Here is a 57,671-nt window from a genome sequence, read left to right as displayed (position 1 = left end):
CGGTTTGACCGTACAGTTTACGAATATCGATTACGTCAGGGCCAACCGTGCCTTTATAAATAGGCAAGTCAATGTCTGGTGTGCCGTCCGAAAACGATAATTTTGCCTTGATGTCCGATTCAATCATTTCTAATCCTTAGTCATTCAAATTGATGATTAATACACTATTTGATCCTGCATCCGCACTACCACTGCACCAAAATGCTGAATTACTTCTCTCTCAGCCTTTGTAAAACCGCTTTAAAGGAAGGCAATTCGCACTCCTTTTCCAATACCGCTACAGAATCCTTGCGACCGATTAATAAATCCATCAAGTCATTGTCTTCTAGAGCTAGCAACTGGGTTAATACTTTTCCATCTTCGGCATTCAGCTGGGCGCCATAGCGCTCAAAAAAACGCTGCAAAATTAAATCATTCTCAAGTAAACCCCTGCGGGCATCACTCTTTAAACGATATAACTCTGCGGTGCTGAGGGTCATACCGCTCTACGTACCATTAATTCCTTGATCTTTCCGATTGCTTTGGTTGGATTCAAATGCTTAGGACATACATCTACGCAATTCATGATGGTATGGCAGCGGAATAAACGATATGGGTCTTCCAAGTTATCCAAGCGCTGCGCAGTCTCTTCATCACGACTATCAGCAATAAAGCGATAAGCCTGGAGCAAACCTGCTGGACCAACGAACTTATCTGGATTCCACCAGAATGATGGGCATGAAGTAGAGCATGATGCGCACAAGATGCACTCATACAAACCGTTCAACTCTTCACGCTCTTCAGGGCTCTGGAGACGCTCTTTTTCAGGAGGTGGATTGTCGTTAACCAAGTAAGGCTTGATAGACAAATATTGCTTGAAGAACAAAGTCATATCCACAATCAAATCACGCACAACTGGCAAGCCAGGCAATGGGCGTAATGTGATTACCTTTGGCAGGGTCAACATATTGGTTAAGCAAGCTAGGCCATTCTTACCGTTAATGTTCATGGCATCAGAACCACAAACACCTTCGCGACATGAGCGGCGATAGGTAATAGTCTCGTCCTGTTTCTTCAAAGAAATCAAGGCGTCCAACAACATACGCTCACCAGTCAATTCAAGCTCATAACGCTCCATGCGTGGAGCAGCATCGACATCTGGATCGTAGCGGTAAATTTCAAATATACGAATATCACTCATCTTCTATCTCTCTTGCTTAGAAAGTACGTTCTTTTGGAGGAACTGAATCTACAGTCAATGGTTTGAGCTGAACCGGCTTGTAATCCAAGCGGTTACCTTCGCTATACCAAAGAGTGTGCTTCATCCAGTTGTCATCATCTCGATGTGGGTGATCATCGTGCGAATGCGCGCCACGACTTTCTTTACGAGCCGCTGCAGAAATCATGGTTGCATTAGCAGTCTCAACCAAGTTGGCAACTTCTAAAGCTTCAATACGTGCTGTATTGAAAATCTCAGACTTATCTTTAACCCATAAGTGTTTAGCACGCTCAGTCAACTTCGCCATTTGACGAACACCTTCGTCCATCAACTCTTGATTACGGAATACGCCAGCATACTTCTGCATGGTCTTGCGAATATCGTTTGCAACGTCTTGAGCATACTCACCAGAGCTAGAGTTATCGAGCGAAGCAATACGCGCCATCGTTTGTTCACCAGCATTCTCAGGCAACTTCTTGAACTCGCGGTTCTTAAGGTCCATCGCAACAATGTGATTACCAGCTGCACGACCAAATACCAACAAGTCGAGCAACGAGTTGGTACCCAAACGATTTGCACCGTGAACAGATACGCAAGAACACTCACCAATCGCATATAAACCATTAACGATGTCGTTCGGCTTACCGTTACCTGGCACAACTACTTGACCATTGATGTTGGTAGGAATACCGCCCATCTGATAGTGAATTGTTGGAACAACCGGAATTGGCTCTTTAGTAACGTCAACGTTAGCAAAGTTAATGCCGATTTCATATACAGAAGGCAAACGCTTCATGATGGTCTCGGCACCAATGTGGGTTAAATCAAGAACCACATAGTCACCATTAGGACCGCAACCGCGCCCTTCTTTAATCTCTTGGTCCATTGAACGTGAAACGAAGTCACGTGGAGCCAAGTCTTTCAATGTTGGCGCATAACGTTCCATGAAACGCTCGCCATCTTTGTTACGCAAGATACCGCCCTCACCGCGACAACCTTCTGTCAGCAATACACCCGCACCAGCTACGCCGGTTGGGTGGAATTGCCAGAACTCCATGTCTTCCAATGGAATGCCTGCGCGCGCTGCCAGACCCATACCGTCGCCAGTATTAATAAATGCGTTAGTAGATGCGTCCCAAATACGGCCCGCACCACCAGTTGCCATCAACACAACTTTGGCTTCGAGGATATATACCTGACCAGTCTCCATTTCGAGCGCAGTAACACCAACGACATCACCGGCGTCATCACGGATGAGGTCAAGCGCTAACCACTCAACAAAGAAATTGGTTTTTGCACGAACGTTACGCTGGTACAAAGTGTGCAACATTGCGTGACCAGTACGGTCAGCCGCAGCGCAAGCACGTTGAACAGGCTTCTCACCATAATTGGCTGTATGGCCACCAAATGGGCGCTGATAAATTGTGCCATCTGGGTTGCGGTCAAAAGGCATACCAAAGTGCTCGAGCTCGTAAACTGCTTTAGGCGCTTCACGGCACATAAACTCGATCACGTCTTGGTCACCCAACCAGTCGGAACCTTTAATGGTGTCGTAAAAATGATAGTGCCAGTTGTCTTCACTCATGTTTCCGAGTGAGGCACCGATACCACCTTGTGCAGCAACAGTATGTGAACGTGTTGGGAAAACCTTAGTTAATACCGCAACGTTCAGGCCAGCTTCTGCTAATTGCAAAGAAGCGCGCATACCTGAACCACCTGCACCAATAATTACCGCGTCGAAACGGCGGCGTGGCAATGCTTTTTTAATCGCGGTCATTGAATTACACTTTCCACAAAATTTGTACGGCATAGGCCGCACAGGCTACGAGATACAAAACAGTTAACACTTGCAGTGTTAAACGAATGCTGACAGGCTTGATGTAATCCATCCAGATATCACGGATACCAATCCATGCGTGATAGAACAAGCTAATGAAGAACAAGAGCGTTAAGAGCTTCATGAACTGATTGCTAAACAATGCAGCCCAACCCTCATAAGTCGCGCTACCAGTAATGCAATAGTCAAGCAATAAAACAATCGTGAACACCACCATCACGATGGCAGTAACACGCTGAATAATCCACTCTTTAAGGCCGTAATGAGCGCCAACAACTAAGCGCTTCGGTCCGATTTGATAAATAGGCATTAGATTTCCTTAATGAAGAAACGCTTAGTACAAGCCGAATAGTTTGAGACCGACCACCGCTGTCAAAGCGAGACCCAAGAAAAATACAAAGATCGCTGAGCGGTTTGCATCGACTTTTTCTACGCCAATCTCCAAATCCAACAAGAGATAACGAATACCGGCGCAAAAATGGTGCAAGAAGGACCAGATCAATCCCAGAAGAATAATTTTTACCAGCACATGACCAGTAATTGCCTGGAATTTTTGGTAACTCATCTCGGAAGCCAAGCTTTGATCCAAGAGATAAAGCAAGAATGGCAACATTAAAAACAGTGCTGCTCCGCTAATGCGGTGAAGAATCGATACTTTTCCAGCCCAAGGAAGGCGGTACTTGATCAATTGGGCAAGACCAATGTTTCGATAAACCGGTCTGTCTTTTTTTACGTTTTGCTGTGAATCAACCATGGGCAATCTCAATCTTTCGGTGGAGGTTCAGTGTGGCTTTGTTGTGTCGCAACATATTCTATTGGAAACCTTGCGGGTGGTGGGGACTTTTTAGTGTTTAAAGGGCTTAAATAGTGGTTTTTACTGATTTTTGAGTGTACTACCTAGTTCAATTTATTGTCATAGTGCTGATCAGAAGTGTCGTACCTTGCGCGTCGAATTTCTACTGGTTTATTCCCGTAGGTGAAAGCAACCCGCTCAACCGATAGCAAGGCTGTCCCAACCGGAATTTGCAGATACTGAGCAAGGTCCTGGTTTGCTAGTACAGCCTTAATCTTTTCTTCAGCTCGCACCATATGGGTAGCGTACTCACCCTCGTAAAAGGCGTACATTGGCCCTGACCAAGCGTTCAGAGCATCTAAAGTAAGCCCCTTAAAGCGCCCTTCTGGCAGCCAAATCTCCTCAAATACGATCGGTCGACCTGCAGAACTCTGAACACGATCAATGCGAATGATGGGGTCGCCTGCCTTTAATTTAAGCAATTGAGCAATATATGCATCAGATTTAATGTTTTCACAGGCTAAGAACTGGTTTTTGAGATGCAACTTATCGCCAGAGTCGGGCTCCAAACGTAAAAAACGGTATTGGAAGTCTTCTTCTTGGTGGGTGGCAACAAAAGTGCCCTTGCCTTGGCGTCGCACCAATAAATTTTGCGCAGCTAACTCATCAATAGCCTTGCGAACCGTGCCCTGACTGACGGCATAGCGTGCTGCGAGCTCCATTTCGCTTGGAATTGCATCCCCAGGCAACCATTCGGAAGCCTGCAAACTAGCCAAAATCATGGCTTTAATTTGCTCATAAAGCGGGCTAAATGAGGCAATTGGTTCGGATATCAGTGACAAATTAACTCCAGGACAGCTTCTATTGGATAAAATTCAGGCTTATCTCATATCTTATATAAGACATGATTGACAGTGTAAATGGAAAGTGCATACACTTGAATGGATAATAAGAAAGATTTCATTAATTAACCTCAACTGGAGTTATTAGTAATGGCAAAAGCCCCAATGCGTGTTGCAGTCACCGGTGCAGCCGGTCAAATCGGTTATTCCCTTCTTTTTCGCATCGCCAATGGCGATTTGCTGGGCAAAGATCAGCCAGTAATCCTCCAGTTACTTGAAATTCCAGACGAAAAAGCGCAAAAAGCGCTTGCTGGCGTGATGATGGAATTAGAAGATTGCGCATTCCCATTGCTAGCTGGCATGACAGCTCACTCTGACCCAATGACCGCATTTAAAGATATCGATGTTGCATTGTTGGTTGGCGCACGTCCACGTGGCCCAGGCATGGAGCGCAAAGATTTGCTCTCAGCAAACGCTCAAATTTTTACAGCACAAGGCAAAGCACTCAATGCTGTAGCTAAGAAGACTGTCAAAGTATTGGTTGTTGGTAACCCAGCAAATACCAATGCTTACATCGCCATGAAATCTGCTCCAGATATTCCTGCGAAAAACTTCACAGCAATGTTGCGCCTCGATCACAACCGCGCTCTCTCGCAATTAGCAAACAAGTTGAACAAACCAGTTGCTGATATTGAGAAATTGGTTGTTTGGGGTAACCATAGCCCAACGATGTACCCTGACTATCGCTTCGCAACTGTTGATGGTCAGTCTGTAAAAGACAGCATCAATGATGCAGCTTGGAACAAAGACACATTTATTCCTACAGTTGGCAAACGTGGTGCAGCCATTATCGAAGCGCGCGGTCTTTCTTCTGCAGCTTCAGCAGCCAATGCAGCGATTGATCACATTCGCGATTGGGTTCTGGGCACGAATGGCAAATGGGTCACTATGGGTATTCCATCTAAAGGTGAATATGGTATTCCAGCTGAAGTGATTTATGGCTACCCAGTAGTTTGCGAAAACGGTGAGTACAAGATGATTGAAGGCTTGGAAATCGATGAGTTCTCACGTGAGCGCATGAATCACACTTTGAATGAATTGCTTGAAGAGCAAGCTGGCGTTAAGCATCTCCTCTCATAAGGATTTATAAATATGAAGCAAACTCTTCTCATCGTCAGCATGGCTGTAGCCGGCCTATTAGGTTCGGCAGCAGCCATTGCTAACGAAGAAGTATCTACTTGGACTTGTAGCGAAAGTAAACAATTCAAAACCTCTGGAACAACAGAAACGGTTCGCCTCACTTGGGAATCTAAAACGTTCGACCTGAAGCGTGAGAATTCTTTACCAGGTAGCTTGCGTTACAAGAACACCAATACCGGTCACGATCTTGTGGTGTTAGGTAATAAGGCCATGCTTTTTAATATCAAGTCTGGAACGCGTCTTGCTGACTTCTGCCAAACAGCAGAAATGAAGACAGGCAAACTTCCCCATTTGTTTGCAGGTGCAGAACCTTTTACGCAAAACTAATATCAGCGTTACCGTTTTAGCTTCAAAATAAAAAGCCGAGAATTTCTCGGCTTTTTTCTTACTGAGCTCAGGACATTTGGGCTTGCTCTAATGAAATAAGGGCTGCTGTATTGGGGCATCATCTGGCAACTCAGCATGCACTGCATCACCAGATCGATCCGGAAACAAAGGTGCGCCACAATCATCACAAAGCTCTGGGTCAAAGAGCATTGCATGACGAAAGACATCGTCAACACCCGCATCACGTAGTGCATCCGCAATGCGCTTCATCGGACTTTCGTCATCCGATAAATCATTCAATGCATCATTGGCAACGCTCTCTCGGTCGTACAAAGGCCATATCACCCCATACACAACCTCAGGGGAGCCTTTTAAACTAAATGAGATTCGATATTCATCAGCCTGATCTTCACCAAATGCCCCCACCACGCAAGACAATCCAGCGGGCAAGACTCCAAGAGTACTTTCCAAAAAGTTTACGCCGGCTCTAATGCTTAATGGACGTACCTGTTTATCTGCCAAACGGCAGTTCGTAAAATATGCTTCTGGCAATAAGAGCTCAAACTCACAACCAGGTAAGAGTGAAGCAATCGGCTCCTGCATAGTGGTTTGCCAACCAATAAGGCTCATGCCCCGCTCTTGTCGCGTTGGTGCTTCTGCTTGCCAACGAAACAATGGTGTGCCGGCTGGAGCCGCAACGGCCGCAATAATAAAACGTGGATCAGCCAAGACTGCGATCGTCTCAGACATCTCACGCAACTCTATTTTGATTTCACTAGCAGTAATGGCTGCTGTTGCCAAAGCCTCTGTGAGCAATTGAGTTTGACAGTGCGAATGTGGCATTTGATCGATGCTGTAAAGCCAAGGAACAATTGCCAGGCGCGTATCCGTGGAGGCAATTGAGTCGTGTAGAGCGGCGGCGGTAGATTCAATAACGTGAACCGGTAGCGCGCCAGAAGGAATTTGATAGCGGGTATGCGCAATGATTGGCAAGGCCAATAACAAGACATCCCAGCTCTGCCCCTCATGCTCCATGACTAATGACTCAGCAAGCGTCTCAGCGCAATCGGCAAGGACTTCAAAGGCTACCGTATTAATTCTAAAAGTTTGATCCAGAGCAGCATCAATGACGTTTTGATTTTGAATCCTGAGCAGGCGCATTAAGCGCACATTTAAGCGCTCTTCCCAAAACTGATCTTCGATATGACTGCCTGAGGCTGCCAAGGAAATAGCATCCGCCACCAATCGCTCTACATCAGGCGATGAGCGTTGCGAGGACTTTGTACGATGAACGGCCATGAAATTTTCTTACTTTCTTTCGGGACGTTTAAATAGGGGTTTTTCTGGCTTCGATTCTGAGGCTACATATTTGTATCCATCTAAATCAAAGCCCTTCAAATCCTCGGGATCGGTGATGCGATTTTCAACTACGTAACGCGCCATTAACCCTCTGGCTCGCTTCGCATAAAAAGAAATGATTTTGTACTTACCGTCCTTGGCATCTTGAAATACTGGAGAGATCACTGGGCAATCTAAATTCTTAGATTGCAATACTTTGAAATACTCCTCCGATGCCAAATTGAGCAATACCGGCCTCTTTTGTTTTTCCAGCACCTTCTTGAGGGAGTCCGTGACCCGCTCACCCCAAAATGCGTATAAGTCTTTGCCTCGGGCATTCTTAAAAGAAGTACCCATCTCTAGGCGATAAGGCTGCATTAAATCAAGTGGTCTCAGGGCGCCGTATAAACCAGAAAGAATTCGAATATGGTCCTGCGCAAAATCGACCGCCTTGGTAGGCAGCGTTTTAACGTCAAAACCATCATAGACATCGCCGTCGAATGCATAAATGGCTGGCTTACTGTTTTCCTCGGTAAATTTCTTCGACCAATCGCGATAACGACCCACATTCAGTGCAGCCAGTTGATCAGATAGGCCCATCAAATGAGCGACATCTTGTGGTGAAAGTTTCTTTAGGTCGGCAATGAGCTTTGCCGATTCAGATGCAAACTCAGGCAAGGTGGGAGCCTTAACCTTAGCTGGTGTTTTGTAATCTAGGGATTTAGCAGGTGAAAGGACAATCAGCATGGCACAATTTGAATATGAATTTCTTCCATTCTAGCGACTACCCACCTTATTTGCCTTAAACCGCCCGTATGGACCAAAACCCCCTTCTGACCCCGGCATTTCCGAGTCGCCTACCTAAGGTAGGGACAACGGTATTTACCGTCATGTCAGCCCTGGCAGCAAAGCATCAAGCAATCAACTTGGGGCAAGGTTTCCCAGACTTTCCTTGCGATAGAGAGCTGATAGCCGATGTCAATGCAGCCATGCTAGCTGATCACAACCAGTATCCACCGATGGTGGGGATTCCAGAGATAAGGCATGGCATAGCGCAGAAAATTTCCGCCCTATATGGTCATGACTATGATCCAGATACAGAAATCACCATCACCGCAGGTGGCACTCAAGGAATCATGACTGCGATATTGTCATGCGTGAGCCCAGGAGATGAAGTTGTCATCATTGAGCCGGCCTACGATAGTTATCGCCCATCAATTGATTTGGCTGGCGGGAATACCAAAGCAGTATCTTTAATTGCAAATCGCGATGGTCAAGGTCTAGTTCATTCGTATGCAATCCCCTGGGACGATCTTGCCAAGGCAATCGGCCCAAAGACGAGACTCATCATTATTAACACGCCACACAATCCAACCGGGCTGGTATGGCAAAAATCTGATCTTGAGCGCTTGGTACATTTAGTCGAAAACACGAATGCGCTCATTTTGAGCGATGAAGTGTATGAGCATATGGTATATGACGGACACCAACATCAAAGCATCGCCAGTCATCCCGCCCTTGCTGCGAGAAGCTTTTTAATTTCTAGCTTTGGTAAGACGTATCACGTCACTGGCTGGAAAGTAGGCTACGTGGCAGCTCCTGCAGCGATGATGAGGGAGTTTCGTAAAGTGCATCAGTTCAATGTGTTTACGGTAAATACTCCGATGCAGCATGGACTAGCAAAATATTTACAACATGCGGATCATTATTTAAGCCTGCCCTTTTTTTACCAAGCTAAGCGGGATTACTTCATGCATGGTTTACAGGGCACCGGCTTCAAGCTGCTGCCAGCACCGGCAACCTATTTTCAGTGCGTTAACTACACTAATCTTCATATTCCTCAATCTAAGTTGAGCGAAGCTGATTTTTGTACCTGGCTGACTACTGAGATCGGCGTAGCAGCGATTCCTGTTTCTGCGTTTTATGAAAACCCTGTTGAGTCAGGCGTCATTCGTTTTTGTTTTGCCAAAAAAGAACAAACGCTGACTAATGCATTACAGCGCTTGCAATCTCTGCAATAAATAAAGGAACTGATAGTGGCGATAACTAAACCCAAAAAAGACATGATTGATGTTTATAGCTGGCCCACTCCTAATGGTCACAAGGTTCACATCATGCTCGAGGAATGTGGTTACAGGCTCGATAAGGATTGGATTGCACACCCTGTCGATATTAGTGCGGGTGATCAGTTCAAGCCAGACTTCCTAGTGATGAGCCCGAATAACAAGATTCCGGCGATATATGACCCACAAGGTCCGGACGGCAAACCTATTCACCTCTTTGAATCTGGCGCAATCTTGCTCTACCTCGCCGCCAAAACGGGGAAGTTTTTACCTAAATCTACCCGCGGCAAATATGAAGTACTGCAATGGCTGATGTTTCAGATGGGCGGTTTAGGCCCCCTTTTAGGGCAAAACCACCACTTTAGGATCTACGCACCAGAGAAAATTGATTACGCGATTACTCGCTACACTAATGAAGCTAAGCGCTTATATGGGGTGATCGATCATCAACTGAAAGATAATCCCTATATTGCTGGAAAAAGTTATTCAATCGCAGATATCGCCATTTTTCCATGGACACGCAATTGGAAGAACCAAGGAATCGATCTCAATGAGTATCCGAATTTTAAGCGCTGGTTTGAAATGATTGGCGAGCGCCCTGCTGTAAAGCGTGGCCTTGAGGTATTAACTGCATTTCGCAAACCTTTGCATGATGACAAGGCACGGGAACAATTATTTGGTTCATCACAGTATCAAAAAAGGAAATAGCATGAAGATTCAATCAGTCGGAGTAATTGGTGCAGGCACGATGGGCAATGGTATTGCGCAAGTATGCGCAGTTGCTGGTCTAGATGTGGTGATGGTTGATATTAATGATGCGGCCGTTGAGCGCGGCTTGAGTCAGATTAGTAAAAGTCTTGATCGCCTAGTTAAAAAAGAAACTTTAAGTGCCGAAGGCAAAGAGGCTACATTAAAACGCATCAAGGGCAGCACATCGTATGCTGACTTTAAGGGCCTGCAATTGGTGATTGAAGCTGCCACCGAAAATCAAGCGGTTAAAGAAAAGATTTTGCATCAAGTAGATGAGATCGTTGGCAAAGAAACCATCATCGCCACCAATACCTCCTCGCTATCGATTACAAAGCTTGCTGCTCTAGATTCCAATCCAAGCCGCTTTATTGGCATGCATTTCTTCAATCCGCCTCCAATGATGGCATTGGTCGAGGTGATTCGTGGATTACAAACTTCGGACGCAACTCACGCTGCCATTATTGAAATGGCTAAACGCATAGGCAAAGAGCCAATCACCGTGAAGAACTCTCCAGGCTTTGTTGTTAACCGCATTTTGTTGCCAATGATTAATGAAGCCTTCTTTGTTTTATATGAAGGTCTTGCTAGCCCCGAGGATATTGATGCTGGCATGAAGTTGGGTTGCAATCAACCAATTGGTCCACTTGCCCTGGCCGACTTAATTGGCCTTGATACCTGCCTAGCTGTTATGGAGGTCTATTTTGAGAACTTCAGCGATTCTAAGTATCGACCTTGCCCACTCTTGCGCGAAATGGTCGCTGCTGGCTATCTCGGACGCAAGACGGGGCGCGGCGTTTATACCTACGATCAGTAATTCAATTAACCATCACCAACCTTGATAAAGACGTTTTTGTGAATCCCTTGCCACCTCTCGTTCGTAAATTAGCCTATGCTGGCCTTATTCCCTTTGTAGGCTTAGCCTTGATGGTGCAACTGGCACCAACCCCGCTAAATTATTTAAGCGCAGAGTCGCTTGCAGGATATGGAGCAATCATCACTGCGTTCATGGGTGCCTTGCATTGGGGTGCCAATTTACATACGCTAGGTAAGGCACCTCAAAGTGATCGCTGGGAAGATCGTAATGCTTGGATCTGGGGCGTCATACCCGCTCTAGTTGCCTGGGTTGCGTTGCATATTTACATTCCAGTTGGCTTGGTCATCCTGGCGTCAGCATTAGTCATTCAGCGCAATATTGATAAAGAAACCTATCAATATTACTTTTCCAATGAAGAGGCTTGCAAAGCATTTATTACTTTGCGCAATCGGCTCACGATCGTTTCTGCTGGATGCTTGCTTTGGGCTGCCCTCGTGATCTTGTTTGTTCAGAACTAAATAAGCGCATATGGGCAATCTGTTCGATCAAGCGCCCCCACCACCCTTAGCGGAGGCCTTACGCCCTAAGACGATTGATGAGGTCATTGGCCAAACCCATCTACTAGCATCAGGCAAGCCCCTCAATCTGGCTTTTGCATCCGGCAAGCCCCACTCCATGATTTTGTGGGGACCTCCGGGGGTTGGTAAAACTACCTTAGCGCGACTCTCTGCTAAAGCGTTTGATCGTGAATTCATCGCCATATCTGCTGTCCTTGCAGGCGTTAAAGAAATTCGTGAGGCAATCGAACAAGCGCAACAAAGCATGTCTCAGTACGGGCGACAAACTATTTTGTTTGTTGACGAGATACATCGCTTCAATAAAAGTCAGCAAGATGCCTTATTACCCCATGTTGAATCTGGCCTATTTACTTTTATTGGCGCCACTACCGAGAACCCCTCGTTTGAAGTGAACTCGGCATTGCTCTCCCGCGCGCAGGTCTATGTACTGAAGTCGCTAAGCGCGATAGAACTCAAGCAACTGTTTGCTCGAGCGCACGAGTTTGCAATGCCCGATGTTGCGTTCGAATCTGCTGCAATTGACAACCTGATTTCTCATGCAGATGGCGACGCACGCCGACTACTCAATTTAGTAGAGCAAGTTCGCAATGCTGTCTCCACACCGAATTCCACTATTCAGACGGTTGATCAGCAGTTCATTGAAAATGCCTTAACCGTCCAAGCGCGGCGCTTTGATAAAGGTGGGGATCATTTTTACGATCAAATTTCTGCATTGCATAAATCTGTTCGCGGATCCAATCCAGACGCAGCCCTCTACTGGTTCTGCCGCATGCTAGATGGCGGAGCGGATCCCCGCTACCTAGCCAGAAGAATTATCCGCATGGCCTGGGAAGATATCGGCCTTGCCGATCCCCGCGCAATGCAATTAGCCAATGACGCCGCTCAGACTTTTGAGCGACTTGGCTCCCCTGAAGGCGAGCTAGCCTTAGGGCAAGCTGTGGTCTACCTAGCGATTGCCGCTAAAAGTAATGCAAGCTACAAGGCCTTTAACGCTGCGAGAGCCTATGTTGCCAATGATCAAAGCAAGCCGGTGCCCAATCACCTGCGCAATGCGCCAACCAAACTTATGAAAGAGTTGGGTCATGGCAAAGAATATCGCTATGCGCATGATGAGCCCCATGCCTATGCCGCCGGTGAAACCTATCTTCCAGAGGGAATGAATGAGCCCCATTGGTATGAACCAGTCGATCGCGGCCTAGAGACCCAGATTGCGGAGAAGATGGCCTTTTTAAGTAAGCTAGATGAGGATTCCAAGAAGAAATGAATCAAGATCGGATGAGCACAACACCAATCAAAGGTGTTTTGTATTACGACATCATTTCACCATTTTCGTATTTCTATATCCAGCAACGTCATCGCCTAGATAAGCGGGTTGATATTGAGCCTGTAGCTATATTGGTCGGCGGTCTTTTTCGTGCGACCGACAATCGCGGCCCTGGCGAGGTTGCCGCCAAGCGTCCACATACCTACCAATATTGTGTATGGCTGGCGGGGAAATTAGGTCTTCCTTTCCGCTTTCCAGAACACCACCCTTTTCTCACGGTTGCAGCACAGCGACTACTGGTTCAAAAAAACGCCCAGTGGGAGATGATTGAACGAGCATTTGAATATGTGTGGGTTGAGGGCAAGGATCCCAACTTATCTTGGCCCGAATTTTGCCAATACCTTGGGCTGGCAGCAGATACCCCAAAACCCGATGCACCAGAAGTCAAAGCACAGCTGCTAGCCAATACTGAACGCGCCAAAGCAGATGGCGCGTTTGGGGTGCCCACCTTAGTGCTCAATGGGCATGCTTTTTGGGGAGTCGACACGATTGACTGGGCGCTAGATTATTTAGACAGACCCAATATGTTTGAAGAAACAACTTATCGTTATGCAGGGCAAGTCCCCTCTGGACTTTGAGCAATACAATTAGATTTATCGACTATTTACTAGAACTCTAAGGATTATCAACATGCGCAAAATCATCGCCTCCCTATTTATTGTCACCAGCCTTCTTGCTAGCGCCCTCGCCTTTGCAGGCCCTAAAGTGGAATTCAAAACAACGATGGGCAATTTTGTGGTTGAGCTTGATTCCGTTAAAGCGCCAAAGACGACTGCCAACTTTTTAAGTTATGTGAATAGCAGTTTTTATAACGGCACGATTTTTCACCGCGTGATTGATGGCTTCATGATTCAAGGTGGGGGTTTCACTCCAGACTTATCGCAAAAACCTACCAATGCACCTGTAGTTTCTGAAGCGCAGAATGGTCTGAAGAATCAAACTTACACCATTGCAATGGCTCGTACTTCCGATCCTGACTCCGCAACAGCGCAGTTCTTTATTAATGTAAAAGACAATGAGGGGTTAAATTATCCTAACGCCATGGGTAATGGCTACACCGTATTCGGCAAAGTGATCTCTGGCACACAAACAATTGATGCCATTCGTAAAATCCCAACCATGATTGCAACAGCACCAAAGATGGGGCGCATGTCCGATGTTCCTAGCAAGACGGTGACCATTGAATCTGCGACTGTTCTAAAGTAATACCGGCAAATTTTAGAGTCCAGGCAGCCCACCCAATGATATTGCTGGATGACGCCCAAAGCACCGAGGCTAAACCCAGCAGTCGCCTCTATGACAAAGCAATTCGGCGTTGGTCGGTCTATGGTTCACCCAATGCATCAGAGACAATCAAGGCAGTAGATCAGTGTCTTCAGGAGATCAATGATGCCCTCGCCCAGGGTGAGTATGTTGTGGCTGCTTTTGCCTATGAATTAGGGCAGTACATTCATAAACTAGAGCAGCGCAAGCATCCAAGCGCAGCCCATCAACACCCACTTGTTCAAGCCTGGTCTTTCAAGTCTTATGAGAGCTTAAGCAAGAATGATGTGGATACTTTTATTAAGAATGGTCTTGCTGCACTAGAACCTGAAGCTCAAATAGCTGGGGTTGCCAATCTGGATTTCTCTATCAATGAAGAGCAATTCACCTCAGATATCAAAACCATACAAGAGTACATTCGCAATGGCGATACGTATCAAATCAATCACACCTTTCGTATCACGGGTGAGGTCTATGGGGAACCACTGGCTTTATATGCGCGCTTAAGAGATCGCCAACCAGGCAGATTTGGGGCATTTATTGCCGAGGGTTCCAACTGTATCCTTTCGCAATCCCCAGAACTATTCATACAGCGGCAAGGCAATTCTTTAAAAGCCATGCCTATGAAGGGCACTGCCAGTGCCTTGAGTGATTCAGCAGATCATTTATCGCATGACGCAAAAAATCAAGCTGAGAATGTCATGATCGTCGACCTGTTACGCAATGATCTCAGCCGCTTAGCGTTGCCAGGCACTGTAATAGTTCCTCAATTATTCGAAGTAGCACGGCACGGCGATGTCCTACAAATGACTTCAACCGTTCAGGCAGAAGCAAGGCCTGACATTCAATTAAAAGATGTTCTCAATGCAGTTTTTCCTTGTGGATCAGTCACCGGTGCTCCGAAAAAAAGAAGTATGGAGATCATCCAGGAGCTAGAGCCAGAAGATCGAGCCTACTACTGTGGCGCTCTAGGTTGGCTTGATCCTAGCGGTGATTTTGCATTTAGCGTTCCAATCCGTACGGTTGAAATTGATCGCGACCCGGATACACATGCCTCGCCCTTTACTTTGGGCATTGGCGCTGGCATCACGATTGATTCTGAAGCCAAACAAGAATGGGAAGAGTGCCGCATTAAGGCAGCCTTCTTAAATGAGTTACCTAGCGAAGTCGGTTTATTTGAAACCATCTTAGTTCGTCAAGGTGAAGCTCAAAACCTAGATCTGCACTTGGAGCGTTTAACGCATTCAGCGCAAGCGCTTGGAATCCCCTCTTCGCTAGCAGAGATCAAAAAAGTGTTTGGGATCGCTCTTGAGAATTGCGCCGTCGATACTCAATATCGATTGAGATTGGATTTAGATCCTGCCGGGCAAGCAAGTTATCAACTTACTCCCTTGATTCCACTGACAAATCCAGTCAAAATTTTTTGGGCTAGTGAAATTCTTCCCAATCCCAGCAACGCAATTCTTCACTCAGGCAATGTCTTGTTAAGACATAAAGTGAGCAGTCGAGGTAGCTATGATCAAGCCTGGAAAATTGCTGAAGGCCTTGGTGGATTTGACGCCATCTTTGTTAATGAGCAAGGCTTTGTTACTGAAGGTGGTAGGAGCAGTATTTTTATCAAGTCTGGCGATCGCTGGCTTACACCACCTGTTGCAGCCGGCCTTCTCCCGGGGGTAATGAGATCAATCATATTGAACGATCCAAAATGGAATGTCCATGAAGTAAACCTGACTATTGATGAGCTTCGCAATGCGAAAGAGATTATGCTTAGCAATGCATTACGCGGCCTCATCCCCGCCCATTTTTAGAAAGCCCGCATGAAGTTTTGCTCGCACTGCGCTGCGCCTATCACCATGAAGATCCCCGCGGATGATTCACGGGAGCGTCATGTTTGCGAGTCTTGTGGGGTAATTCATTATTTCAATCCACGTAATGTTGTTGGTAGCATTCCCGTGTTTGGTAATCGGATCCTATTATGTCGTCGTGCAATAGAGCCACGACATGGTTATTGGACTCTGCCCGCTGGGTTCATGGAGCTTGGTGAGAGCACTAGCGCAGGAGCGGCTCGAGAAACACAAGAAGAGGCTGGTGCGATTGTAGAGATTGGCCCCCTCTACTCACTACTAAATGTGCCGCATGCAGAACAAGTCCACCTTTTTTATTTAGCCACCATGACTTCTCCGGATTTTTATGCTGGCGAAGAAAGTCTAGAGGTTGCGCTATTTCATGAGCAAGACATTCCTTGGAATGACATTGCATTTCCTACTGTAAAGCAAACTCTGGAGTGGTTCTTTGCTGATCGCGCTGCAGGGCTTTTTGATCTGGATACTGAATTCAGTGTTCGCAGCAGAGACATTCTGCCATCAGAGAAGATTTAGGCATCGCGAACGCATGAGTAATATCAATTGGCTAGGAGCGCAGGATGCTTTTCCCAATCCCATTCACTCCCCCGATCCTGACCCTAGCGTTCCAGGCTTGATTGCAGTGAGTGAGCGTATTTATGCAGGGCAGCTAGCTCGTGCATACCAAATGGGGATATTCCCATGGTATTCAGATAACCAGCCCGTCTTATGGTGGTCACCTAACCCACGAATGGTATTAAAACCCGCTGACTTCAAATGCCATGATTCACTGAAGAAATCCATTCGGCATTTTTTACAAGATCCTCAAAAAGAAATCCTGGTAGATCATGATTTTGGCGCGGTCGTTCGCTCTTGCGCAACTACCAGAAGAAAAGATCAGGATGGGACATGGATCACCCATGAAATCATGGATGCCTATACCAATCTGCATGAGCAAGGCCACGCCCATAGCATTGCCGTCGTAGAAGATGGAGGCCTGATAGGTGGCCTTTATTGCGTGGCTTTTGGTGGCATGGTGTTTGGTGAGTCGATGTTTAGCCATCAAACGGATGCCTCCAAAATTGCATTAGCCACTCTTGCCGCTTGGTGCAATCAAAATCAAGTCGAAATGATCGATTGCCAGCAAGAGACGGCTCACCTCGATTCTTTGGGGGCTGCAGCCATTTCCCGCAATGAATTTTTAGCACATCTGCAAATTGCTCTAAAGCAAACTAATATAGAGATTCCCTGGAAATTTGATAAAGAAATCCTGCGTCACTGGCTATGACTCAACTAAAAGAACTCCCTCTAACAGCGCTTCAGTTTTATGCAACAGCACCCTATCCCTGTAGCTATCTTCCAGGTAAGACAGCTCGCTCACAAGTGGCAACACCCTCGCACTTAATTCATTCTGATTTATATGGCGAGTTAGTTAATGCTGGATTTCGTAGAAGTGGTTTATATACATATCGCCCCTATTGCGATGAATGCAATGCTTGCACTGCCACTCGCATTCCAGTCAAACACTTTGAGCCCAATCGTAGCCAACGACGCTCCTGGAAAAAACATATTGGATTAGATATTCGCGTCCTCAATCTTGGCTACCAAGAGGAGCACTATCAGCTCTATCAGCTCTACCAAAATGAACGTCATGCTAGCAGCGACATGGATCAAGATGATCAAGACCAGTACATGCAGTTTTTATTACAAAGCCGCGTTAACTCCAGAATTGTTGAGTTTCGAGATGGGGCCCACGATCCTCACCCAGGCCGCTTACGAATGGTCAGCATGATCGACATCTTGGACCAAGGCATCTCCTCGGTCTACACCTTCTTTGACACCAGTAATACCTCAACAAGCTATGGAAGTTTCAGTATTCTGTGGCAAATTCAGCAAGCCTTAGAGTTAGATCTGCCTTATCTCTATCTCGGCTACTACATCAAAGATAGTGAAAAAATGTCCTATAAAGCCAAATATCAGCCCATTGAAGGCTTGATTGATGATCGCTGGCAACCCATCATTGGGCCATAATATCTACCCATGATCGATAGCTATCCACTCCTTCGTCCTTGGCTTTTTTCTTTAGACCCAGAGCAAGCTCACAATGTCACGCTGAGCAATTTAGACCGTGCTGAGCGCTGGGGTCTATTACGCTGCTTGATTGAGCAGCCTGCTCCAGATCCACGTTCTATTTGCGGCATCACCTTTCCTAATCCAGTTGGCCTAGCTGCAGGATTAGACAAAGACGGTAAGCATATTGATGCGCTGGGTGCTTTAGGTTTTGGATTTTTAGAAATTGGTACCGTTACTCCGAAACCGCAACCCGGCAATCCAAAACCACGTATGTTTAGACTTCCCGCAGCGCAAGGGATCATTAATCGCATGGGCTTTAATAATGATGGTGTCGACGCCTGTGTAAAGCGTGTGCGCAATTCCGCTTACTGGCAAAACGGTGGCATCCTTGGTCTAAACATTGGCAAGAATGCAAGTACGCCTATTGAGAACGCTGCCAGTGATTACGTCACCGCAATGGAGGCTGTCTATGAGGTCGCCTCGTACATCACCGTCAATATCTCCTCCCCAAACACCCAAAATTTACGCGCTCTTCAAGGCGAAGAAATGCTCCGCTCCTTGCTTGGCTCGCTGCATTTAGCGCGTGAAGCCCTGAGTGATCAATATGGTGTTTGTAAACCCCTCTTTTTGAAAATAGCTCCAGACCTAGATCAAAATGACATCAAACTCATCGCCGACCTCTTGATGGAATTTGGCATTGATGCGATTATTGCTACCAACACCACAATTGCGCGTGATGCCGTCCAAGGCCTTGAGTTTGGCCAAGAAGCAGGTGGTCTCTCAGGTGCACCAGTACGTCTTGCTTCTACAGAAGTGGTCAAGTGCCTCAAAGCAAATTTGGGTGATGCCATTCCGATTATTGGCGTTGGCGGCATTCTGTCAGGTAAAGATGCGCAGGAGAAAATGGCAGCTGGTGCCAGCCTGGTTCAACTCTATAGCGGTTTAATTTATCGCGGTCCCAAGCTGATTGCTGAGTGCGCCGCCGCTTTATGCAACTAGTTAGCGCCGCAAATGCAGTAGCGCTGAAATTCAATTTCATATTGTGCAATTTCAGTAAAAATCGCTACAATTGAACGCATGACAACGAGCAAACCTGAAAAAGCGCAAAAAGTACCCGGTGAGGCTGGAAAAACAGCTATCCAGGTAGTCGAGCGCATGATGAACCTACTCGATGCCTTAGCCGTTCATGAAGAGTCTAGTAGCCTTAAAAACCTGGCAGAAGAAACAGATTTACACCCCTCTACAGCTCATCGCATTCTCAATGACCTCGTAGCATGCCGATTAGTAGAGCGTGGTGATGGCGGTACCTATCGGCTCGGTCTAAAGCTATTAGAGCTTGGAAACTTAGTCAAAGCGCGTCTGTCTGTACGTGAAGCTGCACAAGCACCAATGAGAGCCCTGCATAAACTCACCGGTGAAACTATCAACCTCTCAGTGCGGCAAGGCGATGAAATCGTTTATATCGACCGTGCATATAGCGAACGCTCCGGCATGCAGGTTGTCCGCGCCATTGGCGGTCGTGCCCCACTCCACTTGACTTCTGTTGGTAAGCTTTTTTTAGCCAGCGATGATCCCGGCCAGGTTCGTGCCTACGTTACTCGCACTGGGCTAGCAGGTCACACTAGAAACAGCATCACAGAATTAGGAAAATTGGACTCTGAACTCAACCAAGTACGCCAGTTAGGTCACGCACGTGACAACGAGGAATTAGAGCTGGGCGTGAGTTGTGTAGCGGCTGAGATTTATGATGACAGCGGAAAATTAGTAGCTGGACTCTCATTAAGTTCCCCTACAGATCGCATTCAGGCAGGCTGGCTCAAACTGTTGCAAGAAACAGCGCTACAGATTTCTAAAGGGATGGGCTACAAACCCAAGGCTAGCGATTTAAGCAGCTAATGCCTACATCAAGCGGCGTATAGCAGTAGGCTCACCTGAGGGCATGCGCTCATACCAATCGCGCACTCTCACTGCATCTGCAAAACGCGATTGAGTGCCAACAGAATCCAAGAAAACCAACAGTAATGGTGTGTTATTGACTCTAGCTTGCATCACCAAGCACTTACCTGCAGCATTAATAAATCCAGTTTTTTGTAAACCGATATTCATATCACCAGCTCGAACTAAACGGTTAGTATTTAAGAATTTCTGTGGACGCTTTCCAATCACCATCGTCAGATCTGGCCAAGTAGAAAACTCTCGAATCATTTTGTACTGATAAGCAGCACTCAGCATGCGTGTGAGATCTTCAGCTGATGCTACGTTCTCACTCATCAGGCCAGTCGGATCTGCAAAATGCGAATGCGTCATTCCAATTTCTTTTGCTTTGCGATTCATGGCATCTACAAATGCTGGGATGCCTCCTGGGTAGTTTCTGCCGAGGGTATAAGCTGCGCGGTTCTCAGAAGACATCAAGGCTAACAATAGAGCCTCTTCACGAGTCAACACTGTTCCACCAGCAAGGCGTGAGGTTCGATAAATATGAACGTCATCTGCATTGATCACAATGGTGTCATCGAGTGGCAATTTAGAATCCAGCACCACCATCGCTGTCATTAACTTGGTAATGGAGGCAATCGGCAAACTGACGGAAGAGTTTTTCTCAAAATACACTTCTTTAGTATCTTGATTCACCACCATCGCCACGCTGGACTTTAGACTCAGATCATCATGCTGACCACGCAAGCCTAAAGCAGTTGCAAATGAGGGTCTAGCCTCAACAACAGGTTCGCTAGTGCGAGTAACGGTAGTTCGAACTGCTTTGGGCTTCTTGGAAGACTTTGCGGTCTTTTTTACATCTGATTTGACAGGCGTCTTTGCTGAAGCCTTGCTTGATTTTGCAGTTTGAGAATCCTTATTGGCTGCACTTGCCTGAAAAGAAGTGGCGATGCCAAATGACACCAGACCAACAAAAGCTAAGAGCCACAATCGATTCAAACACATCCCAAATTACCTTCCAAAACTTTAAACATACAGAATGATAAATAACTTTTAAGACTCAGCTGGGTTTATTGCGCCCGCAGAGTGTAATAAATGCCTAAATGTAGTGCACGCCTATTCAGCGATGGTTGCAACTGAATTGGTTTGCTTAGCGTTCACCAAGACAACACCTGTCATCGTCAATGCTAGCCCGCCTGCCATCATTAAGGTAAATGGCTCATCGAATAAGAACCATGCCATCGCAGCAGTGGTTGGCGGTGTTAAATACAAGAGACTCGTCACCTTCGTCGCGGCCCCCTTACGAATCATCATGAATAGCAAGCTAATTGATCCAATGGATAGCGGAAAGATTGCCCACAGCAATGCCCCGACAACCGAGGCATTCCACACCATGACTCCGGACTCAAAGAAATACATGCAAATAAAGCAAAGGACGGCCGATACCCCAAATTGGATTGATGAACCTGCCCTAAGATCAAATACTGGACAGAATTTCTTTTGATAGAGCGTGCCAAACGTAATGGAGAGTAAGGCAGCAAAAGCAAGTACATAGCTCAGTAGCGGAATATGGGCAAAGCCGATTTTTTCAGCAACCACTAAGGCAACGCCAGCAAAACCAAATCCCAGACCAATCCACTGACGTCCAGTGACTTTTTCAGAAACCCAGGCAGCAAACCAGGCGGTCAAGATAGGCTGCAAGCCCACGATGATAGCCACGAGACCTGCGGTCATGCCAAGGCGCACTGCGAACCATACGCCCAAGAGATAGCCAAATTGAAGCAATAAACCCGCTACAGCGATATGTTTGAATTGCGACCAACTCGGCCAGGTGATTCTCCACACCATACTGAGGCATGCCATGGCCATCAATACCCCTGCAAAGCGCCAAAACAGAAAGGTGGCGGGCTCAACATAAGGCATAGCCAAACGTGCAATCACGAAGCCTGTACTCCAAATTAATACAAATAAAGGTGCAATCAGGCCGTCAAGCTTCAAGTTCATGGATAACTTATTGAATATGTGGGAATTTTTGGGCAATCTATGATTTTAGGCTCTTTTCCACACTCCTGCCCCAAGTCATGCCCAGCGTCTATTTTATGTTGCAACGCACCATAGGTGCCATATAATGGTGCGTAATTAAATTGACAATATGCAGATATAGCTCATAGTAGGCAAATACATTGAGTCCACAAGAAAGGGATTGAAATGAACTTAACACCAGAACAGATTGCAGCAGCACAAAAAGCGAATTTAGAAACTTTGAGTGGCCTTACTAATCAAGCCCTGCAGAGCATTGAGAAATTAGTTGAACTCAATATGCATATTGCCAAGCAAAGCTTGAGCGACAGTATGTCTAGCGCCAAGAAAGCAATGGAAGTAAAAGATATCCAACAACTTCTAGCGCATCAAGCAGAAGCTGTTCAGCCAATGGCTGAAAAAATCATGGCCTATAGTCGCCATCTATATGAGTTAGCTCATGAAACTCAAGCGAACTTCACTAAGTCTGCTGAAAAAGAATTTCAAGCAGGTCAAAAAAAGATTAACGCCTTGGTTGAAGATTGGACTAAGAATGCTCCCGCTGGATCTGATGCCGCTGTTAGCGCAATGAAACAAGCCATCGCTTCGGCTACCAATGTATTTGAAACAAGTCAAAAAGCAGTTAAGCATGCAGTTGAAGTTGCTCAAACTAACCTCAGCAATGCTACTAGCTCTATTGAAAAGACAGTCAAAACTGCCACTAAGACAGCAAGCAAAGCCAGCGCCAAGAAGTAATTCTGACTAGCTTAGGTATTCAGAATTAATCTGTAGCATTCGTGTTGTAGTAAATATAAGAAAATGCCCCGAGAGATCGGGGCATTTTCTTATTCAGAACTAAAAAACATGAACGATTTAATGCGTCTTCTTTTTCACCGGAGGTAAATCAGTGCAATGGCCATGAGCAGCTTCTGCGGCCAGACCAACAGACTCACCTAAGGTTGGATGTGGATGAATGGTTTTACCGATATCCACTGCATCTGCACCCATCTCAATTGCGAGACAAACTTCACCAATTAAATCCCCTGCGTGTGTTCCAACAATACCGCCACCGATGATGCGTTTGCTAGCGGCATCAAAAATGAGTTTGGTGAAGCCTTCATCACGTCCATTAGCAATCGCTCTACCGCTAGCGGCCCATGGAAATAAACCTTTTTCGTATGCAATTCCTTGAGCTTTGCATTGCTCTTCTGTCAAACCAGCCCAAGCTACCTCTGGGTCGGTGTAAGCAACCGAAGGAATCTGTTTGGCATCGAAATACGATTTCTCGCCAGCAGCCACTTCAGCAGCAACGTGACCTTCATGCACTGCTTTATGGGCAAGCATTGGTTGGCCAACGATATCGCCAATCGCAAAGATATTGCACACATTGGTGCGCATTTGATTGTCGACCGGGATAAAGCCACGCTCATCCACGATCACACCTGCAGCAGATGCATCAATCTTTTTACCGTTTGGTGTGCGCCCTACTGCTACCAATACGAGATCATAAGTTTGTGGTTCAGCCGGAGCATTCTCACCTTCAAAGCTCACTTGAATACCATCTGCTTTCACTTCGGCTTTAGAGGCGCGAGTCTTGAGCATAATTTTTTCAAATCGGCCGGCATTAAACTTCTCCCAGACCTTTTCTAAATCACGGTCGGCACCAGCCATCAGGCCATCCATCATTTCCGCAATATCAATGCGTGAACCTAAAGTGCTGTAAACAGTAGCCATCTCTAAACCAATAATGCCGCCACCAATCACCAACATGCGCTTCGGAATACTCTTGAGCAATAAAGCACCCGTGCTATCAACAATGCGCGGGTCTTTTGGTAAGAAAGGTAGCATGACTGGCTGACTACCCGCCGCAATAATCGCCTTCTGAAAACGGATCACTTCTTTTTGGCCTGCTAGATCTTGGCCTTCGCCCTTAGTTAATTCGACCTCGACGTGATTGGCATCTAAGAAACGGCCAAGACCACGTACTACGGTCACCTTGCGTGCTTTGGCCATACCAGCCAAACCACCAGTGAGTTTTGCAATGACAGAATCTTTGTAGCCACGCAGTTGATCAATTTCAATCTTCGGAGCGCCGTAACTAATACCATGCTTAGACATCGTTTTCACTTCATCCATTACCGCAGTGGTGTGAAGCAAGGCTTTAGAAGGAATGCAGCCGACATTCAGACAAACACCGCCCAATGTCGCATAGCGCTCTACCAAAATCGTTGTCATTCCCAAATCCGCACTACGGAATGCAGCGCTATAACCGCCAGGGCCAGCACCCAATACGAGCACTTCACACTCATGATCAACTTTGCCACTGTATTGACCAGCAATGGGAGCGCTAATCACCGGGGCAGCTACTGGCGCCGCTGTTGGAGCCGGAGTAGCCGAAGGTGCGGCAGGCGATGCTGCTTGAGGTGCCGCTGAAGCCCCTGCTTCTATTTCAGCAACGATACTGCCCTTGCCTACTTTGTCGCCGGCCTTTACAGCAATACTGAGGATGGTTCCAGCCGCATCAGCAGGAACTTCCATGGTGGCTTTATCGGACTCCAGTACGAGCAGTGGTTGCTCTTTTTCAATAACATCACCTACTTTGATGAGCACTTCAATTACTGGGACATCTGAATAATCGCCAATATCTGGAACAAGAATAATTTGCTTAGCCATATCTTCTCCTTAAAGCGCTGCGCGACGGAAGTCGGACATCAGCTGAGCGATATAGACATTGAAACGCGTTGCCAAAGCACCATCAATGACACGATGGTCGGCACTTAATGACAATGGGCAAATTAAGCGTGGGACAAACTGCTTGCCATCCCAAACGGGTTTCATGGCAGCCTTGCTCACACCCATAATTGCCACTTCTGGCGCATTCACAATTGGCGAGAAATAAGTACCACCAATACCCCCTAATGAAGAGATGGTGAAACTAGCGCCCTGCATTTGATCCGGCTTTAATTTGCCATCACGTGCCAACGCAGCTAACTCTGAAGTTTCGCGAGCCAGCTCAAAGATGCCCTTCTTATCCGCATCGCGAATCACCGGCACAACCAAGCCATTTGGCGTATCGGCAGCAAAGGCGATATTGAAATACTTCTTCAATACCAAGTCATCGCCATCAATAGAGCTATTGAACTCAGGGAATTTCTTGAGCGCAGCTACCGCAGCTTTCATTAAGAAAGCCAGCATCGTGATTTTGAGACCCTGCTTTTCATTCTCTTTATTAGTGAGAACTCTAAAGGCTTCCAAATCAGTAATGTCTGCATCTTCGTGATAAGTCACCGCAGGAATCATCACCCAGTTACGACCGAGGTTTGCTGCAGTGAGCTTCTTAATGCGATTTAATGGCTGACGCTCTGTCTCACCAAATTTGGAGAAATCGACTTTTGGCCAAGGAATTAAATTTAGACCACCCAAGCTTCCACCAGATGCATTAGAGCTACTTCCCGCTCCACCACTCATCGCCGCTTTTACGAAAGCCTGTACATCTTCTTGAGTAATGCGCCCTTTAAGACCTGAGCCTTTTACTTGATGAACAGTCACGCCGAGTTCGCGAGCAAACTTGCGCACTGAGGGACTAGCGTGACTTGCTGTTGGATCTACCTCTACAGGAGCATTGCTCACGGGTGGTGGCGCTGGAGCACGAACAATCGGTGGCTCTACTGTTGGAGCGGGTGCTGCCACTGAATCCACTTTTGCTGCTGCAGGCGCAGGAGCGGCTTGTGCTGCGGCCGGAGCCGCTGCTTCGCCACTCTCCTCAAGAACAAGAACAATAGCGCCCTCGGAGATCGAGTCACCTACTTTAACTTTGACTTCTTTCACCACACCAGAGTGAGATGAAGGAACATCCATTGTTGCCTTGTCAGACTCCAAAACAACAATAGATTGCTCTTTCTCAACACGGTCACCGGCTTTTACCAATACCTCGATGACGGGTACATCTTTGTAATCCCCAATATCCGGGACTTTAATATCAATTAGTTGGCTCATAGTATCTGTCTCTTATCAAACCGTCATTGGGTTTGGTTTAGTGGTGTCGATGTCGTATTTCTTAATTGCCTCAGCAAGCTTTTGGCGATCAAGCTGTCCAGCATCCACCAAAGAACGTAGTGCTGTAAGAACAACCCAACGGCGATCCACTTCAAAGAAATCACGTAATTTTTCGCGAGTATCAGAACGTCCAAAACCATCTGTACCCAATACTTCAAAGCGACGACCCATATGCTGAATGGCTGGGCGAATTTGCTCTGCAAATAAACGTACATAGTCAGTTGCCGCAACAATTGGGCCAACAGTATCTTTAAGGCATCTCTCTACATGAGATAGCGCTGGTGCCGCTGTTGGGTTCAGCAGATTATTGCGGTGAACTGCATTCCAGTCACGACCCAACTCAGTAAAGCTTGGGCAACCCCACAGATCAGAAGCTACGCCCCAATCTTTACGCAAGATTTCAGCGGCTTCAATCACTTCACGGAAGATCGTGCCTGAGCCCAAGAGTTGTACGCGCAATTTCGCATTGGCATCACCAACGGATTTGAGCTTATACATTCCCTTAATGATGTCTTGCTCGGCACCCTTTGGCATCGCTGGATGAGCGTAGTTCTCATTCATCAAAGTGATGTAGTAATAGACATCCTCTTGGTCGGCAAGCATGCGACGCATACCATCCTGAATGACCACCGCAACCTCAAAAGAGAATGAAGGGTCATAGCTAATACAGTTTGGAATAGCAGCGCTCCATACCTGACTGTGACCATCTTCATGCTGAAGACCTTCACCGTTTAATGTGGTTCTACCAGCAGTACCGCCCAACAAGAAACCACGGCTACGCATATCGCCCGCAGCCCAACACAAGTCCCCAATTCGTTGGAAGCCAAACATGGAGTAGAAGATGTAGAAAGGCAACATCGGCACACCATGGGTCGAATATGAAGTTGCAGCGGCGATCCAGTCGCACATACCGCCCGCTTCATTGATACCCTCTTGCAAAATCTGACCGTGCTTGTCCTCTTTATAGAACATCAATTGATCATGATCTTCTGGGGTGTAAAGCTGACCCAACTGATTCCAAATGCCTAATTGGCGGAACATGCCTTCCATACCAAAGGTACGAGACTCATCCGGCACAATTGGAACTACGCGCTTTCCAAGAACCTTATCGCGCACAATCGTATTGAGCATGCGAACAAATGCCATGGTAGTGGAGATCTCGCGTCCTTCAGCAGTAGCCTCAAGCAATGGCGCAAAAACATCTAGCGCTGGAACCGGCAAGCTTTCCGCCTTCATACGACGCTGCGGTAAGTAGCCACCTAACTCTTGACGGCGAGCCTTCATGTACTCAAGCTCTGGACTGCCTTCAGCGAATTTCACCAAAGGCATTTCATCTAATTGCTCATCTTTAACTGGAATCTCAAAGCGATCACGGAAACGACGCACGTCATCCGCATTCATCTTCTTCGCTTGGTGAGCAATATTCATTGCCTCACCGGAACCACCCATGCCGTAACCCTTAATGGTGTGGGCTAGGATGACAGTAGGTTGATCTTTGTGATTTACAGCTGAATGAAAGGCTGCAAATACTTTATGGGGATCATGGCCGCCACGATTGAGTTGCCAAATCTCATCATCACTCCAATCGCTAACCAATGCTTTAAGTTCGGGAGTATTAAATACCGTCTCACGAACATAAGCGCCGCTCTTAGCCTTCATGGTTTGATACTGGCCATCGACGATTTCGCCCAGACGTTGCATCAAGATGCCTTTTTTGTCGCGCGCGAACAAAGCATCCCAATGACCACCCCAAACTACTTTAATGACATTCCAACCTGCACCACGGAACTCGCCCTCGAGCTCTTGAATAATCTTGCCGTTTCCACGAACAGGACCATCCAGACGTTGCAAGTTACAGTTCACAACAAAAATGAGGTTATCTAATTTTTCACGACCAGCCATGCCGATTGCGCCAAGTGACTCCGGCTCATCTGTTTCACCATCGCCCAAAAAGGCCCACACTTTACGACCTTCAGCCTTAATAAATCCACGGTCCTGCATATAGCGCATAAAGCGCGCTTGATAAATGGCCATGATGGGGCCAAGGCCCATAGAGACTGTTGGGAATTGCCAGAAATCAGGCATCAACCACGGATGGGGATAACTAGAGATACCTTTACCGCCAACTTCTTGACGGAAATTATTGAGCTGATCTTCTGACAAGCGGCCGAGCATATAAGCTCGGGCGTAAACGCCTGGAGCTGAATGTCCTTGTACAAATATCAGATCGCCACCATGCTCTGGAGAAGGCGCATGCCAGAAATGATTGAATCCAACGTCATACAAAGTAGCTGCTGATTGGAACGATGAAATATGTCCACCAACGTTGGTGTCTTTGTTGGCACGCAAGACCATGGCCATTGCATTCCAACGGGTGTATGAGCGAATGCGGTGCTCCACATTTTGATCGCCTGGCAAGCGGGCTTGCTGCTCTACCGGAATCGTATTGATGTAAGGTGTTTCTGCATGGAATGGTTGATTAACACCATTCACGCGTGCATGCGAAATTTGTTGGTCAATAAGATAGGCAGCTCTTGCTGCACCCTCATTCCGAATAACACCATCTAGCGCCTGCAACCACTCTTGGGTTTCACCTGGATCCGCATCTTGCTTGCCTGCGCTACCCAAAATTTGATCTGGAACTGCTGCCATAAACTGCCTCCATTAGTCACATCGGTCTTATTTATTCACTCTATAGTCAATATTCTAGGAAGGTCTATGGGTGTAAACAAGCAATTTTCCACATAATGATAGTATTTCTCACTATGTGGGATTTTGTTGCAACGCAAATAGATTCTCAATGTGACCTAGATCGCCTTAATAATGAAGTCAATCAGGCAAAATAAGCGGATTACATGAAAAAAATCGCATTTTCTATCTGGCAACTAAAGCCTGTGAAGTGGATCCGTCATATGCGGCGCTTTAGGCTTGTCTACACCCCGCTTATAGCGATTGTGCTTTTTACCGTAGTCATGGGGGTGATTATGGGCACCCTGCAACTTCAAGAAAAAGGCCAGCAAGAGGCCGCACTATTTAGGGAGCTCTCATTTGCAAAACAGCGCATTCAATTGCGCTTTGCAAATAACACAGATGTTCTGCAATCCATTGGTCGAGACATTGTCAGCGCTGGTGACTTAGCAAAATCAAAAGAGAATGTGCTTATTCAGGCAGAGAACTTACTGCAAAGTAATCATGAGATTGCCCAAATAATTTGGATCAATGAAGCTGGTCAGCGACAATGGAAAATTCCACCGGACAACTTAAAAACAGATTGGTTTAATAAGACAGAAAATGCTGGGGCAATAAGCCAAGGCCTGAAAAAAACAATTGAATTAAGTACTGCAACAAATAGACCAGCCTTCAGTCATTTTATTTCAGTACAAGTTCCTAACGACGAACTGATCTCAAAAGAAATCCGGAATGTATTCTGGCAAGTAGTGCCTCAAATATCTGGAACTGAAATCAAGGGAATGGTTGCTGTCCTGTATACGACTCAAGGCCTGCTTGAAATGATCCCAGGGGAGCTTAAAGGACAGTATCGATTTACATTAATTACGGATAGTGACAAAATTCTTGCGATTTCATCTGATAAAAATACGCCAAAGCGCGCTTTTAGCAACCAAACTAGTCTGGATCTTGGAGTACTCAGCCCAAATCTCAGCTTGAGAATTGATACTTACCCACCAGCAACTAATTTGACCTTCAGGATGCTGATTGGTGTGGTGCTGGGATTAAGTGCATTTGTGATCTGGAGCTTGTGGTCGGTGTTAAAGCAAATGCAGGTCAGGCAAGAGGCAGAAGCAAATCTTCGAGCAGAAACCAATTTCCGTAGCGCAATGGAAAACTCCACACCAGTGGGAATTCGTGCGCATGATATGAATAGAACCATCACCTATGTCAATCCCGCATTTTGCGAGATGACAGGCTGGTCCGCCAATGAACTGATTGGTCAAAATCCACCCTTTGCCTTCTGGCCTGAAGGGCAAAAATCCGAGCTCACCGAGAAAATGAATCAGGCCCTTAAGCTGGCGCTGAGTCAAGAAAAGAAAATTGGTGTCGAAGGCTCAATCATTCATCGAAACGGCCACGTCATTCAGACGCGCACCTTTATTGCACCCTTGATTAATGAAAGAGGCGCGCAAACTGGTTGGGTTACCTCATTAATTGATATCTCAGAGCCAAAAAAGATTCGTGAAGAATTGGCGGCTTCACAAGAGCGCTTCATTACCGTTCTGGAGGGCCTTGATGCAGCAGTTTCAGTTATATCAAATGAGACCGGAGAACTGTTATTTGCAAACCGCTTTTATCGTGAGCGTTTTGGCAATACCGCTAAAGGGCATTTTGAATTAGCTGGTGGCGATATCAACCAAAATATGATGCAAGCCTTGGCCGAAGAGTCTGGCGATATGATCACTGAGGGCATTCCACCCTCCTCCCTGTATCAAGAATCGGAATCAGAAGAAATTCAGCTGCTAGATGAAGCTACGGGAACTTCAAAATGGTATGAGGTTCGTAGGCGTTTTGTGCCGTGGGTAGATGGGCATTTAGCGCAACTGCTCATTGCAACTGACATCACGATCCGTGTTGAAGCGGATGATTTGGCTCGCCAACAAGAAGAGCGCATGCAATTTACTAGCCGTTTAACAACCATGGGCGAAATGGCCTCTTCATTGGCCCATGAATTGAATCAACCGCTGGCTGCGATCTCGAACTATTGCATGGGCGTGGCAAAACGATTGAAAGGGAATTTAGACCCCGCCTTGCAAAAAGATATTCTTCCGGCACTGGAAAAAGCTTCGGATCAGGCGCATCGAGCGGGAACCATCATTCAGCGCATTAAGGGCTTTGTAAAGCGCAGTGAACCACAACGCAAATCCTGCGATATCAGGGAAATTATTAATGATGCAGTTGGCTTGGCGGAGATTGAAGCGCATCGTCATCGCCTGAGCATCAGCACCGAGCTTGCCGATAACCTGCCACCGGTTGACCTGGATCCAGTCTTAATTCTGCAGGTACTGGTTAATCTGCTAAAGAACTCCTTGGACGGTTTGAGAGAGGTTTACCCCCTTTCCTCGCGCTGGTCAGCTCCTCCAGTCAAGATTTCAGCTGACCTCGATACCAGCACCTTCCCCGCCATGTTGCGCATCCGAGTGACTGATGGCGGTGGCGGAATCGCAGAATCCGTCATTCAGCGCATGTTTGAGCCCTTTTTCAGCACCAAAAATGATGGTATGGGCATGGGCTTGAATATTTGCCGCTCCGTAATCGAATCCCATCAAGGCCGACTCTGGGCAAAAAACCAGATGGACGCAGAACATACAAAGCTATCTGGCTGCACCTTTACAATACTATTGCCTCTAGAATCCCCGGGTTCTAAAGGCAATGTTTAATTTATGCAATTTTTGAGATTGATCTGCGAGAGCCAATATGAATATCAGTGCCACCACCAAACCTAACCAAGCTGAAGTGGTTTATGTTGTAGATGACGACGAGGCAGTGCGTGACTCCCTCACGTGGTTGCTAGAAAGCAATGGTTATGTTGTTCGCTGTCACGCAAGTGCGGAACGATTCTTGCAGTCATTGCAAAGCACTGATAAATCCACTATCTCTTGCGCAATCTTGGATGTCCGCATGTCAGGCATGTCCGGTCTTGAATTACAAGAGCGCTTAATTAGTGAAAACCTGCCAATGCCAGTTGCTTTTATTACTGGTCACGGCGATGTCTCCATGGCGGTCTCCACCATGAAGCGCGGTGCAGTCGATTTCATTGAAAAACCATTTAAAGAAAATGATCTCTGTGGTTTAGTTGATCGCATGCTTGCAAAAGCCCGCATTGATTACTCACAAGCCAGTCAGCGCAAAATTACTCAAAGCCTCTTAAGCAAATTAACTGGTCGCGAGCGTCAGGTTCTCGAGCGTATTGTGGCTGGTCGCTTAAACAAACAAATTGCAGACGATCTCGGTATCTCCATCAAAACAGTGGAAGCGCACCGCGCCAACATTATGGAAAAACTTAACGTGAATACCGTTGCCGACTTACTTCGCTTGGCACTCTCAGATCCACAACCGAATTAATTGCTTATGCCAGCACAGTTACTCGACGGCGTCGCCTTATCCAAAAAACTACGCGCTGAAATTGCTGCGCGTGGAGCAATCGTCACAGCCAAGGGTGTTAGACCCGGTTTAGCAGTAATTGTTGTTGGTGAAAATCCTGCCAGTCAGGTTTATGTCAGAAATAAAGTAAAGGCCTGTGAGGATGTTGGCTTTCATTCCGTGCTCGAGCGCTACTCCGTAGAACTTGGCGAAGAAGAATTGCTGGCCCGCATCGCTACACTCAATGCGGATCCAGCGATACATGGCATCCTAGTTCAACTACCTCTTCCTGAACATATTGCAGCCGAGCGCGTACTCGAAGCAATCTCCCCTGATAAGGATGTGGATGGATTTCATGTGGCCAATGCTGGCGCCTTAATGGTAGGTCAACCACAATTCAAACCATGCACACCTTATGGATGCATCAAGATTCTTGAAAGCATTGAATACCCTATTCGCGGTGCACGTGCAGTCATTGTGGGCGCATCCAATATTGTCGGCAAACCAATGGCCATGTTATTGCTCCAGGCTGGCGCCACTGTCACTATCTGCAATAGCAAAACCCGAGACTTGGGGCACCACACTAAGGATGCCGATATTTTGGTAGTTGCTACCGGCAAACCCAAAATGATTACCGGTGATATGGTCAAGAATGGTGCTGTGGTCATTGACGTTGGCATCAATCGCATGCCGGATGGCAAGCTATGTGGCGACGTCGACTTTGATACCGCCAAATATATTGCTGGCTGGATTACTCCCGTACCGGGTGGCGTTGGCCCTATGACCATCACCATGCTCCTCATGAACACCTTAGAGGCAGCAGAAAAGGCAGCAAAACGCTAAGAAAATTACTGGGGCGTTTGGCAAAAATGCTCCCAGTCCATTAAGCTAGAGGGATGACCCAATCTACATCCCCAAAGCCATCCGCTGAACTTCAAAAAAATCCGCTCATTTCATTTGGCAGAGGCATTACCGCCTACTTGGAAGTAAAGCCGACAGACATTGCACCCGCCATTGAATTTCTACTAGAGCAAGCGCAATATGCGGTTGACCTCGCGGTCAATCCTATCACTCCAGCAAATTGGAATGATTTAGTGGAGCCCCTAGAGGACGCTACTGAATCTTTAACCAGATCATGGGGTGTGATTTCCCATCTCAATAGTGTGGCTGATGCACCAGAACTCAGGGCTGCTTATGGCGAGATGATGCCTAAGGTCACCGCCTTCTTCTCAGGTCTAGGACAAAACCTGGCGCTGTATCAAAAGTTCAAGGATCTCAGTCTAAGCGCTGACTTTTCCAGCCTGAGTCATGCCCAGAAAAAAGTCATTGACAACTCATTGAGAGATTTTCGTCTGGGTGGTGCAGAGCTTCCCGACTCACACAAGCTGCGTTTTGCACAAATTCAAGATGAGCAGGCTTTGTTAGGTAAGGCATTTTCTGATCACGTTTTGGATGCTACGGATGGATTTGTCCATTCGATTCAAGATATTTCCGAGTTGGCTGGACTTCCAGAAGATGCGATCGCTGCAGCTGCTGATCTTGCAAAGCAAAAGAATCTCCAGGGCTGGGCATTTTCATTGCATTTCCCCTCTTACTACCCGGTAATGCAGTATTCCGAGAACAGAGAGCTCCGTCGACTGATGTATCTGGCTTATGTCACGCGCTCATCAGAGTTGGCGCCGCAATATGGAAAAGGTGAGCTCGATTGGGACAACACGCAAAACATGTTGGATCAACTTTGCCTGCGCGAAGAAGAAGCCCACATGTTGGGATTTTCGAATTATGCTGATTTAAGCCTGGCACCGAAGATGGCCAATACCGTCGATGAAGTTGATCTCTTTCTGACGAACTTTGCTATTAAAGCAAAACCATTTGCCCAGAAAGATTGGCAAGAGCTTTGTGAGTTTGCTAAAGCAGAGCTTGCACTTGTTGATGGCCTTGAACCCTGGGATATCCCTTTTGCTGCCGAGCGATTAAAACAAGCGCGTTACTCATTCTCTGAGAACGAGCTCAAGCAATACTTCCCTTTGCCAAAGGTATTAGATGGCTTATTCGAAGTCATTCAAACACTATTTGACGTCAAAATTGAATCCGCCAACCTGCCTACTTGGCATGTCGATGTGCAGTCTTTTGCAGTGAAAGATCAAGCTGGAAAAATACGGGCTTACTTTTATCTCGACCCCTATGCTCGCCCTGGTAAGCGTGGCGGGGCTTGGATGGATGATGCCCGTGGGCGCAGAGAACTTCCTAATGGCGAGATTCAAATCCCTATCGCTTATTTAGTCTGTAACTTTGCAGCGCCAGTCAAAGTGGATGGCGTGATGCGCCAGCCCACAATTACTCATGATGATGTCATTACCCTCTTCCATGAGAGTGGTCATGGCTTACATCATCTACTTACACAAGTAAGTGCTCTGGGTGTGTCAGGCATCAATGGTGTCGAATGGGATGCCGTGGAATTACCCAGTCAATTTATGGAAAACTTCTGCTGGGAATGGGAAGTGCTTGAGAAAATGACAGCGCATGCACAAACTGGCAAACCATTGCCGCGCGAGCTCTTTGACAAAATGTTAGCCGCAAAGAATTTTCAAAATGGCTTAGCGACCTTGCGTCAGATCGTGATGTCACTAACGGATTGGCGATTGCATTCGAGCTTTGATGCAAAGGGTGCAAAAGGCCAAGCCGTGCTGGATGCCTCAAGAGCCATCGCCGATGAATACAACATCATTGCGCAACCCGAGATCTCTCGTTGGATTAATTCATTTAGCCATATTTTTGCTGGTGGCTATGCGGCTGGCTATTACAGCTATAAGTGGGCTGAAGTTCTCTCTGCTGATGCTTACTCCGCATTTGAAGAAGCTGCCAAGCTCACTGGTAGTGTTCTTGATGCCAAGACAGGTACTCGTTACAGAAGGGAAATTCTGGAGGTGGGTGGCAGTCGCCCTGCTGCTGAATCCTTTAAGGCCTTTAGAGGACGGGAGCCAAGCATTGATGCACTTCTGCGTCACGGAGGCTTGGCTTAAGAATCAAATTACCATTCCAGTTGCGGCAGAAGGCAACAGCGATATTTTGGCTTGAGTACTTTAGCAAGGATATTGGGTTAATTGAATTGCCTTTAAGTAGCTGAAATATCATCAATGACTCTTTTTAGGTACTGAGCATCAACATTAATAAAAGCCCCACAGCTATAACAAAAGACCTTCATTTCCCGCCTCGCATTCTCAATGGTCTCCTCAATAACCTTGCCACATTCTGGGCATGGGATACGCAACATCTGTTTATCGACATTCATAAGATCTCCAATGATTTTTGATTAAAAACGTTCACTTTGTGGGGTACAAGGCCATATTTATCTCGACCCACTTAAAGAGAGGGCAATAACCCGCTTCAGTGGCCTTAAATTCTCGCCAGCATGTATCAGCAACTTACGTAATAGCTTTGCCGGGTGAGATTCTTTGGTGTAAATATCGGTAATAAGGCGGGTGATTAAAAATAATGGTCGCGTTTGGGATCGATGCCTACTTTGGTAGCGCAAAAGTAAATCAGAATTACCAATGTCAAGCCCAGCTTGTTTGGCTTGTATGATTTCGCGCGCGAGCGTCTTGACCCCTAGTAACCCAAAATTAAAGCCATGAGCAGTCACTGGGTGCATTCCAACGGCGGCATCACCGATAGTTGCAAATCGGCTAGCAACCAAATTTTTTGGGTAAACCGAGACAAGTGGGTATGAATGCTTAGTGCTGATTAAGCTCATAAGCCCTAGACGGCTCATGAATCGCTTTGTCACCCCTTTAGAAAATTCTTCCGAGGATTGCTCCATCAACAGCTTGTTTTCTTGAGCATCTACCGTGATCACGACTGAGCTACGGTATTTCCCTGTGACTGGGTCTGGATTCATGGGCAATAGTGCCAATGTCTGCCCATAATCAAACCATTCCCAAGCGATATGCTCATGCGGTTTTTCATGACTCATACAACATACCAGCATGTTCTTTCCAAAATCGTGCATCTCTGCCGCTATTCCCATCATGCGCCTAGTCTCAGAAAAGCGGCTATCTGCAGCAATAATCAATTGGGTCTTTAGCTCAATACCACCCTCTAGATTGACAATTCCTATTTGATTGTTTGCGCGAACATTGGTTACTTTTTGATTGGGCAATATCGTAATATCATGGTGTTCATGAATTGCTTGCTGGACCGACTTAAATGCTGCTTCACGAATCAAATGATTGGATATAAGCCAGCCCAATTCTTGATGCTTACCCAATTGATGCGAAATATTCATTGAAAAATTTGAATTGCCATTGAGAATTTTGGCATCGCGTAATGGTGATTTTGCATGGGGATCTATATTGCCCCATAAGCCCAATTCCTTCATCAACCCAACTGAATCCTGAGTGAGCGCTATTTCCCTGCCGTCAAACGAGGGTGCTGAAAGTTCTTCTAATGATTGTTTCTCAATGAGAGTAATACGAAGGCCTTGACCGCTTAGCGCTCTGGCCAAACAAAGACCGGAGGGGCCGGCCCCAACAATAATGACATCGGCATTCATAAGAAATATTTTTACTCTGAATACCAATAGCAGTATTGATATAGAACAAGCAATATAGTTATTTCGACTTGAACTTCACGCAGACGCAGTAGTAGCTAGATAAAAATAGACTTTACTGACCAGGAGTTTTATCTGGCTGCCAGATGTATCCACGCGCCTTCATGCAAGCTGAATAGAGCTCTTGATTTGTTTGAACGCCCGAGTAACCGTTATACCCGCCCCATCCAGGACCCCAACCATTGCCCCAGCCATAACCACCTTGGCTATATCCGAATGGCTGCTGCGACTCCTGGAGACAGGCGTAGTTGTCTTGATTAAATTGTAGAGGCGCCACACCACTCTTAACCCATATGCCTGACTGAGTTGCACATGCAAAAAGGGTTAAAGGCAATAAGAATAAAGAGAGTCTATATAAACGCATACTGACATTAATATTTGAATTAAGGATTCTTGGTGAGCCCTGTGTGACTCTAACACGCGACCAGAGGCGCACGTCTAGTTGTCTCGATATTTCTTGGCTATTTCTTGGAAATTGGACTGCTCTTCAATAAGGGCAGCAACAACTAAAGGATCAAAATGAGTGCCGCTCTTTGATACGATCTCATTAACGGCATCTTCATGACTCCACCCGGACTTATAAAGCCTATCACTTACCAAGGCATCGTAAACATCTGCAAGCGCCATGATACGAGCAGATAGCGGGATTGCATTGCCATTTAAGCCACGGGGGTAACCTGTTCCATCCCATTTTTCATGATGTCCACCAGCAATTTGAATGGCCTTCTTCACCACTCCGTGATCACCCCCAGCCTCAATATCACCAGACGATAGAACCGCTTCACCAATAGCGGCATGAGACTTCATTATTTGCCATTCTTCATCACTGAGACGCCCCACCTTATTCAAGATATTGTCGGGTACGCCTACCTTACCTATGTCATGCAAGGGGGCTGCCTTATATAAGGTATCGATACATTGATCAGTTAACTCATTTACATAGTGCCCCATCATCCTAAGTCTTAAGGCTAGATTTCTGACGTAGTGTTGAGTGCGAATAACATGATTTCCGGTTTCGTTATCACGCGCTAATGCCAATGCATTGAGCGTCATGAGCATTTGCTTTTCTGTGTTCAGAACTTGAACCTTTTCATTTAAGGTAAAAAGGTTCACGATCGACCTATGAATTCCCATAAAAAGTAAGCCGTATGGAATTAAGAATAGGTAATGCCAGTTATCCTGCTCTCGAGCATGTGGCAACCAATCAGAGCTGACTTCTTGCGAATCAATTATCAAGAAACCCAATCTGAGGATTGTTAGCGCTACCTGCATACATATCAAGTAAGTTAAAACCCGAAAGGGACTCCAATTGTGAAGCCTTGCAATCAGTAAGCCCTCTACTAACACCCAGGCACTCAATATGCCAATAAGACAGAGTACTTGCACAAGGTGGGCATAAGAAGCGCCATAAGAAACAAGAACCTCTAAAGTAAAGTTCAGAACAAAAACGAGGGCCGATAGCGCCGCAATAACTTGCAATGGAGGTGAAGCGATATTAAGTTGCATACCGCTTTGCTGTGATGAAGTTAAGAGTTTAGATTTCATGGGCGCTGATTTGCCTGCTTTAGAATAGGATCTACAGCTGCCTTCCACCGCATGGAACAATTGGGCTCTAATTTGTCGCAACTATCCGCCCAGGCTGGAAATGATTTCTCCAGCGCAAACTTTCGCATAAAGAGCTTATCGTCTTCGGTAACGGGAGTCTGAATCAGTTTGTATTTAACACCCAAGCTACAAGTACTCTTCCCCTGCAGGCAATCTGATGCTTGATTATTGAATTGCTCAGAATGAATCCATACCTGATCAATATATGCATTTACAGCACTTTGCAATTGCTGCTTTTGGCTTTCACTAAATCTATTCCAAGTATCCAGACGAATCGCTATGCCATTCGTTCCCATTTGAGTGGCAATCGGATATATGTACGTTAAATATAAGGGCCACTGGGCTGAATAGGCTGAGGTTTGACTGGTGATGGCGCAATCAGCCATGTTTGAAGCTAGAGCTTCTAGTACCTGGTCAAAAGGAATGACAACGGGGATGCCTCCTTGCGATTTGATCAGCGCATTGTAGGTAGGGGCTCCCACACGAACTCTTAAACCCTTAAGATCAGAAAGTCGATGGATTGGTTTATTGCAAAAGATAACTTGTGGACCAAATGTCCATATACCCAATAATTTTGCACCAAATCGTTTCTGTAAATTTTCATCGATGACGGGGCCATAAGCTTCGCCAATCTTGCGTACGGATTGGTAGTCTGGGTTAAGACCTGGCAAGTCAACTCCAGCAATGCTGGGCTCTTCTTGAGAATTCTGCAAGAATCTCAAAGAGACCATATCAAACATACCGCCCTTCAACATGGCAAGCTCATAATTATCTTTAAAGCCCAATTTATCAATTGTGCGATATTCAACCTTAATCGGTAGTCCAGTCTTTTTCTGGAGGGACTCAAAGAATGGTTGCTCTAAGTTCTTTTGGATTGGGCCTGTCATTGATTGCTGTCCAACCACTCTGAGATTGATTACATCAACAGCATTCCAAGCATACGCAAAACCGCCGAGAATGATGCCCAGTAGAATGAGTCGCTTCACGACTGATGTGGTCCGAATAAATACATAAACAGATATTAAATTTAAGGGCTCTAGGCTTTAAAAGTATAGTAAATTAATTCAAATTCTTAGCATTATTACCCTGGTATTGGTATATGTCTACTAGTACTATGCACCAAATATGGGAGATTATTGGGGGTAAACGACCTCAATCGGCCTAATTTAGGCCTTTTTGATTTCAGCGATTACGGGAGCATGATCTGAGGGTTGCTCCCAAGTTCGTGGCTCTTTATCAATCATACTGGCTGTGCATTTATCTTTGAGGGCTTCACTTAATAGAATGTGGTCAATGCGCATGCCTGCATTACGCCTAAAACCCATCATGCGGTAATCCCACCAGCTATAGGATTTAGGCGCTTGCTCAAACATCCGGAAAGAATCCGTTAAACCCAACTCCAGTAGTCTTTGGAATGCTTCGCGCTCTGGTGGAGATACGAGGTTCTGACCTATCCACTTTGAAGGGTCATATACATCCAAATCGTTAGGTGCAATATTAAAGTCGCCCAATAATGCCAAGCGACTGTTCTGGCTTATCTCATCCTTTAGCCAAGCCTCAAGTGCTTTGAGCCACCCTAACTTGTAAACAAACTTATCACTATCCGGCGATTGGCCATTGGGAAAGTAAGCGGATATCAAACGGATGGGTTGTGTGCCTTTAAAACAAACCGTTGCAGCCAAGATGCGCTGCTGCTCATCGACATTACCTGGAATATTTCTGATGGGTTTTAAGAAGGTAGTTTCTAAGTCAGAAGCCATCGGCGCTAATGCAGCTTTGCGAACAATGATGGCTACACCGTTATAGGTCTTTTGCCCTGCAGCCAGACTTAAATAGCCAGCATCCTCAAGTTCTCGATGGGGATATTTATCATCCGTTAACTTGAGCTCTTGCAGACATAAAGCATCAATGGGTTTCTTTGCCCGCTCTTGATCCTGCAACCATTTCAAGACCTGGGGTAAACGCACTTTAAGTGAGTTGACATTCCAAGCGGCAATTCTGACCAACTCAGTCATCGATTCCCAACTCCTGCAGCTTACGAGTGATCGTATTGCGACCGATACCCAATCTTTGCGCCGCCTCTACACGCCTACCACGAGTCACTTCGAGTGCAGCCTGTAAAACCGCTTTTTCAAACTTAGAGCATAAAACCTCATAAACCCCTGTCTCGCCATCCTGCAGCATTTTGACTGCTAGTCGACCCAAACCACTCTCCCAATCCACACTGCTACCTCTGGGTAGATTAGCGCTCGATGCCATTGTGTCGCCCTGCAATACAACAGGTTGCTCACTAGCTTCAGCAAGAATGTCAGCAGGCAAATCACCCGTACCGATTACGTTGGATGGCGTCATGACTGTCAGCCAATGGCATAAATTCTCTAACTGGCGGACATTTCCAGGGAAAGGCATGGCACTAATTTCTTTTAACACTTCGTCTGACAATTTCTTAGCCTCTACACCCAATGACTTAGCGCAGGACAACATAAAGTGACGTGCCAATACCGGGATATCTTCTGCACGTTCACGCAAGGCTGGCATCCGCAAGCGAATGACATTCAAGCGATGCAATAAATCTTCACGGAAAGCGCCGGCTGCAACTCGCGCCTCTAGATTTTGATGAGTAGAAGCAATGATGCGAACATTTGCCTTAATCGGATCCTGTCCACCAACACGATAAAAATGACCATCAGTTAATGCGCGCAATAAGCGAGTCTGTAAATCAAATGGAATCTCACCAATTTCATCTAAGAATAAGGTGCCGCCATCAGCCTGTTCAAAGCGCCCACGACGCAATGTCAAGGCACCAGGAAATGCGCCCCGCTCATGGCCAAACAATTCAGATTCCAATAAGTCCTTGGGTACTGCTGCAGTACTAAAGGCAACGAATGGCCCTTTAGCGCGCGGGCTGTGCTTGTGCAAAGCTTGAGCCACTAATTCTTTGCCAGTACCAGATTCACCAGTAATCAATACGGTGGAATGTGACTGAGCAAGGCGGCCGATTGCCCTGAAGACTTCCTGCATGGCAGGAGCTTGGCCAATAATCTCCGTGGAATCTTGTCTCCAGCCATTGATCTCTTTATTGCCAGATTGGTTGCGCTCGCTTTGCTCCATCGCACGACGAATTAACTCAACCGCCTTATCAATATCGAATGGCTTGGTGAGGTATTCAAATGCGCCGCCCTGAAAAGACGAGACCGCTGAATCCAAATCAGAATACGCGGTCATGATGATGACGGGAAGTGTCGGATGCGTCTCTTTTACATTCTGTAGCAAATCTAAACCATTGCCACGCGGCATGCGAATATCAGAAATTAATACCTGAGGCGCATCTTTTTCCAAGGCATTGAGCACATCATTGGGATTGGAAAAGCTCTTATGAGGGATGTTCTCTCGAGTAAGTGCTTTTTCTAACACCCAACGAATTGATTGGTCATCGTCAACTATCCAAACGGGTTTCATGATGCTTTCTCCTGCCTACGGTAAGGAATTTGAATATGGAAATCAGTCAGGCCAGGACGGCTGTCACAAGCAATAAAGCCCTGATGCTGCTGTACAAAAGTTTGAGCTAAGGTAAGACCAAGGCCACTGCCTCCATCCCTACCAGAAACTAGTGGAAAGAAAATTCGCTCACGAATATCTTCTGGAATACCAGGCCCGTTATCAATCACATGTAAATCCATGGCCATCTTGTAGCGTTGCTTGGAAATCGTGACGGAGCGAGCCACCCTCGTCTTCAATTCAATTTGGGCAATGCCCTGGGCAATCTCTTCTGTAAGCGCTTGGGCTGCATTGTGGGCAATATTTAAAACTGCTTGAATTAACTGCTCGCGATCACCGAGCACTTCAGGAAGGCTGGTGTCGTAGTTGCGAATAATTCTGAGCCCCTTAGGAAATTCAGCCAACACCAGACTTCGAACGCGCTCTAAGGCCTCATGGACATTAAATGATTCCATGGCATGCGCCTTACGATGCGGTGCAAGCAGTCGGTCTACTAGATTCTGCAGCCGATCGGATTCTTTAATGATGACTTGGGTATATTCACGCAAGCCTTTTTCTGGCAGCTCGAACTCGAGCAATTGAGCGGCACCACGAATGCCACCCAAAGGATTTTTAATCTCATGCGCTAAATTACGCATTAACTGTTTATTTGCTTCAACCTGTTGCGTCACACGCTCATCACGCTCACTACGCAATTGCTGGTCAATTGGAAACCACTCCATCATGATCAAAGTAGGATCATCTAAACTCGCCACAACAACGTGAGCGGGAATTGAATCTTGATGAATGCTGCTCGGCAAAGAATGTAAGACCATTTCTTGGCGTTGCGCTGGCACATGCCCTGCTTTCACCTCTTCAATCATGTGCCTAATCGACTCGTTATCTCCAAACAAGTTGTGCACAGACTGGCCCTCAAGAGATTTACGGGAAAGATCCAGCGCTGACTCTGCAGCTGGGTTCACATAAACCAATTGCTGGCTCTCCGCTTCGAACACCACAATGGCATTCGGCATTTGGTCGAGCAATGTCGGAAAAAAAGGAGCAGCCGAAGCTGCCCCTTTGAACGAATTGCGCAATAGACCTGCGCTCAACATTTCTCCTTCGCTTACAGGGAGTAGTACATATCGAATTCGATCGGATGAGTTGTCATACGGAAACGTGTGACATCTTCCATCTTCAATGCGATATATGCGTCAATCATAGAGTCTGTAAAGACACCACCACGAGTCAAGAACTCACGGTCTTTGTTCAAGGCTTCTAAAGCTTCTTCTAAGCTTGCACAAACGGTTGGGATCTTTGCATCTTCTTCTGGTGGCAAGTCATACAAGTTCTTGTCAGCAGCTTCGCCCGGATGAATCTTGTTCTGAACACCATCCAAACCAGCCATCATCAATGCTGCGAAGCAGAGGTATGGGTTAGCCAATGGATCAGGGAAGCGAGTTTCAATACGACGACCCTTAGGGCTAGAAACGTGTGGAATACGAATCGAAGCAGAACGGTTACGTGCAGAGTAAGCTAACTTCACTGGAGCCTCAAAGCCTGGAACCAAACGCTTGTATGAGTTTGTACCTGGATTGGTAATCGCATTCAATGCTTTAGCGTGCTTAATGATGCCGCCGATGTAGAACAATGCGAATTCTGACAAACCAGCGTAGCCGTTACCAGCAAACAAGTTCTCGCCATTCTTCCAAATAGATTGGTGAACGTGCATACCAGAACCGTTGTCACCAACGATTGGCTTAGGCATAAATGTTGCTGTCTTGCCGTAAGCATGCGCTACGTTTTGAATTACATATTTCTGCCAGATAGTCCAGTCAGCACGCTCAACCAATGTGCTGAATCTTGTACCCAATTCGTTTTGGCCTTGACCGGCAACTTCATGGTGATGAACTTCGACTGGAATACCTAATGATTCGAGGATCAAACACATTTCAGAACGCATGTCTTGGAAAGAATCTACTGGAGCAACTGGGAAGTAACCGCCTTTTTTACCTGGACGGTGGCCAGTGTTACCACCTTCTATTTCAGCGCCTGAAGACCATGGAGCCTCTTCAGAGTCAATCTTAACGAAGCAACCCTGCATGTCAGCACCCCAACGGACGCCATCAAAAATAAAGAATTCTGGTTCTGGACCGAAATAAGCGGTATCGCCTAAGCCGGTGCTTTTCAAATAAGACTCAGCGCGCTTCGCAATCGAACGTGGGTCACGGTCGTAACCTTTGCCATCTGAAGGCTCGATCACATCACATGTAATCACCAATGTTGGCTCTTCATAGAATGGGTCGATGTAGCAAGCTGTTGGATCTGGCATCAACAACATGTCAGATGCTTCAATGCCCTTCCAACCAGCAATAGATGAACCGTCAAACGCATGACCGCTCTCAAATTTGTCTTCGTCAAAATGGGAGATAGGTACCGTTGTGTGTTGCTCTTTACCCTTTGTATCTACAAAGCGGAAATCAACGAAAGTACATTCTTTCTCTTTAACTAACTTCATCACATCAGCGACGGTCTTCGTCATGCAAATCTCCTCTATTAACTAAATTCGGAATACAAACTTAAGGCATACACCCTTGTTCATTCCAGGCATCAAACATGCCCTTGGGATGCATCTAATTTACTGAAGCAAACAAATGGGAATTGCCATTATTGCACTGTTTAAGTGCTCAAATATTGCCTAAACCCCTAAAAAAACCCTAATATGCACCAAATAAGTGCTTATGAGGATTGGGCGATATCATGAATTTCATAGCCCAGGGCTTCGGTGCCAGTGCGGAGTGCAATCCAAGCGTTTTCTAATAGATTGGCATTGCCCTTAATCCCCAATTCAATATGGCGCTCGGTATAAACCCCGGCCTTTGAAGCGTCGCCCACAGACGGCAGACTAAAGACCTTCACTCCAGGAAAAGCAGCCTCAATGCGCTCCATTAAGGGCGTTAAGGTCGATTCAATTCCTTTGGGAACAATAAAGCTCTGTTCAGCCCAGTTCTCACGATGAAATAGACTCTGATAGTGCGTGTCTAAGCACCAAGCCATCATGGGAGCGGCCATTACTGGAAAGCCGGGAACAAAATAATGCTCACGGATACAAAAGCCAGGTATCTGGTTATAGGGATTGGGAATGATGTCGCTACCAATGGGGAACTCACCCATTTTGAAGCGATGTTGATTCTCAGGGGTGCTCAGATCCGCCTTAATGGGATCACCCTCAGCCATCGACTGAATGCGCCCTGCTATCAACTCTTGAGCAGATGGATGTAACTCTGTTTTAGTACCCAAGGCCAAAGCAGCACACTGCCTAGTGTGATCATCTGGAGTAGCACCAATGCCGCCGGTGCTAAAGACCACATCTCCACTGGCAAAACTATCTTTGAGGGTTGCAGTGATTTGCTCAGGGTCATCTGCCACATACCTAGCCCAAGACAAACTCAGGCCACGCTCATTGAGGAGTTCAATCAATTTACTCAGGTGTTTATCTTGACGGCGGCCAGACAAGATTTCATCGCCGATTACGATCAAGCCAAAACGACGAGACTTCACTTCAGGGGCATCAATAACCACTTTTTTCAAGGCATCAACCATGGTACGGAAGCTCCATATCAATTACACGTGCCTCAATATTTAAGGACTGTTCCAATTCAATTCTGCGCAGATCTTTTAAGGCCTCAAGTAGGTAATGTGTAAACCACAGTGCGGCAAACACAAAGATCAGAGAATAGATCCAGAGTGCCACGAAACTGACAATCGGAAATAACACCAAAGCCAAAGCCGAAGTCGCCCAAAAGAATGTTGGCACGGCACCGAGCATCCCAGAAACAATTCCCATCGCTAATAGTGGCCAACGATGCTGATGTAAGAGCGTATCGCGTTCTTGAGCGCTAGCATGTTGCGCAAGCACGTCATAAGACATTAGGCGCATGGTTAACCAACCCCACAGTAGTGGTGGTAAGACTGCTACCAGTGGAGGGATCCACCACACTGGCAAAGTCAACATGACTAGAGCTAAGCAAATTAATGCCGACCAAATGGTATAGATGAAGCTACCAAATAGACCGCCGCCCTTTCTTTTTTCAATATCCTTATAGGCATGTTGCCGAGTAACGATTTTGACAATCGCAGGTACAGTCGTAAAGGCAATAAACACCAACAAGCTAATCGAAATCAAGGGAATCAGTAGCATGACAAAAAAGAGAGGCGCAATCCATGCTCTCGCATCTTCAAAGCCCGCCCAGATCAAACCATCCTGAATCCAACTTGTAAAAATAGAAGTGGTCAAAAAAGTACTGAGCATCTCCAAAGCAGGCGTCCAAGTGAGCCAAATTAAACAACCCCACAAGACCGACACAATCAAGAATGGACGAAAGCTTAACCACAGCATTTTGGGATGCATGGTGCCAACCAAAGCTAAGCCAAATGACTTAAATACTTGCTGCATGCTATCCATAGATTTCTTTTGCCACCTTAAAAGACTGCTGATTTTATTTATTTCTAGGAAGGATTTCACGAACTGCGTGAACAAGACCCTGCCACTGCTGATGTAATACATTCGGTGAAACCGCCAAACCCCTCACACCAGTTGGATGGACATCCCGAGGGAAAATCGCAGTATTCAACATCATGTCCCACCACGGAAACAAGATACCAAAATTACAACCGCCCAACACTCCCGGCTTACCTTTAGCCTCGTGTCCATAACCAACTGCGTGATGCATTCGATGGTACATCGGGGAGATCAAGACATACTTTAATGGCCCCAAGTGAACTTTGATATTGGCATGTTGCCAGCTTTGGATAAATTGACTCAATACCACCAACATAATGAATTGACTTGGTGAAACTCCGAACAATAAAGCAAAAAATGCAAACACCACCGCATGCATGATGCTATCCAAAATATGATTGCGGTCATCTGACCATGCGGTCATGACAGTTTGACTGTGATGCAAAGCATGCAACTGCCACCACCAATTAAAGGTATGTGACGCGCGATGATATAAATACTCAACAAAATCTAGCAATACAAAATAGATGAAAAAGCTGACTAAAGGAATTGAAGTCACCGGTGGCCACCAAGATTCAACATTGAGCCTGCCAAAACGGAAATCATGCAATACCGAATCAATCTCAAAGAAGAATCCTGATAAAGCAATAAAAATCAAGCCGTGAAAAATGCCCAATCGATGAAACAAGGTATAAAAGATATCGGCCTTCGATGAATTCGCAAAACGCGCTTGCGTTTCGGCAGGGGCAAATCTTTCCCAAGTCCGAAGAATCAGTGCGATAAGCACGATCTGAATGCAGCCGAATAAAAACCAGTCGATGCCATCAAAGACATCTTCTGCCATCGACATCAAATTAAATTCGTACAGAATGGGGCCAGCTACATTGGCAAATAAGAATTCTTGAGTGCTGGCGTAAGCAGCAGCAATACTGGCAAGTACGGAATTAGACTCCATTACTCTATTGTGACTTATTTATCTAGTTTTGGCAGCGTCGCAAAGCAAAAGCCACGAGCCTTCAAATTAACAATGAGCTGTTCCAAAACCGCAGGTGCCCAAGGGTCTTTTCTAGACCAGATACCCAAGTGCGCCATCGTGATATCGCCATCCTCAATCTTGCTACTTGCTTTATCTAACAGCATCTGATTTGGGTGAGTCTGGGAGCTGAGCTCATCACCCAGAAATCCCGCCGGACTCCAACCAACATGCTGGTAACCGCACTGACTTCCCATCTTGATGGAGCGCGGCGAAGTTTTTCCGCCGGGGGCACGCCAAATGGGCTGAAGGTTTGTATCAGTCAACTCTTTGAATCGCTCATTCACTCTTCTAATTTCTCGGCAGTAACTGGCCTCGTTGTAGAGACTCATTACTCCTGCCTTTGGGCCGAACTGAGGTTTTGCGTAGATTTCCCCTGGGGGACCATCTTTCACAAAATAGACATGGTCATAAGTGTGGCTGCCAAAGTGGTGGCCTTCGCGAACCCTATCCTGCCAAAAGGATTTCCAGGAATCGTCTAAAGAAAAATCGCCACGACTGGTCTTTTCATTTGCCAGGAAAAAAGTAGCTTTGATCTTTTGACGATTCAAGATATCAGCAACAGTTTGCGCCACCGACATATTGCCGGTATCAAAGCTGAGGTAAACCGTTTTCTTACAATGCGTTTCTTGTGCAAACCCAAGTGACGAGCATGCCACCAAAACAATGAGCGTCGTAAGCCTCAGGAGAGCGGCATGCAAATGCATCTAATTAGCTTATTCCCAACCAGCGCGCGGCGTAAAGAAAACCCCGTGCGGAGATTTACCAACCGGAATAACGGTGATTAACTTCATTGAAGGGATATCAATTACGCCTACTTTTTTAGAGAAACGGAAAGTTACCCACAATGTCTTACCGTCAGGGGTGATCTCCATATCATCCGGTCCAGCAGGCAGGCCAGTGATATCACCAACCTTTTCTAGGGTCTGCATATTGATCAAGCTGATGGTTGAAGCAATCCGATTGCTAACAAACACATGCTTTTTATCACCCAAGGGGCGGAAGTTATGAGCACCCTTACCCGTCAAGATACGTTTTACTTCTTTGCGATTTTTCCAGTCGATGACTTGAACATTGTCTTCGCCAGTAATACCAATTAAGAGATATTGATCCCCAGGGGTCATCCACACACCGGCAGGAACATTGCCTGTAGGCATTTTCCAAATGACGGTTTGCGTATCCAAATCAATTGCAGCCAACTCACTGGAGTCTTGCAAAGTAATAAATGCGGTTTTGCTATCAGAGGTAAAAGCGACGTGACTGGGTGTCTTGCCTAACTTAATTGATTTGGCCAGCTTCAGATCAGCGCCCTGCGCATGGTAGACATCCACCCTATCCAAGCGATTGCCGTTAGCAATAAACCACTTGTGGTTCGGTGAGTAACCAATTTGGTATGGATCAATGATGTTGGGAATTTTTCCAGTCAGCTCGCCAGTGGTGGGATTCATCAGCACAACATCATTGCCAGCCGCATTTGCAATGAGCAGAGTCTTCTGGTCTGGAGTCATCATCAGATGATGAGGCTCTTTGCCGACTGGGACAGTCTTAATGACTTTGCGAGTGGGCATATCAATCAAACTCACTGTTGCCTCACCAGAGTTCAATACCACCGCTAACTTGGGCTCTGCTTTGGAGTCAGTCGCTGCTGATGTCTGAGCAAACGCGCCATTGTGCAACCCGATGAGGGCAAATGTAGCCAAAGCTGAAATAGTGCCAAATCTGGCTTTACTAATATATGTATGCATAGCCCACATTGTAAGCAATTGATGGCCCGCCACCACCCGTTCAATAGAGATCAATTTGACCTAACGCAAGCTGGCTAGGACCTTTTCTAGGCGTTTGAGAGACATTGGGCTTGGGGTCTTTAACTCCTGGGCATACAGAGCCACCCTCAATTCTTCAAGCTGCCAGCGAAAATCTGTCAGCGCCTGGTCTTCGGTCATCGCGTAGGACGCAGATGCACGACTACCCTGAACCAGTTTTTGCCATGGGCGAGCAACGGATTCCCATTCTTTTTGACATTGCGCATCTCGGCTGGGATTGGAGCGTAATTTGTCAATCCGCATCGCGATGGCCTTGAGGTAACGAGGAAAATGCACCAGCTGAGCATAAGGCGTATCCGAGACAAATTTTGAGAATATTAAGCCTTGCACTTGAGTCTGAATATCCGCATACGCGCTAGCAGAGGCAGCTTTTGCTTGAGCCAGCTTTTTTTGCAGATCAGCATGCGCCTGCAATGCAGCCAATGCATGCTTGGATATCTCTTGCGCAATTAAAGCCAAGCGCGGCTTTCCTGCCTGCAGGCGTTCTGCAAATTGCTCAGCATGAACGGGTAGCGGATCGTTCATGAATGCCCGCTCTAGAGCAAGATTTAGAATTTGCTCAATCAAGCCATCGACCGACCCAACATTAATAAATAACAAACCAAGCTCACGGATTCCAGGAAGCTGTTTTTGCAACGCCTTCAAGGTGTCTTTATTTGATAAAGCAAATAGTCGACGTAAGCCTTGCCAGTGATGTTTTCTAGCCTCAACTAAATCATCGAATACCTCGAGATCACATGACTCATCACGATCAACTAAGGCCGGATAACCAAATAAGGTGCGATTACCTTTTTGAATTTCTAGCGTCTCAGGCAGTTCACCAAAGTCCCAGCTTCGATACCCACCCTGCTCTACAGTTTTTGCTGTGGACGTCTGCTTGTTTTGAGCGGCTTTACTAGCTGAGCTTGGCGGGGCATCAGCGCCAAGCTCCTCATGGACAGCGTGCTGTGCAATAGCCTGAAAGGCAGTTCGGGCAGTTTCTCCATATTCTGCTCGCAGGCGCGCTAAATTACGCTCCAACTCCAGTTGACGCCCATGTTCATCTACTAGGCGGAAATTCATAGAAGAATGGAGTGGCAAAGATTCAGGCCTAAAGTCAGTGCGCTTAATCTCTAAACCACGCTCTTTACGAATATCCGTAATCAAGCTATCCAAGAAGTCGCCGACGCCAAACTGTTTATCTGTCAGCATGCGCTCCAAAAAGGACTTTGCATACTCAGGTAAAGGAACGCAGTGTCGCCGTAATTTCTGTGGAAGCGACTTTAGTAGCAAATGAATTTTCTCTTCACACATCCCAGGTACTAGCCATTCACAACGGCGACCATCCACTTGATTCAATAGCGTCAAGGGAACCACAAGAGTGACACCATCTTTAGGGCTGCCTGGTTCAAAGTGATAGGTCAAACTGAGGTCACCACCGCCAACTGTCATCTTTTTCGGATAACGGTCCACCGTAATACCAGCAGCTTCATGGCGCATTAAATCTGCTTTAGATAAACGCAATTGCGCATCAAGATTTTCTTGGGCTGAATCTTGGTTTTTGCTTGAATTTCTTAAGCAAGCCTTCATCCCCTCACGACTAAATATATCTTTAGGAATACGTGAATCATAAAAAGCAAATAAAAGATCATCGTCCACCAGCACATCGGGACGACGTGAGCGATGCTCTAGCGCTTCGATCTCTTTAATCAGCCTGCGGTTATGCCAGAAGAAATCAAAACTGCCGGGATATTTTTTTCTGGCATCCGCTTCAGTTTCCCGCATCAATGCTGGCGTATCCATACGACCAAACATTTCTTCCTGAACTAAGGCTTGCTTAATAAATAATTCGCGAGCATCTACAGGGTTATGAAGCTCATAACGCACTCGACGTCCGTGATAGATGGGTAAACCGTATAAGGTGCCGCGCTCAAATGCCATCACCTCGCCTTGGCGACTATCCCAAAATGGATCACTGAGGGATTTAATGAGGCGATGAGCAGCCACCTTCTCTACCCATTGCGGCTCAATCTTCGCGATCGTGCGGGCATACATGCGGTTAGTCTCTTGTAGCTCGCCAGCCAAAATCCAAGCACCCGCTTTTTTGCCAATAGTGGAACCAGGCCAAATGAATGGACGAATCCCACGGGCGCCGATGTAACCGCCAGTCTTACTACCCCGCTCTTGCGATTTTTCATCTTCCTCTTTTTTAGCGACATAGCCTAATAAGCCAGTCAATAAAGACAGATGTACCTGTTCATAAGTTGCTGCAGATGGATTCTCTTTCCAGCCTTTTTCGCCGAGCATCGTGTGCAGTTGCCCATGAACATCACGCCACTCTCGCAAACGTCTTGGAGATAAAAATTTACTCTTGCACAGATTTTCAAGTTGGCGATTGCTGTGTTTATGCTGCAAAGCATCTTGATACCAATCCCAAAGCTTTACAAAACTCAGAAACTCAGAGCGCTCATCCGCAAACTGTAAGTGGGCTTGATCTGCGGCAGCAGCTTGATCCATTGGCCTGTCGCGCGGATCTTGCGTCGCCAAAGCAGAGGCGATGATGGTGACTTCACGTAATGCGTTCTGCTCTTTAGCGGCTAAAAGCATGCGCCCGATACGAGGATCTAAGGGAAGGTCTGCTAATTGCTTGCCGATAGGTGTCAGCTTGAAACTGTTGTTAATGTCCTTGATGTCGCCCGAAGTGGAATCGTCATAGACAATCGCGCCCAACTCATCTAGCAGTTGCACGCCATCCGCAATGGCACGACCCAGTGGCTTATCAATAAATGGAAATTCTTGAATTCTGGGTAAGCGCAGAGAACTCATGCGAAGCAAGACAGCCGCTAGGGAACTGCGCAGAATTTCCGGATCAGTAAATTTTGGTCGCCCTAAATAGTCTTGCTCGCTATACAAGCGAATACAAATACCATCTGATACGCGCCCGCAACGTCCCGCCCGTTGATTAGCGGCAGCCTGGGATATCGGCTCGATCTGTAGTTGCTCAACTTTATTGCGATAAGAGTAGCGCTTAACTCGCGCTAAACCACTATCCACCACATAGCGAATATTGGGAACGGTTAAAGATGTCTCAGCTACGTTAGTAGTCAGAATGATGCGACGACCATTACCAGGATTAAAAACGCGCTCCTGCTCAGCAACCGATTGACGTGCAAAGAGGCTCAATATCTCCGGATGAAAGCGTTGCTGAAGAACATGGTCTTTTCTGAGGGCTTCAGCGCAATCCCGAATTTCTCGCTCGCCAGGCAAAAAGACCAATACATCACCTGCTCCGGATGCGCCTTCTCGCCACACATTGGCAATGGCTTCTGTAACTGCATCCGGAATTTCCTTGGCCTCTTTGGATTCCTTTTTGCCATCTGGCTTGACGTCGGGTTCTAGCGGTTCGTAGCGCTGCTCGACCGGAAAGAGTCGCCCGCTAACCTCAATCACTGGCGCCGCCTGGCCGCGCATTGAAAAATGCTCAGAGAAGCGCTTAGCGTCTATGGTGGCTGAAGTAATAATCAGCTTGAGGTCTGGACGCTTAGGTAGTAACTGCCGGAGGTAACCCAAAAGGAAATCAATATTGAGACTACGTTCATGGGCTTCATCGATGATGAGCGTGTCATAGGCCCGCAACTGAGGGTCGCGCTGGGTCTCTGCCAGCAAAATACCATCTGTCATGAGCTTGATAGAAGCGCCTTGACTGGTCTTATCGGCAAACCGTACCTGATAACCCACGTCTTGACCGATTGGGCTGCCCAGCTCCTGGGCTATGCGCTTGGCTGTGGCCGTTGCGGCAATTCGGCGAGGCTGAGTGTGACCAATGAGTCTGCCGCCGTTGATAGTGCCTCTACCGAGGTCCAAACAGATCTTCGGCAATTGGGTGGTTTTACCTGAACCAGTCTCACCACAAACAATCACCACCTGATGCGAAGACAAGGCGTCCTTGATGATTTGACGCTGACCAGATACCGGCAACTCCTCCGGAAAGCGAATCTCTAAGCGACGCGGGGTGTTGGAAGCAGGCACAGCTACAGGGCTTGCTTTGGGTTTTTGTTGGTTTATAGGCTCTTGCACCCTATAATTTTCTCACTATGCCAACAAATGCACCAAACCCTGGCTCAAACGCCGAAGAATCTAGCTCCAACTTTCCTTTTGTAGGATGGCTGCGTGATGTTGCGCCCTATATTCATAGCTTCCGCGAAAAGACCTTTGTCATTGCTTTTGCTGGTGAACTTGCCCAGGAAATTGGCCTTGAGAACCTGATTGAAGATATCGCCATGCTCCATGCTATGGGGATGCGGATTGTCTTGGTTCATGGCATCCGCCCTCAGATTGAAGAGCAACTGACGCTTCGCAATATCAAGAGCCAATTTGGCCAGAGCGCAATGCATAGCTACCGGATCACCGATGCCGCTGCTTTAGAGTGCGTCAAAGAGGCTGCTGGTGAACTGCGTCTGGATATTGAGGCTGCGTTTAGTCGCGGCCTTCCCAATACCCCAATGGCTGGATCGCGCATCTCTGTGATCTCAGGTAACTTTATTACCGCGATGCCAGTGGGCGTAGTTGAAGGCATTGATTACATCCATACTGGTCTAGTACGCAAGGTGGACTCCACCTCCATCAAGCTCTCGCTTGATAGCAATAAGATTGTGTTGCTCTCACCCTTGGGATTCTCCCCTACTGGTCAGGCGTTTAACCTAGCCTTTGAAGATGTAGCCGCCTCTACTGCTGCTGCACTTAAAGCGGATAAGCTCATTTTCTTAAGTCCCTATGCTGGCCTAAAGGATGAGGAAGGTGATTTCATCACCGAACTCTCGATGCCACAGCTTCACGAATATGTAGCCCAACATCCAGAACTGGATTTAGGCATGAAAAGCTTACTCAATATTTCTGGCAGAGCAATTCGCGCTGGTGTTAGTCGTGTGCACTTCTTACCCTGCAATCAAGATGGCGCCCTTTTGGAAGAACTCTTCACCCATGATGGCATTGGCATGATGCTAGCTTCATCTGATATTGAAAATCTGCGTGAAGCCAACCAAGATGACGTGGGCGGTATTTTGCAGTTGACTAGCCCGCTGGAAGAAGAAGGTATCTTGGCCGCACGCGGTCAAGACGTGATCGAGCGTGATATTCAGCGCTTCTCCGTGATTGAGCATGACCGCGTTCTCTTTGGTTGCGCAGCCCTCTTCCCATTTCCTAATGGCGTTGGCGAGCTTGCTTGCCTAGCAGTTGACCCCGATGTCCAGGGCTCAGGCGATGGAGAGCGTTTACTGAAGCGCGTTGAGATGCGGGCAAAACGGGAAGGTATTAAGAAGCTTTTCGTCTTGACCACAAGAACAGAACATTGGTTTTTGAAGCGCGGCTTTAAACGTGCTTCCGTAGAAGATCTTCCGGAAGAAAGAAAGCAGATCTATAACTGGGATCGCAAGTCGATGGTTCTCACCAAAGATCTTTAAGCATTCTTTTTTTATATTACTTATTTAGTAAAACAGTATTTGAAAGGTATTACAGATGGCACGCATGGTTCAATGTATCAAACTCAATAAAGAAGCTGAAGGAATGGACTTCGCTCCCCTTCCGGGAGAACTCGGCAAGAAGGTTTGGAATCAGGTCTCCAAGGAGGCATGGGCCGCTTGGTTGAAACACCAAACGATGCTAATTAATGAGAATCGTCTCAACATGGCCGATCCTCGTGCTCGTCAATACCTCCTCAAGCAAGTTGAAAAATACTTCTTTGAAGGCGGTGCAGATATGGCGCAGGGCTACGTTCCACCCGCAGAATAAATATTTTCACCCACCCCTTGACGGCTGAAATTGAGGGGAATAGGATGAAGTTGTAGTTAGTCAGCTCTTGTGGCTAACTACATTGGCGAAAGCCACTATACGTAAGCATATCTATATGCTTATTGGGCACTAGGAACTCAATCTCTTCCTTTTGCCTCCGCCATGATCATCATGGCAAACAAACCCGATGGATCAGCTTGCTGCCCCGTCGGGTTTTTTAATTAGAAGCTAACCCTGCTCACGCCCGATGCATTGCTAACCAGCAGAATGTCAGCCTTCTCTTTAGCAAATAGGCCAACCGTAATCACGCCAGCGATTTGGTTGATTTGAGCTTCGAGCGCTAGTGGATTGGTAATTTGCAAACCAGCGACATCCAAAATCCATCCGCCGTTATCCGTCACAAAGGGCTGGCTTGGGGTCTGGCCCAAATCAGCGCGCGTGTCTTTTGCCATTCTGAGGGTGACTGTGCCACCAAGCTTTAATAGTTCCTGAGTCACAATGCCTTTAGACAAGGGAATAATCTCCACAGGCAATGCGAAGTTACCCAATACAGGAACCTGTTTAGAGGAATCACAGATACAGATAAATTGCTTGGCCATCGAGGCAATAATCTTTTCCCGAGTCAAGGCCCCGCCACCACCTTTAATCATATGTCCGGCAGGGTCGATTTCATCGGCACCATCAACATAAGCAGGCAAAATACCAACGTCGTTGGGGTCCAAGACCTTAAAACCATGCTTTAGCAGGCGTTCAGTGGTGGCATTTGAGCTCGATACCGTTCCAGAGAAATGTCCTTTATGGGGTGCTAGAGCGTCAATAAAACAATTGGCAGTTGAACCTGTTCCAACCCCCAAAATTTGCCCAGCAGGCAATTGAAGAACCTCGTCGCGCGCCGCTTCTCCCACTAATTGCTTAAGTTGATCTTGATTCATGATCTTGCCTGATGCCCTTATCTGTACTGGATCGGTGTTATTGATGCATCTATCATATGATATTCAATGTAATTCCACATTAATCAAACAAGAGCCTTAAAGAACCTTAAAGAGCCCTAAAGAACCTTATGAACGCTACCGCACTGAGCCAACTCAAGCAATTCACCACCGTCGTGGCTGATACGGGCGACTTTGAGCGAATGCAGGAATACCAGCCTCAGGATGCCACTACCAACCCTTCCTTGATCCTTAAAGCTGCTCAGCAAGCCAACTACCAGGACTTACTTAATCGGGTTAAGACCGCGCACCCTGGTATGAAACCAGTCGATTTGGTGGACTACATTCTGGTTGCCTTTGGGCTGGAGATTTTGAAGATCGTCCCAGGAAGGGTTTCGACTGAAGTGGATGCCCGCCTCTCCTTCGATACTCAGGCAACCATTCATAAGGCCAAACACCTCATCTCTCTTTATGAATCTCACGGCATTGATCGCAAGCGCGTCTTAATCAAATTGGCTGGTACTTGGGAAGGTATTCAGGCGGCGAAGGCGCTAGAAGCAGAAGGTATTCATTGCAATATGACTTTGCTCTTCTCATTAGTGCAAGCCGCCGCATGTGGCGCAGTGAATGCGAAGTTAATCTCCCCATTCGTGGGACGTATTACTGATTGGTATAAGGCCAAGCTGGGAGCCAACTGGAGCGATACCGTCAATGGCGGGGGAAACGATCCTGGCGTCACTTCAGTAAAGCGCATCTTCCACTACTACAAACACTTTGGCATCACCACTGAAATCATGGGTGCCAGCTTCCGTAACACCAGCCAAATATTAGAGCTGGCAGGATGCGATCTGCTGACGATCAGCCCAGAACTCTTAGGTGAATTGCAATTGAGCACTGCCGTGATTGAGAAAAAATTGAATGCCAGCAATGCGGCAAGTGCCATTGCCTTCGAACATATCATCCCACTCAAACTAGATGAATCGAATTTCAGACTGCAATTGAACAATGATGCGATGGCCACTGAAAAGTTAGCCGAGGGAATTCGTAATTTCTGCATTGACACGGAAAAGCTAGAGGCGCTCTTAAGTAAGTAAGCCCCAGCAGGCTAATTTATCCAGTATTTCTGAGTCCGGCCGCAATTCCATTAATCGCAATATGGATACCTCTTTGCACCCTATCGTCATGCTTACCTGCTCGATAGCGCCTCACCAACTCGACCTGCAAATGATGCAGTGGGTCGATATAAGGAAAACGATTGCGTATCGATCTGGCTAGAGATGGATTCTTAGCCAGACGCACCTTTTCTCCAGTAAGCAAGTTCAGGGCATCTACTGTTTTATTCCACTCAGCTTCAATGGAATTAAAAATCTTCTTGCGAAGCTTAGTATCAGAAACCAATTCGCTATAACGAGAGGCTAATGCTAAATCACTCTTGGCTAGAGCCATATCCATATTGGATAGCAAGGTCCTAAAAAATGGCCAATCCTTATACATCTTTTGTAACAAAGCGAGTGCCGCTTTTTTATCTTTAGCCTTAGGGTGATTCAAGAAATCCTCTACGGC

Annotated in this window: 54 protein-coding genes (2 of these 54 cut by a window edge); 23 read left to right on the top strand and 31 right to left on the bottom strand. The window is 46.6% G+C overall.

Annotated elements, in window-relative coordinates:
* From gltA to ICN12_RS01985, 7 genes are all read right to left on the bottom strand, one after another.
* Window positions 1-127, bottom strand: the beginning of a protein-coding gene (gene gltA, locus ICN12_RS02015) for a citrate synthase (protein WP_216270405.1). Its footprint begins 1,187 nt before the window's first position; the window shows 127 of its 1,314 coding nt (coding positions 1-127); the start codon lies at window positions 125-127; its stop codon lies beyond the left edge, outside the window.
* Window positions 128-209: 82 nt separating this feature from the next.
* Window positions 210-479, bottom strand: coding sequence for an FAD assembly factor SdhE (locus ICN12_RS02010; RefSeq protein ID WP_216270404.1), 270 nt, complete (start codon window positions 477-479; stop codon window positions 210-212).
* A complete protein-coding gene (locus ICN12_RS02005) occupies window positions 476-1,180 on the bottom strand; it encodes a succinate dehydrogenase iron-sulfur subunit (protein ID WP_216229005.1) in 705 nt (234 codons plus the stop codon). Before ICN12_RS02005 ends, ICN12_RS02010 begins: the two co-directional genes overlap by 4 nt.
* Window positions 1,181-1,196: 16 nt before the next feature.
* Complete coding sequence (gene sdhA / locus ICN12_RS02000) at window positions 1,197-2,975, bottom strand: succinate dehydrogenase flavoprotein subunit (RefSeq protein ID WP_216270403.1); 1,779 nt, start codon at window positions 2,973-2,975, stop codon at window positions 1,197-1,199.
* Between the two features lie 4 nt (window positions 2,976-2,979).
* Complete coding sequence (gene sdhD, locus ICN12_RS01995; RefSeq protein ID WP_216270402.1) at window positions 2,980-3,345, bottom strand: succinate dehydrogenase, hydrophobic membrane anchor protein; 366 nt, start codon at window positions 3,343-3,345, stop codon at window positions 2,980-2,982.
* Between the two features lie 24 nt (window positions 3,346-3,369).
* Window positions 3,370-3,789, bottom strand: coding sequence for a succinate dehydrogenase, cytochrome b556 subunit (gene sdhC / locus ICN12_RS01990; RefSeq protein WP_216270401.1), 420 nt, complete (start codon window positions 3,787-3,789; stop codon window positions 3,370-3,372).
* A gap of 143 nt (window positions 3,790-3,932) precedes the next feature.
* Window positions 3,933-4,670, bottom strand: a complete 738-nt coding sequence (locus tag ICN12_RS01985; RefSeq protein WP_216270400.1) for a GntR family transcriptional regulator — start codon at window positions 4,668-4,670, stop codon at window positions 3,933-3,935.
* A gap of 150 nt (window positions 4,671-4,820) precedes the next feature.
* Here ICN12_RS01985 and ICN12_RS01980 point away from each other — a divergent pair, with 150 nt between their 5' ends.
* Together ICN12_RS01980 and ICN12_RS01975 are read left to right on the top strand one after the other, a co-directional pair.
* A complete protein-coding gene (locus tag ICN12_RS01980; RefSeq protein ID WP_088527440.1) occupies window positions 4,821-5,810 on the top strand; it encodes a malate dehydrogenase in 990 nt (329 codons plus the stop codon).
* Between the two features lie 12 nt (window positions 5,811-5,822).
* Complete coding sequence (locus ICN12_RS01975) at window positions 5,823-6,197, top strand: hypothetical protein (protein WP_216270399.1); 375 nt, start codon at window positions 5,823-5,825, stop codon at window positions 6,195-6,197.
* An 87-nt stretch (window positions 6,198-6,284) separates the two neighbouring features.
* Here ICN12_RS01975 and ICN12_RS01970 read toward each other — a convergent pair whose 3' ends face one another.
* Both ICN12_RS01970 and yaaA read right to left on the bottom strand, forming a co-directional pair.
* A complete protein-coding gene (locus ICN12_RS01970; protein ID WP_216270398.1) occupies window positions 6,285-7,496 on the bottom strand; it encodes a DUF2863 family protein in 1,212 nt (403 codons plus the stop codon).
* A 9-nt stretch (window positions 7,497-7,505) separates the two neighbouring features.
* Window positions 7,506-8,282, bottom strand: a complete 777-nt coding sequence (gene yaaA / locus ICN12_RS01965) for a peroxide stress protein YaaA (RefSeq protein ID WP_216270397.1) — start codon at window positions 8,280-8,282, stop codon at window positions 7,506-7,508.
* Between the two features lie 68 nt (window positions 8,283-8,350).
* Between yaaA and ICN12_RS01960 the strand changes: the two genes are divergently transcribed.
* The 13 genes from ICN12_RS01960 (at window position 8,351) to ICN12_RS01900 (ending at window position 20,137) form a co-directional block, all read left to right on the top strand.
* A complete protein-coding gene (locus ICN12_RS01960) occupies window positions 8,351-9,556 on the top strand; it encodes a methionine aminotransferase (RefSeq protein WP_216270396.1) in 1,206 nt (401 codons plus the stop codon).
* A 42-nt stretch (window positions 9,557-9,598) separates the two neighbouring features.
* Window positions 9,599-10,306 carry a glutathione binding-like protein gene (locus ICN12_RS01955; RefSeq protein ID WP_216270458.1) on the top strand — a complete coding sequence of 236 codons (708 nt, stop codon included), beginning with the start codon at window positions 9,599-9,601 and terminating at the stop codon, window positions 10,304-10,306.
* Between the two features lies 1 nt (window position 10,307).
* Window positions 10,308-11,162, top strand: a complete 855-nt coding sequence (locus ICN12_RS01950; protein ID WP_216270395.1) for a 3-hydroxybutyryl-CoA dehydrogenase — start codon at window positions 10,308-10,310, stop codon at window positions 11,160-11,162.
* 38 nt (window positions 11,163-11,200) lie between these two features.
* Window positions 11,201-11,680: a DUF3429 domain-containing protein gene (locus ICN12_RS01945; RefSeq protein WP_370624918.1), complete on the top strand. Its 480-nt coding sequence runs from the start codon at window positions 11,201-11,203 to the stop codon at window positions 11,678-11,680.
* A gap of 10 nt (window positions 11,681-11,690) precedes the next feature.
* Window positions 11,691-13,004 carry a replication-associated recombination protein A gene (locus ICN12_RS01940; RefSeq protein ID WP_216270394.1) on the top strand — a complete coding sequence of 438 codons (1,314 nt, stop codon included), beginning with the start codon at window positions 11,691-11,693 and terminating at the stop codon, window positions 13,002-13,004.
* On the top strand, window positions 13,001-13,642 hold the full coding sequence (locus ICN12_RS01935) for a 2-hydroxychromene-2-carboxylate isomerase (protein ID WP_255537638.1): 642 nt from the start codon (window positions 13,001-13,003) through the stop codon (window positions 13,640-13,642). Before ICN12_RS01940 ends, ICN12_RS01935 begins: the two co-directional genes overlap by 4 nt.
* Before the next feature lie 52 nt (window positions 13,643-13,694).
* Window positions 13,695-14,270 carry a peptidylprolyl isomerase gene (locus ICN12_RS01930; RefSeq protein WP_216270393.1) on the top strand — a complete coding sequence of 192 codons (576 nt, stop codon included), beginning with the start codon at window positions 13,695-13,697 and terminating at the stop codon, window positions 14,268-14,270.
* A 35-nt stretch (window positions 14,271-14,305) separates the two neighbouring features.
* Window positions 14,306-16,135, top strand: coding sequence for a bifunctional chorismate-binding protein/class IV aminotransferase (locus ICN12_RS01925; protein ID WP_216270392.1), 1,830 nt, complete (start codon window positions 14,306-14,308; stop codon window positions 16,133-16,135).
* 9 nt (window positions 16,136-16,144) lie between these two features.
* Window positions 16,145-16,705 (top strand): NUDIX hydrolase, encoded by a 561-nt coding sequence (locus ICN12_RS01920; RefSeq protein ID WP_216270391.1) that lies wholly within the window; start codon window positions 16,145-16,147, stop codon window positions 16,703-16,705.
* A 13-nt stretch (window positions 16,706-16,718) separates the two neighbouring features.
* Complete coding sequence (gene aat, locus ICN12_RS01915) at window positions 16,719-17,456, top strand: leucyl/phenylalanyl-tRNA--protein transferase (RefSeq protein ID WP_216270390.1); 738 nt, start codon at window positions 16,719-16,721, stop codon at window positions 17,454-17,456.
* A complete protein-coding gene (locus ICN12_RS01910; protein WP_216270389.1) occupies window positions 17,453-18,199 on the top strand; it encodes an arginyltransferase in 747 nt (248 codons plus the stop codon). Before aat ends, ICN12_RS01910 begins: the two co-directional genes overlap by 4 nt.
* Window positions 18,200-18,208: 9 nt before the next feature.
* Window positions 18,209-19,240, top strand: coding sequence for a quinone-dependent dihydroorotate dehydrogenase (locus ICN12_RS01905; protein ID WP_216270388.1), 1,032 nt, complete (start codon window positions 18,209-18,211; stop codon window positions 19,238-19,240).
* Window positions 19,241-19,318: 78 nt separating this feature from the next.
* A complete protein-coding gene (locus ICN12_RS01900) occupies window positions 19,319-20,137 on the top strand; it encodes an IclR family transcriptional regulator (protein ID WP_216270387.1) in 819 nt (272 codons plus the stop codon).
* A 3-nt stretch (window positions 20,138-20,140) separates the two neighbouring features.
* Here the strand turns inward: ICN12_RS01900 and ICN12_RS01895 are convergent, their stop codons facing one another.
* Window positions 20,141-21,181: a serine hydrolase gene (locus ICN12_RS01895; protein ID WP_216270386.1), complete on the bottom strand. Its 1,041-nt coding sequence runs from the start codon at window positions 21,179-21,181 to the stop codon at window positions 20,141-20,143.
* Between the two features lie 111 nt (window positions 21,182-21,292).
* Window positions 21,293-22,180, bottom strand: coding sequence for a DMT family transporter (locus ICN12_RS01890; protein ID WP_216270385.1), 888 nt, complete (start codon window positions 22,178-22,180; stop codon window positions 21,293-21,295).
* A gap of 204 nt (window positions 22,181-22,384) precedes the next feature.
* On the opposite strand from ICN12_RS01890, the gene ICN12_RS01885 reads away from it, so the two are divergent.
* The gene (locus ICN12_RS01885; RefSeq protein WP_216270384.1) at window positions 22,385-22,951 is read left to right on the top strand and encodes a phasin family protein; all 567 of its coding nucleotides are present in this window, start codon (window positions 22,385-22,387) and stop codon (window positions 22,949-22,951) included.
* A 117-nt stretch (window positions 22,952-23,068) separates the two neighbouring features.
* Here ICN12_RS01885 and lpdA read toward each other — a convergent pair whose 3' ends face one another.
* The 3 genes from lpdA to aceE are packed head-to-tail and all read right to left on the bottom strand — an operon-like array spanning window position 23,069 to window position 28,903.
* The gene (gene lpdA / locus ICN12_RS01880; RefSeq protein WP_216270383.1) at window positions 23,069-24,868 is read right to left on the bottom strand and encodes a dihydrolipoyl dehydrogenase; all 1,800 of its coding nucleotides are present in this window, start codon (window positions 24,866-24,868) and stop codon (window positions 23,069-23,071) included.
* A 9-nt stretch (window positions 24,869-24,877) separates the two neighbouring features.
* Window positions 24,878-26,191 (bottom strand): dihydrolipoyllysine-residue acetyltransferase, encoded by a 1,314-nt coding sequence (aceF, locus tag ICN12_RS01875; RefSeq protein ID WP_216270382.1) that lies wholly within the window; start codon window positions 26,189-26,191, stop codon window positions 24,878-24,880.
* 15 nt (window positions 26,192-26,206) lie between these two features.
* Window positions 26,207-28,903 (bottom strand): pyruvate dehydrogenase (acetyl-transferring), homodimeric type, encoded by a 2,697-nt coding sequence (gene aceE, locus ICN12_RS01870; RefSeq protein ID WP_216270381.1) that lies wholly within the window; start codon window positions 28,901-28,903, stop codon window positions 26,207-26,209.
* A gap of 203 nt (window positions 28,904-29,106) precedes the next feature.
* Here aceE and ICN12_RS01865 point away from each other — a divergent pair, with 203 nt between their 5' ends.
* The 4 genes from ICN12_RS01865 to ICN12_RS01850 are packed head-to-tail and all read left to right on the top strand — an operon-like array spanning window position 29,107 to window position 35,367.
* Complete coding sequence (locus ICN12_RS01865) at window positions 29,107-31,641, top strand: sensor histidine kinase (protein ID WP_216270380.1); 2,535 nt, start codon at window positions 29,107-29,109, stop codon at window positions 31,639-31,641.
* Window positions 31,642-31,678: 37 nt separating this feature from the next.
* Window positions 31,679-32,326, top strand: coding sequence for a response regulator transcription factor (locus ICN12_RS01860; RefSeq protein ID WP_216270379.1), 648 nt, complete (start codon window positions 31,679-31,681; stop codon window positions 32,324-32,326).
* A 6-nt stretch (window positions 32,327-32,332) separates the two neighbouring features.
* Entirely contained in the window at window positions 32,333-33,187 is an 855-nt protein-coding gene (gene folD / locus ICN12_RS01855; protein ID WP_216270378.1) for a bifunctional methylenetetrahydrofolate dehydrogenase/methenyltetrahydrofolate cyclohydrolase FolD, read from the top strand.
* Between the two features lie 53 nt (window positions 33,188-33,240).
* Window positions 33,241-35,367 carry a M3 family metallopeptidase gene (locus ICN12_RS01850; protein WP_216270377.1) on the top strand — a complete coding sequence of 709 codons (2,127 nt, stop codon included), beginning with the start codon at window positions 33,241-33,243 and terminating at the stop codon, window positions 35,365-35,367.
* 92 nt (window positions 35,368-35,459) lie between these two features.
* On the opposite strand, the gene ICN12_RS01845 is transcribed toward ICN12_RS01850, so the two are convergent.
* The 15 genes from ICN12_RS01845 to hrpA all read right to left on the bottom strand — a co-directional run bounded on the left by ICN12_RS01845 (window position 35,460) and on the right by hrpA (window position 53,421).
* Window positions 35,460-35,636 (bottom strand): hypothetical protein, encoded by a 177-nt coding sequence (locus ICN12_RS01845; protein ID WP_216270376.1) that lies wholly within the window; start codon window positions 35,634-35,636, stop codon window positions 35,460-35,462.
* 57 nt (window positions 35,637-35,693) lie between these two features.
* Window positions 35,694-36,896, bottom strand: a complete 1,203-nt coding sequence (gene ubiM, locus ICN12_RS01840) for a 5-demethoxyubiquinol-8 5-hydroxylase UbiM (RefSeq protein WP_216270375.1) — start codon at window positions 36,894-36,896, stop codon at window positions 35,694-35,696.
* 112 nt (window positions 36,897-37,008) lie between these two features.
* Window positions 37,009-37,317 carry a hypothetical protein gene (locus ICN12_RS01835; RefSeq protein ID WP_216270374.1) on the bottom strand — a complete coding sequence of 103 codons (309 nt, stop codon included), beginning with the start codon at window positions 37,315-37,317 and terminating at the stop codon, window positions 37,009-37,011.
* 74 nt (window positions 37,318-37,391) lie between these two features.
* Window positions 37,392-38,498, bottom strand: a complete 1,107-nt coding sequence (locus ICN12_RS01830; protein ID WP_216270373.1) for an HD-GYP domain-containing protein — start codon at window positions 38,496-38,498, stop codon at window positions 37,392-37,394.
* Window positions 38,495-39,544 (bottom strand): TRAP transporter substrate-binding protein DctP, encoded by a 1,050-nt coding sequence (gene dctP, locus ICN12_RS01825; RefSeq protein ID WP_216270372.1) that lies wholly within the window; start codon window positions 39,542-39,544, stop codon window positions 38,495-38,497. The genes ICN12_RS01830 and dctP overlap by 4 nt, the downstream gene beginning before the upstream one ends.
* 180 nt (window positions 39,545-39,724) lie before the next feature.
* Window positions 39,725-40,573, bottom strand: a complete 849-nt coding sequence (xth, locus tag ICN12_RS01820; RefSeq protein WP_216270371.1) for an exodeoxyribonuclease III — start codon at window positions 40,571-40,573, stop codon at window positions 39,725-39,727.
* Entirely contained in the window at window positions 40,566-42,017 is a 1,452-nt protein-coding gene (gene ntrC / locus ICN12_RS01815) for a nitrogen regulation protein NR(I) (RefSeq protein ID WP_216270370.1), read from the bottom strand. The genes xth and ntrC overlap by 8 nt, the downstream gene beginning before the upstream one ends.
* Window positions 42,014-43,150, bottom strand: a complete 1,137-nt coding sequence (gene glnL / locus ICN12_RS01810) for a nitrogen regulation protein NR(II) (RefSeq protein ID WP_216270369.1) — start codon at window positions 43,148-43,150, stop codon at window positions 42,014-42,016. The genes ntrC and glnL overlap by 4 nt, the downstream gene beginning before the upstream one ends.
* Window positions 43,151-43,161: 11 nt before the next feature.
* Complete coding sequence (gene glnA, locus ICN12_RS01805; protein ID WP_216270368.1) at window positions 43,162-44,577, bottom strand: type I glutamate--ammonia ligase; 1,416 nt, start codon at window positions 44,575-44,577, stop codon at window positions 43,162-43,164.
* 197 nt (window positions 44,578-44,774) lie between these two features.
* Complete coding sequence (locus ICN12_RS01800; RefSeq protein WP_216270367.1) at window positions 44,775-45,638, bottom strand: competence/damage-inducible protein A; 864 nt, start codon at window positions 45,636-45,638, stop codon at window positions 44,775-44,777.
* On the bottom strand, window positions 45,631-46,500 hold the full coding sequence (locus ICN12_RS01795; protein WP_216270366.1) for an EI24 domain-containing protein: 870 nt from the start codon (window positions 46,498-46,500) through the stop codon (window positions 45,631-45,633). Before ICN12_RS01795 ends, ICN12_RS01800 begins: the two co-directional genes overlap by 8 nt.
* A 34-nt stretch (window positions 46,501-46,534) precedes the next feature.
* On the bottom strand, window positions 46,535-47,512 hold the full coding sequence (locus tag ICN12_RS01790) for a sterol desaturase family protein (RefSeq protein ID WP_216270365.1): 978 nt from the start codon (window positions 47,510-47,512) through the stop codon (window positions 46,535-46,537).
* Between the two features lie 14 nt (window positions 47,513-47,526).
* Window positions 47,527-48,297, bottom strand: a complete 771-nt coding sequence (locus ICN12_RS01785) for a polysaccharide deacetylase family protein (RefSeq protein WP_216270364.1) — start codon at window positions 48,295-48,297, stop codon at window positions 47,527-47,529.
* Window positions 48,298-48,306: 9 nt separating this feature from the next.
* Entirely contained in the window at window positions 48,307-49,335 is a 1,029-nt protein-coding gene (locus ICN12_RS01780; RefSeq protein ID WP_216270363.1) for a YVTN family beta-propeller repeat protein, read from the bottom strand.
* A 60-nt stretch (window positions 49,336-49,395) separates the two neighbouring features.
* Window positions 49,396-53,421 carry an ATP-dependent RNA helicase HrpA gene (gene hrpA / locus ICN12_RS01775; protein WP_216270455.1) on the bottom strand — a complete coding sequence of 1,342 codons (4,026 nt, stop codon included), beginning with the start codon at window positions 53,419-53,421 and terminating at the stop codon, window positions 49,396-49,398.
* A 65-nt stretch (window positions 53,422-53,486) separates the two neighbouring features.
* Here hrpA and argA point away from each other — a divergent pair, with 65 nt between their 5' ends.
* Window positions 53,487-54,851: an amino-acid N-acetyltransferase gene (gene argA, locus ICN12_RS01770; RefSeq protein ID WP_216270362.1), complete on the top strand. Its 1,365-nt coding sequence runs from the start codon at window positions 53,487-53,489 to the stop codon at window positions 54,849-54,851.
* 55 nt (window positions 54,852-54,906) lie between these two features.
* A complete protein-coding gene (locus ICN12_RS01765; RefSeq protein ID WP_046330271.1) occupies window positions 54,907-55,179 on the top strand; it encodes an oxidative damage protection protein in 273 nt (90 codons plus the stop codon).
* A 221-nt stretch (window positions 55,180-55,400) separates the two neighbouring features.
* On the opposite strand, the gene rpiA is transcribed toward ICN12_RS01765, so the two are convergent.
* The gene (gene rpiA / locus ICN12_RS01760; protein WP_216270361.1) at window positions 55,401-56,111 is read right to left on the bottom strand and encodes a ribose-5-phosphate isomerase RpiA; all 711 of its coding nucleotides are present in this window, start codon (window positions 56,109-56,111) and stop codon (window positions 55,401-55,403) included.
* A gap of 128 nt (window positions 56,112-56,239) precedes the next feature.
* Here rpiA and tal point away from each other — a divergent pair, with 128 nt between their 5' ends.
* Window positions 56,240-57,202, top strand: a complete 963-nt coding sequence (gene tal / locus ICN12_RS01755) for a transaldolase (RefSeq protein WP_216270360.1) — start codon at window positions 56,240-56,242, stop codon at window positions 57,200-57,202.
* 16 nt (window positions 57,203-57,218) lie between these two features.
* Here tal and ppc read toward each other — a convergent pair whose 3' ends face one another.
* Window positions 57,219-57,671, bottom strand: the final stretch of a protein-coding gene (gene ppc / locus ICN12_RS01750) for a phosphoenolpyruvate carboxylase (protein WP_255537637.1). Its footprint extends 2,334 nt past the window's final position; the window shows 453 of its 2,787 coding nt (coding positions 2,335-2,787); its start codon lies beyond the right edge, outside the window; its stop codon occupies window positions 57,219-57,221.

Source organism: Polynucleobacter sp. AM-25C3, assembly GCF_018882335.1.
In the GTDB taxonomy this organism is placed as follows: Bacteria; Pseudomonadota; Gammaproteobacteria; order Burkholderiales; family Burkholderiaceae; genus Polynucleobacter.
Note: the sequence above shows the minus strand (reverse complement) of the source record. Positions and strands in the feature narration are given on the sequence as shown.

Coding starts and splice junctions, on each gene's coding strand:
- ICN12_RS02010 (WP_216270404.1), bottom strand. CDS start 479: ATGACCCTCAGCACCGCAGAGTTATATCGTTTAAAGAGTGATGCCCGC.
- ICN12_RS02005 (WP_216229005.1), bottom strand. CDS start 1,180: ATGAGTGATATTCGTATATTTGAAATTTACCGCTACGATCCAGATGTC.
- sdhA (WP_216270403.1), bottom strand. CDS start 2,975: ATGACCGCGATTAAAAAAGCATTGCCACGCCGCCGTTTCGACGCGGTA.
- sdhD (WP_216270402.1), bottom strand. CDS start 3,345: ATGCCTATTTATCAAATCGGACCGAAGCGCTTAGTTGTTGGCGCTCAT.
- sdhC (WP_216270401.1), bottom strand. CDS start 3,789: ATGGTTGATTCACAGCAAAACGTAAAAAAAGACAGACCGGTTTATCGA.
- ICN12_RS01980 (WP_088527440.1), top strand. CDS start 4,821: ATGGCAAAAGCCCCAATGCGTGTTGCAGTCACCGGTGCAGCCGGTCAA.
- ICN12_RS01975 (WP_216270399.1), top strand. CDS start 5,823: ATGAAGCAAACTCTTCTCATCGTCAGCATGGCTGTAGCCGGCCTATTA.
- ICN12_RS01970 (WP_216270398.1), bottom strand. CDS start 7,496: ATGGCCGTTCATCGTACAAAGTCCTCGCAACGCTCATCGCCTGATGTA.
- yaaA (WP_216270397.1), bottom strand. CDS start 8,282: ATGCTGATTGTCCTTTCACCTGCTAAATCCCTAGATTACAAAACACCA.
- ICN12_RS01960 (WP_216270396.1), top strand. CDS start 8,351: ATGGACCAAAACCCCCTTCTGACCCCGGCATTTCCGAGTCGCCTACCT.
- ICN12_RS01955 (WP_216270458.1), top strand. CDS start 9,599: ATGATTGATGTTTATAGCTGGCCCACTCCTAATGGTCACAAGGTTCAC.
- ICN12_RS01950 (WP_216270395.1), top strand. CDS start 10,308: ATGAAGATTCAATCAGTCGGAGTAATTGGTGCAGGCACGATGGGCAAT.
- ICN12_RS01940 (WP_216270394.1), top strand. CDS start 11,691: ATGGGCAATCTGTTCGATCAAGCGCCCCCACCACCCTTAGCGGAGGCC.
- ICN12_RS01935 (WP_255537638.1), top strand. CDS start 13,001: ATGAATCAAGATCGGATGAGCACAACACCAATCAAAGGTGTTTTGTAT.
- ICN12_RS01930 (WP_216270393.1), top strand. CDS start 13,695: ATGCGCAAAATCATCGCCTCCCTATTTATTGTCACCAGCCTTCTTGCT.
- ICN12_RS01925 (WP_216270392.1), top strand. CDS start 14,306: ATGATATTGCTGGATGACGCCCAAAGCACCGAGGCTAAACCCAGCAGT.
- ICN12_RS01920 (WP_216270391.1), top strand. CDS start 16,145: ATGAAGTTTTGCTCGCACTGCGCTGCGCCTATCACCATGAAGATCCCC.
- aat (WP_216270390.1), top strand. CDS start 16,719: ATGAGTAATATCAATTGGCTAGGAGCGCAGGATGCTTTTCCCAATCCC.
- ICN12_RS01910 (WP_216270389.1), top strand. CDS start 17,453: ATGACTCAACTAAAAGAACTCCCTCTAACAGCGCTTCAGTTTTATGCA.
- ICN12_RS01905 (WP_216270388.1), top strand. CDS start 18,209: ATGATCGATAGCTATCCACTCCTTCGTCCTTGGCTTTTTTCTTTAGAC.
- ICN12_RS01900 (WP_216270387.1), top strand. CDS start 19,319: ATGACAACGAGCAAACCTGAAAAAGCGCAAAAAGTACCCGGTGAGGCT.
- ICN12_RS01895 (WP_216270386.1), bottom strand. CDS start 21,181: ATGTGTTTGAATCGATTGTGGCTCTTAGCTTTTGTTGGTCTGGTGTCA.
- ICN12_RS01890 (WP_216270385.1), bottom strand. CDS start 22,180: ATGAACTTGAAGCTTGACGGCCTGATTGCACCTTTATTTGTATTAATT.
- ICN12_RS01885 (WP_216270384.1), top strand. CDS start 22,385: ATGAACTTAACACCAGAACAGATTGCAGCAGCACAAAAAGCGAATTTA.
- lpdA (WP_216270383.1), bottom strand. CDS start 24,868: ATGGCTAAGCAAATTATTCTTGTTCCAGATATTGGCGATTATTCAGAT.
- aceF (WP_216270382.1), bottom strand. CDS start 26,191: ATGAGCCAACTAATTGATATTAAAGTCCCGGATATTGGGGATTACAAA.
- aceE (WP_216270381.1), bottom strand. CDS start 28,903: ATGGCAGCAGTTCCAGATCAAATTTTGGGTAGCGCAGGCAAGCAAGAT.
- ICN12_RS01865 (WP_216270380.1), top strand. CDS start 29,107: ATGAAAAAAATCGCATTTTCTATCTGGCAACTAAAGCCTGTGAAGTGG.
- ICN12_RS01860 (WP_216270379.1), top strand. CDS start 31,679: ATGAATATCAGTGCCACCACCAAACCTAACCAAGCTGAAGTGGTTTAT.
- folD (WP_216270378.1), top strand. CDS start 32,333: ATGCCAGCACAGTTACTCGACGGCGTCGCCTTATCCAAAAAACTACGC.
- ICN12_RS01850 (WP_216270377.1), top strand. CDS start 33,241: ATGACCCAATCTACATCCCCAAAGCCATCCGCTGAACTTCAAAAAAAT.
- ICN12_RS01845 (WP_216270376.1), bottom strand. CDS start 35,636: ATGAATGTCGATAAACAGATGTTGCGTATCCCATGCCCAGAATGTGGC.
- ubiM (WP_216270375.1), bottom strand. CDS start 36,896: ATGAATGCCGATGTCATTATTGTTGGGGCCGGCCCCTCCGGTCTTTGT.
- ICN12_RS01835 (WP_216270374.1), bottom strand. CDS start 37,317: ATGCGTTTATATAGACTCTCTTTATTCTTATTGCCTTTAACCCTTTTT.
- ICN12_RS01830 (WP_216270373.1), bottom strand. CDS start 38,498: ATGAAATCTAAACTCTTAACTTCATCACAGCAAAGCGGTATGCAACTT.
- xth (WP_216270371.1), bottom strand. CDS start 40,573: ATGACTGAGTTGGTCAGAATTGCCGCTTGGAATGTCAACTCACTTAAA.
- ntrC (WP_216270370.1), bottom strand. CDS start 42,017: ATGAAACCCGTTTGGATAGTTGACGATGACCAATCAATTCGTTGGGTG.
- glnL (WP_216270369.1), bottom strand. CDS start 43,150: ATGTTGAGCGCAGGTCTATTGCGCAATTCGTTCAAAGGGGCAGCTTCG.
- glnA (WP_216270368.1), bottom strand. CDS start 44,577: ATGACGAAGACCGTCGCTGATGTGATGAAGTTAGTTAAAGAGAAAGAA.
- ICN12_RS01800 (WP_216270367.1), bottom strand. CDS start 45,638: ATGGTTGATGCCTTGAAAAAAGTGGTTATTGATGCCCCTGAAGTGAAG.
- ICN12_RS01795 (WP_216270366.1), bottom strand. CDS start 46,500: ATGGATAGCATGCAGCAAGTATTTAAGTCATTTGGCTTAGCTTTGGTT.
- ICN12_RS01790 (WP_216270365.1), bottom strand. CDS start 47,512: ATGGAGTCTAATTCCGTACTTGCCAGTATTGCTGCTGCTTACGCCAGC.
- ICN12_RS01785 (WP_216270364.1), bottom strand. CDS start 48,297: ATGCATTTGCATGCCGCTCTCCTGAGGCTTACGACGCTCATTGTTTTG.
- ICN12_RS01780 (WP_216270363.1), bottom strand. CDS start 49,335: ATGCATACATATATTAGTAAAGCCAGATTTGGCACTATTTCAGCTTTG.
- argA (WP_216270362.1), top strand. CDS start 53,487: ATGCCAACAAATGCACCAAACCCTGGCTCAAACGCCGAAGAATCTAGC.
- ICN12_RS01765 (WP_046330271.1), top strand. CDS start 54,907: ATGGCACGCATGGTTCAATGTATCAAACTCAATAAAGAAGCTGAAGGA.
- rpiA (WP_216270361.1), bottom strand. CDS start 56,111: ATGAATCAAGATCAACTTAAGCAATTAGTGGGAGAAGCGGCGCGCGAC.
- tal (WP_216270360.1), top strand. CDS start 56,240: ATGAACGCTACCGCACTGAGCCAACTCAAGCAATTCACCACCGTCGTG.